This window comes from Parvimonas sp. oral taxon 393 str. F0440 (assembly GCA_000223315.2).
In the GTDB taxonomy this organism is placed as follows: Bacteria; Bacillota; Clostridia; order Tissierellales; family Peptoniphilaceae; genus Parvimonas.
In genome coordinates this window covers 519,043-576,713 of the sequence record AFUS01000004.1, presented here as the reverse complement: position 1 = coordinate 576,713, position 57,671 = coordinate 519,043, and the positions used below count along the sequence as shown (strand labels likewise).

The window sequence follows — 57,671 nt, the reverse complement described above, 5'->3', positions numbered from 1 at the left end:
CTAATTCATCAGAAGTAGTTTCAATAGTTTGCATAGGTGTAGTGATAGTTTCAACTTCTTCTTCTATAATTTCTGTAATAGCTTCTTCAATTTCTTTAGTTTTTTGTTCAGATAATTTTTCAGCTCTTTCAACAACTTTATCTATGTTTTCTGTAGTTTCTGCAACATTGATTTCGTTGATAAAACCTTGTTTTTCTTCATCAATGTTTTTTAACTCATTAATAACTTTGATTGCATTTTCTCTATAAGCTTTTAATTCTGCTAATTTCTTCTTTTCTTCTTCATCTATTACAGATGTATTTTCGTCAGATTCTTTAATAGCAGATGCTACAATTTCGTCTAATTCTTTTACAGAATTTGCATTATTAATTCTTTTGATATATTTTGCTTTATCAATATTATTTAATTTATTTACAGTTTCCGTAGCGATAATTTTAGCCTTTTTCAATTCTTCTGCCAACTTAGCTTTTTCTTCGGCTTTTTTCTTAGCTTCTTCTTCGGCTTTCTTTTTAGCTTCTTCTTCGGCTTTCTTTTTAGCTTCTTCTTCAGCTTTCTTTTTAGCTTCTTCAGCTTTTTTCTTAGCTTCTTCTTTAGCTTTCTTTTCTTCTTCAGCTTTCTTCTTAGCAGCCTCTGCCTTTTTCTTTTCTTCTTCTGCTTTCTTTCTAGCCTCTTCTGCTTTCTTTCTAGCCTCTTCTGCTTTCTTTCTAGCTTCTTCTGCTTTTCTTGCTTCTTCTCTAGCTAATTCTTCTTTTCTTTGTTTTTCAGCTAATAATTTTTTTCTTGCTTCTTCTTTTTCTCTTGCAACAAGTAAATCTCTTTGTCTTTTTAAAGCATCTTGATTAGATTTTTCATTAGACAATTTCTTAGTTCCAAGATTTCTATTTACAACTCTTTTAGCTACTTTAGGTTGATTAATTGTTTTTCCTGTTGATTCTTTATTTGTAACTTTTTCTTCTGTTTTCTTTTCAGAATCATTTGAACCTTTCCCTTTTTCTTCTTTTTTTCGTTTTGTTTTTGAGTATTTTTGTTATCTTCATTTTTTACATTATTTTTTGGCTGTTCTTGTTCTACCTTTGGTTTTCCACAAGCTGTCAAAATTGATAAACTTGCCAAAAATAATACAGATGACTTGATTAGTTTGTTCTTTTTGGTTCTTTTCTTATTACTTTTCATTTTCTTAAACTCCTTTGATTTCTTTGATATTTTTTAAGCAATTTTTTTATGCTTTTTTTCCAAGTGATATTGTAGCACAAAAAAAAAAAACAGTCATTTCATATATTTATTGCTTATATTTTTAAATCTACTGAAAAAATTTTTTAACAATATTTTTCTCAAAATATTTTTATAATATATATATATATATATAACCAATCCCTCTACAATGTTTCGAATCTAATGGATTCCTAGGAACTTTATTCTTTCACGATAAAAGGCGTTTTAGAAATTCTAAAACACCTTTTAATCTATTTTTTTATAATTTTAACAGCTGTACCTGAACAAGTAACCATCATCATACTATTTGATGCTCCAAGCATTTCGTAATCCATTTTAATTCCGACAACGGCATTTGCTCCAATTTCTGTTGCTCTTTCCACGATTTCATCTAAACTTTCTTCTCTTGCACCCGTTAATTCTTCTTCATAAGAATATGATCGCCCTCCGAAAATATCTCTTAATCCAGCTTTAAAATCCTTTACAAAGTTTACTCCTGTTATTACTTCACCGAAGACAACTCCTTTATATTCTACAATTTCATATCCGTCAATATTACTTGTAGTTGTAATTATCATAATTATAATCTCCTTTTTTAGATAATATTAACATATTTTTTAACCGTTATCAATATATTTTTGTTATCATAAAGTACAAGTCTATTTATTAAATTTACTTAGTTTTGATTTTTACTTTTTCCAATACAATATTACCTTTTTTCACATCCAAAAACAGTTTTTCATCACTAAGAATTTCATTCTTTAAAATCTCATCTGCAATTTTATTTTCAAGTTCAGATTTTATAATTCTTTCAAGAGGTCTTGCTCCATAAGCCTTATCATAGCCCATATCTGATAATTTTTTAATAATCTTATTGCTATATCCGATATTAAGTCCAATATTTTTAAGTCTTTTTTTCAATTTTTCAAGCAAAAGCTCTGTAATTTTTAATATATCTTTTTCATCAAGTCTTGAAAAGACAATTATATCATCTACTCTATTTAAAAATTCAGGCTTGAACATAATTTTAAGTTCAGAATTTACAATTTCTTTAATTCTGTCATATTCTTTTTCATTTTCATCTTTTTTTGAAGAAAAACCTAATGTATTTTTCTTTTCAATCGCAGATGCTCCTACATTTGAAGTCATAATTATTACTGTGTTTTTAAAGTTCACAGTTTTTCCTTGTGAATCTGTAAGTCGTCCATCATCAAGGATTTGAAGTAGCATATTAAACACATCTGGATGAGCTTTTTCAATCTCATCAAATAATACAACACTATATGGTTTTCTTCTAACCGCTTCTGTTAAATATCCACCTTCTCCATAGCCTACATATCCCGGAGGAGATCCTATAAGTTTAGAAACAGTATGTTTTTCCATATACTCACTCATATCTATCCTAATCATATTTTCTTCAGATTCAAATAAAAGATTTGCTAAAGATTTTGCAAGATAAGTTTTACCAACTCCTGTAGCTCCGACAAAAATAAAACTTCCTATTGGTTTACTTCCTAAAGAAACTCCTGCTCTGGATCTTTTGATGGCATTTGTAACTCTGTCAATTGCAGTTCCCTGACCGATAACTATATTTTTTAAATTATCAGAAAGAGATAAATATTTTTGACTTTCTTTAGCAGTCAATCTATTAACAGGAATTTTACTCCAATCTGAGACAACTTTTGCAATATCGTCATATTTTAATGTTAAATTTTCATTGTTTTTCTTATCTTTTTTATCTCTTTAAGTTTTCTTATCTCTTCTAAGTTTTCCTCATATTTATTTTTGCATTCTTGAGCTTTTAAAAATTCCTGATTTTTCACAAATTGTTTTATATCAGCTTTTAGGTTGGCGTTTTCATCTTTTAGGAAAATTATATCATTCGGATTTAGATATGATTTTATTCTTAACATAGAACCCGCTTCATCTATCAAATCAATAGCTTTATCAGGTAAAAATCTGTCTGTTAAATATCTATGTGATAATTCTGTTGCAGCTTTTATAGCTTCATCGGTTATTACTATCCCATGATGATTTTCATATTTTTCTTTAAGACCTAACAATATATTTATAGTCTGACTAACTGTAGGCTCTAAAACTTCTATAGGCTGTAATCTTCTTTCAAGAGCAGAATCTTTTTCAATATGTTTTCTGTATTCGTCAATGGTTGTAGCACCAATTAATTGAATTTCTCCTCTTGCTAAAAACGGTTTTAAAATATTTGCGGCATCAATAGAACCTTCACTACCTCCGGTTCCAACTATATTGTGAAATTCATCTATGAAGACAATAACATTTTTATTCTTCATAATTTCATTTAAAGTATCTTTTACTCTTTTTTCAAAATCTCCACGATATTTACTTCCTGCAAGCATTGCCGGTAAATCCAGACTATAAATAGTTTTATTTTCTAAAAATTCCGGAACCTTTCCCTCTACAATTCTAAGGGCAAGTCCTTCTACTATAGCAGTTTTTCCTACTCCTGCTTCTCCAATCAAGATAGGATTGTTTTTAGTTCTTCTAAGTAAAATTTGTAATATTCTATCTATTTCTTTTTCTCTACCAATTACTTGGTCAATTTTCCCTTTTTTTGCTCTTTCATTCAAATTTACAGTATATTTATCTAAAGTTTCTGTCGTTGCTTCTCCTGAAACCTCTGTATCATTTCCAAAATTTATCTTTTCTTTTATATCCGCTGAAATACTTTCAGGACTGATATTAGCTTCAACAAGCATTTTATAAGCAAGACTTGTTTTTAATTCCATTAATGAAATTAAGAGATGACAAGGTAATACTTGGACATTATCCGACTCCATTGCAATATTAACAGCATTATCTACAACTTTTTTTGCATTTTTGGATAATTTACTCGCAACATTTGAAAAGTTTCCAATTCCTTTCTTATCTATTAAATAACTTTTTAAAGAATTATAATTTGCACCTGCTGAAACAAGACTTTCAGTTTCTCTACTATTTATTTTTAAAAACGCAAGCAAGATATGCTCAGTTCCAATATAATCATCTTTTAAATAAAATGCTTCATTTACAGCATATCGGATAAATTCGTCAACACTTCTAATTACATTTTCATACATAGAATCACCCTCCTATATTAACTTTAAAATTACATTTAAAAGTTCTTCATTACTCTCTTCCTCAGTTAAAAAAGTTGAACTTCTAATAGCCATAAGGCATTCATATAACAACTTTATATCATAATCAACTATAAGCTCCAAACTTTGTAGTAATAAACAAAGTGAAATAAATTTACTAACTATATATGGTGTTATATTTTCTCTCTTTATCAATATTTTCTTATATCTTTCAAATTTTTCTCTATAATAGTCTGTTTTTGTCTCTAAAAGTTTTCTACGATTATCTATTTCTAAATTTACAATTTCCGTAATATATTTATCCATTTTTCTAATTGCGGAAAATTCTTCTGCATTTTGATTACAAAATTCCGCAATATAAAAATCCTCACAAAGTCCTATTTTAGATAGAGAATAAAAGTCTATTCCTAATTTTTTCATTTTCTTTTCTAAAAAATCGGTAGTATTATAATATCTCAATGAAGGAATATGTAAAACTCCTGTCATTTTTAAACCATTACCAACTAAATTTACATCTTCAAAAACATATCCGAAATTTGTATTAAACGAAAAATCTATTTTTTCATCCAAATCCGACTCAAGTCCATAGGCAAAATGTCCACAACGAAGAAAATTTACTCCGGGTAATTTACCGGTAAATCTAAGATGCTCTCTAATGTCTATATTCATAAAAACAAATTCATCATCTCTTGATGCTATATATGAATTTTCTCTGAAAATATCATTGGAATCTAAAAACAAACCCATATTATAATATTTTAAAATTTGTTTTTTGTATTTACCTTTTCAAATGTAAATCTATCACTATAATACAATTTATAGAAAGAAGAACAAATTTTATTATAAAGATTAATTTCATCTTCAAAGGTCAACATATAGTTAAATTTATAGCCTTTGACATTTCTATAAACATCAACCTGACTTGAAAGAGAAATGTACTTTTCAGAAATTTTCCCTAAAAAACTACTCATTTATTCTCCTCCTAAGTTTGAAATTTTTCTTTTTTAAATCTTCAATGGTATTTTTCAAAACTTCACATTTGAAATATTCTTCAGTTTCTATACAATGCTCTAACTCCCTTTCTAAATCAGCAATTTTTATTTTATTTTCAAAAAATTCTTTTGTATATTCCGGTGCTTTTCCTTTATATTTGTTAAAATCATTACATAATAATCTTTTTATAAAATTCGAATAGACAAGAGTCGGCTTTAATTTATTATTTTCTATCAATTTATAAATTGTTTCATAGCAACAAGGACAAACAGTTAAATTTGTATAAATAATATCCTTTACGGAAGTTTTACAATTTTTGCATTTGACATTTGAATTAGAAATTTGACCTTTAAAATTACAAAATATTTCATCTTTTTCATTAGGTTTTAATGTATTAAATAAATTGTCATATTCAAAATCCGTTATTTCTTTTTCATAACTTATTGTTGCAATTTTCTTACTCATTTCTCCTCCCGAAAGAATACAAAATATTAAGTAAAACATTAGCTCTTAAACTATCCTTAATTTTACTATCTATACAAAGAGAATTATCACTTATAGCATGTAAAATAATAAATCTTTCTCTTTTTGTAATATATCCCAATTCAAATATTCTATCTATAATTCGTCGCCCTTCATTAAAAGTTATTTCATTTTTATCTAAATACTCGATAATAGAATTTAAAAACACATCTTCATTTGAAAGTGTTGAAATCTTTATATAACCGCTTCCCCCACGGTGACTTTCAATATAGTATCCGTTTGTTGAGGAAAATCTTGTTGTCAAAACATAATTTATCTGAGAAGGAGCACATGAAAATTTATTTGCTAAATCATTTCTTCCTATCTCAATAATTCCATTTTCAGAATTTTCTAACATTTCTTTCAAAAATTTTTCGATAATATCACTAATACCTGCCAAAAGAACACCCCCTGACCTACTTTGACCTTTATTATATTATACCCAATGAATAATAATTTTTTACATTTAAATAAACTTTTTATAATTTAAAAATTATTACCATAAGCAAAAAAGTTGAGTAAAATAATTTAATATTTTTCCTCAACTTTAATTAATGAATTTATATATTTTAAAGTAAATAAAATTTTTTATCCAACAGCAGTCATAACTTTACCAATATAATATATTCCGTAAATTAATGCACCTATAAATAATAATCTGAACAGAGAAGACAAAGCAATAGAAAAATATTTCTTTTTATCTTTAGTATCTCTGGGAAAACTTAAAACGAGAGCTATAAACTTAAATACTACACTTATTATAAACAGACATATTCCATATCTAAAAACAATTCCAAGCATAAAAAATCCTATTATCGAACTTCCCACGCCAAGAGAAAAACCTACAACAAAGCACAATAGCAACAACATATCCAAAGCTATTGAACCCCATAGTAAAATTTTCATTAATTTTTCTCTATCATTAATATAATTTCCTAAAAATTATTATTTTATTTTCCATATAAATCTCCATTCAAATTTTAGAATTATTCTGATTATACCATATATATTTGCTATAATCAATTTTGAAAATTTTAATTTCCGAAGACATATACATTAAAAAATTTAACAATCAAAAAATCAACGAATGATAATATCCGTTGACTTTTTAATTCATATTTTAAACTCAATATTTAAAAACTTCTAAAAATATAATTAATAGAATTTTTTACATTTTCTACAAATTTTGAAAATCCTTTTGTTTTTTTAGTTGGAAATTCCTTTCCATACAAAATTTCATAAGCTTTTAATGCTTTATTTACTTTAGTGACATAATGTTTAGTTTCTGATGAAGGAATATTATATAGACTTACTCCATCACTTGAGTATTTGGAATCTTTTAACCAAGTATTTACATTACCAATTCCACCGTTATATGCTGCATAAACAGTATCCATATTACTAAAGTTTTTCATTAAATATTTTATATAATATGTTCCAATCTTAATATTAGTTTCCGCATCATTTAAGTCTATGGAATTCACATCAATATTTAATAACTTTGCGACATGTTTAGCGGTATCAGGTAAAACTTGCATTAAACCCTTAGCATTAACTTTACTTGTTGCATCACTATTGAAATTACTTTCAACCCTCATAATAGCTAAAACCACTCTAGGATCTACTCCATACTCGTTTGAATATTTTTGAATTTCTTCAATATAATTTACAGGGTAATTCTTTCCTCCATAATATATTGCTCCTAAAAATAGTGCTTTACATATAATTAATACGGTTATTATAGTTATTAGTATTTTTTTCCACAATTTCATCTTTTTCTTTTTTTGCCTTTATCTTTTTCTTCTTCTACAGTTTCTTCGCTGAAAAACTCTTCATTAGAATTATTAATATCTTTTTTTACAGAGTCATTAACAGCTAATTTTTCTTCGTGCAAAGAACTTAAATCTGTTAATTTAGTTTGTTCCATATTTAATGAATCTTGTTTTTCTAAAGTTTTTAAATCAACACTTTCTGTACTTTGCCCTTCTACAAATACTGATTGCATAAATTCATCCAAATGCTCATCATTATTGTTTAAATTTTCTTTTTCTGTAAAATCATCATTAGAAACTTTTTCAATCATTCCCATTGATTCCAATTCATCTTCAGTTACTTTTCTTACATCTTCGGCATCTTCAATTTTATCTTCAACAATTTCATCATTTTCTTCGGCTTCTTTTTTTTCTTTATTTTTCTTCAGCCTTCCAAAAAAACCTCTTTTCTTTTCTTCATTTATACAACTATTTTCAAAAATAAATCCAATTTATCTTTTAATTCTTCAAAATCACCATTATTTTCAACAGTTAAAATATCATAGTTTTCATTATCAAACTCTGACTGAATTTCCATAATTCTATGTGCAACTTCCTCTGTCATTCCCTTTCTTGACATAAGTCTTTTGAATCTAATATTATCACTTGCTGTTATATTCCAAACTTCATCAATTTCAATCAATTTTTCCAATCTATCTATTGATTCATTTAAAAGAGGAATTTGTAAAAAAACAACTTCTGCATCAGAATTTTTTGCGATTTCAGTAATATTTTTTAGAATGACAGGATGAGTTAGAGAATTAAGTTTTTCTCTATTTTCGTCATTAAAAAATACCGTTCTTCTTAACTTAGCTTTTGAAATATTACCCTTTTCATTTAAAATACTATCTCCAAATTCTTTTACTAAAACTTTGTAAAGCTCAGCACCCCTTTTATATAATTCTTTTATTTGATCATCAGCATCTAAAACTAAATAATTTTCATTTCTCTCTCTAATCAAATCCGCTAAGCTACTCTTACCACTACAAATTTGACCTGTAATAACAATATATTTTTATTTCGACTCATACCAATTCCTTCCTTCACATACATCTACCTTCAATGGTAAATCTAATTTATATACATTTTCCATAGAATCTTTTAAAATTTTCTTAACAATCTCTTTTTCGTTTTCTTCACATTCTATTATAAGCTCATCGTGAATTTGTAAAATTAATTTTGCATTAACTTTTTCAAGTTTTAATCTTTCGTAAACTTTAATCATCGCAAGTTTTATAATATCTGCTGCACTTCCCTGTATAGGAGTATTCAGGGCAATTCTCTCGCCAAAACTTCTAATATTGAAGTTTTTAGAATTAATTTCAGGAATATATCTCTTCCTATCCAAGATAGTAGTTACAAAACCGTCTTTTTTAGCTCTATCAACTATTTCTTCCATATAATTCTTTATTCTAGGATAAGTATTTAAATATCCTTCAATATACTCTCTTGCTTCATTTCTAGTAATATTCAAATCTTTTGAAAGACCGTAATCGCTTATTCCATAAACTATTCCAAAATTTACAGCCTTTGCACTTCTTCTTTGATTATCAGTAACTTCATCAATCGGAACACCAAAAACTTCACTTGCAGTCTTATAATGTATATCTAAATCATTTTTAAAAGATTCAATCATAACTGAATCCTTAGATAAATGCGCTAAAACTCTAAGCTCAATCTGTGAATAGTCAGCATCAATAAAAACTTTATTTTTATCCGCCACAAATACCTTTCTAATATTTTTTCCCTCTTCACTTCTTATAGGAATATTTTGCAAATTAGGGTCCACAGAGCTAAGTCTTCCTGTAGCAGTAATCATCTGTTTAAAAGAAGTTCTAACTCTACCGTCATCCATAATATACTCCAATATTCCATCTAAATAAGTTGAAATTAACTTGTTCAAAGATCTATATTTTAAAATATAATCTGCTATTTCATGCTTTTTAGATAATTTTTCTAAAACTTCAACATCTGTAGAATAACCTGTTTTTGTCTTTTTTACTACAGGTAATCCCATTTTTTCAAATAAAATGACTCCAAGCTGTTTTGGAGAATTCAAATTAAAAACTTCTCCTGCAAGTTCATAAACTTTTTGTTCATACAAATATGCAAGTTTTGAATATTCCTCATTTAACTCAATAATCTTATTTCTATCTACTAAAACTCCTGTTTTTTCCATATCTGCAAGAACTTTAACTAGCGGTTTTTCAACATTTTCATATAATGAAATCAGATTATTTTCTTTAGCTTTTTCTATAAAAATATCATATAAACCTGAAATGGCAAATACATTTTGAGAAATAAATTTAAAAATAATGCCCTCTTCCAATTCAAAAAAAGTTTTTTTGTTTTTACCTTTTCCAAACATTTCTTTTAAATCTAAAATTTCCAGATGCAAAATTTCATTGCTGACTTTTAGAATATCATAATTTCCTTTATTAGAGTCAATCAAATATTCTAAAATCATTACATCTTCATAATTTTTAAATTCTAAATTATTCTTTAATGCAAAAAATAACTCTTCCTTTATATCATAACCAATTATCTTTATATCTAAATTACAAAACTTTTCAAAATCTGATAGCTTAAATTCCTTACAAATATATGCCTTATTATTAAAGTTTGAATAAATTCCAATATAAAATTTTTTCCTATAAATATATCCTTCATCCGAGAAAAATTTAATTGATATAGACTCGTCATTTTTTATCTTTTCAAAAATTTCTGAAAAATCAATCACTTCAAAATCAATATTTTTATTTGATTTTACAGTATTATCCTTTTTTATATCTTTAAAATGCTTATTTATAATACTTTTAAATTCTAATTTTTCCAATTTTTCAATATATTCATCAGAATTTACATCTTTTATTTCAAAATCTTCAATATTTCTATCAATAGGTACATTCAAAAAAATCTCACCAAGATATCTACTTAAATAAGCCTTATCCTTTTCATTTTCAAGATTTTCCTTTAATTTCCCTTTAAGATTACCTAAATTTTCATATAAGTTTTCAAGACTTCCATACTCTTGAATTAATTTTAATGCAGTTTTTTCTCCAACGCCCTTAACTCCGGGTATATTATCTGAACTATCCCCCTGAAGAGCCTTAACATCAATCAATTGTTTAGGAGAAAGACCGAAATCTTCCAAAACTGATTCAGTATTCATAAGTTTAATCTCACTTATACCCTTTTTTGTCAAATATACAAAAATATTATCATCAATTAACTGTAAATAATCTCTGTCTCCCGTAAAAATATCTACTTCAAAGCCTTCTTTTTGAGCAAGTTTTGCGATTGTTCCTAAAATATCATCAGCTTCATATTCATCAAGCTCCAAATAATTTACATTCATAGAAGATAGTAAATCTTTTAAAATTCCAAACTGATAAGTTATTTCATTAGGAGCATTATCACGAGTTCCTTTATAATCTGCAAACTCATTATGTCTAAAAGTTTTTGAACCCTTATCAAAAGCTACAAAAACATGTGTAGGATTTATTAATTCCAATGCTTTATAGTACATATTTAAAAAACCATAAACTCCATTTACAAAAACTCCATCTTTAGTTGTTAAATTTCTTATCGCATAAAAAGCCCTAAAAATAAGACTTGAACCGTCGATTAAAAGTATTTTTTCATTTTATTCTCCAAAATTATCATATAATCTATTACCAAAATGTATTATAAAGTACATACACAGATATTATATCATATTTTTATATATAATGTCTAAATTAAAATAATGAAAATATCTCATTTTATGTTATATAAATTAATAATAAATGTTCTAATATAATAACTATTAATTTTTATTAAAAATTTGGCATATATACTATTTTTATGATATAATTACAGTAATTATATTATTTTGAATGGAGTTAATATGTTTAAGTTTGATTTTAATGATAAAAAATACAAAAATATACATTTCATCGGAATTGGTGGAATAAGCATGAGTGGAATAGCAAAGCTACTTTTGAAAAAAGGATATAATATTTCCGGAAGTGACAGAAATACTTCTAAAGAAATTCAAATATTAGAACAAAATGGAGCAAAAATTTTTATAGGTCAAAAAAGGAAAATATTGAAAATCCTGATTTGATTGTATATACAGATGCAATTTTACCGGATAATGAAGAATTAATTAAAGCAAAATCATTAGGGGTTCCTTGTGTAACAAGAGGACAATTTTTAGGAGCATTGATGAGAAATTACACTCATTCAATAGCAATTTCAGGATCTCACGGAAAGAGTTCAACTACTAGTATGATTTCAAAAATATTAATTAATTCCCCATTTGAACCTTCAATTTTAATTGGTGGAAATTTGGATGAAATTGACGGAAATGTCTTATGTGGTAATGAAGACTATTTAGTAACTGAAGCCTGTGAATTTAAAGCAAATATACTGCATTATTATCCAAGTATGGCTATTATTTTGAATATAGATGAAGACCATTTAGATTTCTATAAAAATTTGGATCATATTGTAGATACTTTTATAGGATATATGAAAAATTTAGATGAAAATTCAAAAGCTATTATTAATATTGATGATCCTAACTGTCTTCCACTATTAGAACATATCAAAGGAGAAACTATTACATTTGGTATTAATAATGAAAATGCTACTTATAAAATTACAAATATAAGTTTTGATAAAGTTGGTCATCCTTGTTTTGATATTGAAAATGAAAAGTTTGGTAAACATCATTTCTGCTTAAATATAATAGGCAGACATAATATTTATAATGCAGCAGCTGCAATTATAGCGACTTACGAAACAGGTATAGATGTAGAATATATCAGAGATGCTATTTCAAAATATAAAAATTTGCACAGAAGAATGGAAGTCTATGGAGTAATTGGTAATGATAAAAAGGCCACTATTTTAACTGATTATGGTCATCATCCAAAAGAAATAAAGAGTTGTTTAAGTTCTATCGCAGAACATAAAGAAGGCAGACTAGTATGTATTTTCCAACCTCATACTTATTCAAGAACAAAAACTTTGCTTAATGATTTTGCAAAATGTTTTGACGATTGTGATGAAGTTATTGTAACAGAAATTTATGCTGCAAGAGAAAAATTCGATCCTACAATTCATTCCATTGACTTAGTTGAAAAGCTAAATAAAAACGGAGTAAATGCAATTTATTTAAAAACTTTTGAAGAAGCAAGAGATTATATTTTTGAAACATTTAAAGATAAAGATACTATTATAACAACAGGATGTGGAAATCCACACGAACTTGCAAAAATGATCGTAGAAGATTATAAATAATTAAGAAACAAGACAGAAAATATAAAATTTTCTGTCTTGTTTTTTATCTTGGTAAAAATCCAACTTTCTTATAAACTTTTCTAAGGGTTTTATTTGCGAAGTAAGATGCTTTTTCTGCACCTTCTTTCATAACTTTTTCAAGATATGATTTGTCTGAAATAAACTCTTTATGTTTTTCTCTAATTGGTTTTAAACTATCTGCAATCAATTGTCCCAAATCCTCTTTAAAAACAGAATAATTTTCGTTTTTATATTTTGCGACAATTTCATCACTTGTTTTACCACTAAAAGCTATATAGATATTAATTAAATTTTTTAGTCCTTTTTGTTCATCATTATAATCAAAATTTCCAAGACTATCTGTTACAGATTTTCTAATTTTTCTCTTAATAGCATCTTCATCATCAAGAAGCAAGATAAATGAATTAACATCTTCATCAGACTTACTCATCTTCTTTTCAGGATTTTTAAGGCTCATAATTTTTCCTGTTTCTTTTCCAATTATTCCTTCAGGAACTACAAAAGTTTCAGAATATTTATTGTTAAATCTTTCAGCTAAGTCTCTTGCAAGTTCTAAATGTTGTTTCTGATCAACACCAACAGGAACTAAATCTGTTTGATATAGTAAAATATCTGCAGCCATTAATACGGGATAAGTAAACAAACCTGCATTTAGATTTTCTTCCGATTTTTGAGATTTTTCTTTAAACTGAGTCATTCTGCTAAGTTGTCCCATATAACTCATACAACTTAAAACCCAAGATAATTCTGCATGTTGTGGAACATGTGATTGAACAAAAAGAGTTGATTTATCAGGTTCTAATCCTGATGCTAAAAATATAGCCATTAAATCTAATGTTCTTTCTCTAAGCAATTTAGGCTCTTGTGGTACTGTTATAGAATGTAAATCAGCAACATTAAAAAAACAATCATATTGGTCTTGTAAACTTTTGAAGTTTTTTATTGAACCTAAATAATTTCCTATTGTAAGCTGACCTGAAGGCTGTAATGCACTGTAAACTATTTTTCCCATATTAAAATCCTCCTTTTATAAATATTAATAAAAAAGGTCAATTCTAAATTAATTAGAATATTGACCTGTTTTTGTTATTTATTTTTCTTCTTTTTCTTTTTTAGGCTTTTCAAGCAATGCCTTTCTTGACAATTTTATTTTACCTTGATTGTCAATTTCTATTACTTTAACTTCAACTACATCTCCAACTTTAAATAAGTTTTCTACCTTATCAAGTCTTTCATGAGTCATATTTGAAATATGAAGTAAACCTTCTTTTCCTTTGATTAATTCAACGAATGCTCCAAAACTCGTGATTGTCGTAATTACACCACTGTAAATTTCTCCAACCTCAATTTCTTTAACTATTTCGTTAATCATTTCTTTTGCTCTTTCGCCATTTTCTCTTGAATCAGCAGTAATTGCAATACGTCCGTCATCAAAAGTATCAATTTTAACACCGGTTTCATCAATAATCTTGTTAATAACTTTTCCGCCCGGTCCAATTACTTCTCTTATCTTTTCAGGTAAAATTTGCATAGTAAATATCTTTGGAGCATATTTTGACATTTCTTCACTTGGAGTTGCTATACATTCATTCATAATTGATAAAATGTGAAGTCTAGCTCTTTTTGCTTTTTCCAAAGCAGTTGCTAAAATTTCTCTACTAATACCATCAATTTTAATATCCATTTGTAAAGCTGTAATGCCATCTTTAGTACCTGCAACTTTAAAGTCCATATCTCCAAAATGGTCTTCTAAACCTTGAATATCTGTTAAAATAGCAATTTTATTAGTTTTTTCATCCTTTATAAGTCCCATTGCAATACCGGCAACTGAATCTTTAATAGGAACACCTGCATCTAATAATGAAAGTGTTGAACCACAAATACTTGCTTGTGAACTTGATCCGTTTGAAGATAAAACTTCTGAAACTAATCTCATTGTATATGGGAATTCATCTTCACTTGGTAAAACAGGAATTAAAGCTCTTTCAGCTAATGCCCCATGTCCAATTTCACGTCTTCCCGGACTTCTTAAAGGTCTAACATCTCCAACGCTAAATGGTGGGAAATTGTATTGATGCATATATCTCTTATCGTCTTCATCAATAACTCCATCTAAAACTTGAACTTCTCCGGGAGCTCCTAAAGTTGTTAAAGTTAAAACTTGAGTTTGTCCTCTTGTAAATAAACCTGATCCATGAGTTCTAGGTAAAAGTCCTCTTTCACAAGAAATCTTTCTAACTTCATCAAGTTCTCTGTCATCCGGTCTAATGCCGTCTTCTATTATTAATCTTCTAACTTCATCAACGATTACTGATTCTATAGCAGAATTAATTTCTCCCTTTTTATCTTCATAATCAGGTAAAAACTTTTCGAAAATTTCTTTTGTAATATTGTCTAAATTTTCTTCTCTTTCCATTTTATTTGGAGTTCTAAGAGCAGAAATAATTTGCTCTTTACCAAATTCAATAATTGCATTGAATAAATCTTCATCTCTTTGTTTTATAATAACTTCAGATTTTTCTTTACCTATTTCTTCTCTAATTGTTTCGATAAAATTACAAATTGATTTAATTTCTTCATGTGCAAAAAGAATTGCATTTAAAACTTCTTCTTCACTTAAAATATCAGCTCCGGCTTCAACCATCATAATAGCATCTTTTGTTCCTGATACTGTAATATTAAGTCTTGATTTTTCTCTTTGTGCAATTGTCGGGTTTATAATATATTCCCCATCAACATATCCAACATTAACAGAGCCTGTAGGTCCGTTAAAAGGAATATCTGAAATTGTAAGTGCAATAGAAGAACCTATCATTGCAAGTATATCAGGTTGATTATCTTGTTCAACTGATAATGCTGTTGCAATAACTTGAACATCATTTCTATATCCTTCCGGAAAAAGTGGACGTAACGGTCTGTCTATTAGTCTGGAAGTTAATATTGATTTTTCACTTGGACGTCCTTCTCTTTTAATAAATCCACCAGGAATTTTTCCTACTGAATAAAGTTTTTCTTCAAAATCACAGCTTAATGGAAAAAAGTCAACTCCTTCTCTAGGTTCTTTAGAAGCACAAGCATTTACTAATACAACAGTTTCTCCACATTGTACAAGACAAGATCCGTTTGCTTGTTCTGCAACCTTTCCTATTGTTACTTTAAGTTCTCTTCCACTTAAGTCATATATAAATTCTCTAACCATTTAATCCTCCTATGGTCTTCTAAAAATAAAGAGCGAATAAATCGCCCTTTAATAATTATCCTCTTATTTGTAATTTACTAGTTAATTCACGGTATCTTTCGATATCAACATTACTAAGATATTTTAAAAGACCTTTTCTTTGTCCGATTAATTTGAATAAACCTCTTCTTGTAGCATGGTCTTTTTTATGTTCTTTTAAGTGTTCAGTTAAATATTTAATTCTGAAACTTAATAATGCAATTTGAACTTCTGGAGAACCTGTATCTCCTTCACTTCTTTTAAATTCATCAATAATTCTTAATTTGTCTTCTTTAGTTATCATTGTAACTACCTCCTAAAATATAATTCACCGTAGCAATGTAAAGGTCGGAGTTTCCATAAACATAGCAACAGTACTTGAACATTATAACATAAAATGCAATAAAAGTAAACTCTTTTTATAAAGTTTTACTAAATATCATAAAATTTTACTAATATTCTATGAAAATATTACAATTTTTAATTCTCTATTTGTTTTCTCCACTCTTCTTTTAAAATTCCATATTTCATTGAATCATAAAATATATTATTATGGTATCTAACTTTTCTAATTTTTCCTTCGAGTGTCATCCCAATTTTCAAGCTACATTTCATCATTCCGATATTTCCGCTCCAAGTCGTCAAACCTATATGCTCTAAATTTTCTTCAGTATTAAAGATTTCATCTATCCATAATGAAAGTGCCTTTGAGCCAATACCTTTACTCCAAAAATTTTCATCAAAAATTACAATTCCTATTTCAAGCCATCTAGTTTTTTCGTTTTCCCAATATTTTGAAACTATTCCTACTAGAATATCGTTAAAATAAATTCCTTTTACTCTTTCTCCCAAAAAGAATTCTATTTCGCTTGATAGAATAAATTCATCATAAGTTTTAAATTCAAAATCATCAAAATATGGAGCATCATATTCTTTCCATTTAGGTGTTTTACTTGAATATTCTATATCATATAATCGTATTAAGTCATCTCTTTGAATTCTTTTTAGTTCAATCATAAATTTCTCCTAAATTTATTCATCAGATAATTTTTTTCTCATTATATCCCAAGGCTTTACTTCAAATGGTAAAGGCATTTTTATAATTTGTTTTGCTCTTGGAGCAACATCTATTTCTTCGCCTTTATCATCATACATTTTTTCTATTTTAAAAGTTTCAAAACCATCTCTAGGTCCGAAAATTTCAACTTCATCTCCAACAAAAATTCTATTTCTCTGCTCTATAGTTGCAATTTTTGTTTCCTTGTTGTAATCCAAGACAAGTCCAACAAAATCATAAGTTCTTATATATGAGCTTGAATTGTAAAGTTGGTCATTTTCATCCGGCTTTTTATAGTAGAACCCCTTTGTGAAATCTCTATGACTAGCTTTTTTAATCTCAAGAAGAAGTCTTTCTGCCATTTCTTTTGTATAAGTGCCATTTTTAATTGCATCAAGAGCTAATCTATAACTTCTTATAACTGTAGCAACATAATATTGAGTTTTTACTCTTCCCTCGATTTTCAAACTATGAACTCCCGCTTTAATTACATCTTCTAGCGAATCCAACATACATAAATCTTTACTATTATATATAAAAGTTCCTTGTTCTGTTTCTTCTATTGGATAATATTCTCCCGGCCTTCTCTCTTCAACCAAATTATATTTCCATCTACAAGCATGAGCACAATCTCCCTTATTTGCATCCCTACCACACATATAGTTGCTCAATAAGCATCTTCCTGAATATGAAATACACATAGCCCCATGAACAAATGCTTCAATGTCAACTTCAGGTACTTCTTTATGAATTAAATTTATTTCTTCTAAAGATAATTCTCTTGCCATTACAATTCTTTTTATTCCTAAATCATACCAGAATTTTACTGTTCTATAATTTGTAACACTCGCTTGTGTACTCATATGTACTTCAATATCCTTACTTACTGAACGAACAGCAGTATATATTCCTGCATCTGCAACGATTAAAGCATCAACACCTATATCCACTAGAACTTTTACATATTCTTCAAGTCCTATTAAATCATCATTATGAGGGATTATATTCATTGTAATATATATCTTTTTACCTCTTTCATGAACAAAATTCGTAGCTTCTTTTAACTGTTCAACTGTAAAATTTTTTGATGCTTTTCGTAATCCAAAAGATTCACCGGCTAGATAAACTGCATCAGCTCCATAGATGATTGCCATTTTTAATTTTTCTATATCCCCTGCGGGGGCTAATAATTCAACATCTTTCATATAAAATTTCTCCTTCAACTATTAAATAGGAATCCAAAAAAGCTGGATTCCCATTTATATTTAATCTATTTTTTATAACATATAGCCATACCGTCATCTATAGGTATAATGGTAGTTGAAAATTCATCACTATTTGTTATAATTTTTAAAAATTCTTTTAATCTTCTTACTATAGTATTTTTTCTTCTTATATTATTTTTCTCTTTTGCAACAAGACCTCTAAATAAAATATTATCAGAAACCAATATTCCACCATGATTTAATCTTTCTATAGACTTTTCAAAAAAACTCATATATTGTCCTTTTGCAGCATCCATAAAAATCATATCATATTTATCTGTAATAAAATCTAGAGCGTCATTTGCATCTGCATATATAAGATCAATATTTTTATCACAGCCAGCTTTTTTTATAAATTCTTTAGCTTTTAAAAAAATTTTTTCATCTATTTCAATAGTTGTAATAGTAGAATATGGATAAGCCCTATTCATAATTATAGATGAATAACCTATAGCTGTTCCAATTTCCAAAATTCTTTTTGGTTTCTTTAGCATTACCAAAAATTCTAAAAATCTTGCAACTTCTACCTCTATAATTGGAACTTTGTTTTCAAAAGCATACTCTTCCATTTCTATTAAAATAGGTTCTTTACTTTGTTCTAAACTTCTGATATATTCAGAAACATAATTTGCAACTATTTCCATTATTCTGCAAGTGTTTCTTCCAACATTTTTACAATATCATTCATTATAGTTGAAATTCTAACTTCAGCAGCCATAAATTCTGATATTTCAGAATTACTCATCAAAATTGCATTCAAATCATTAAGTTGTTTTTCTCTATCAGCAACATCTTCCCCGTTTTGTTTAGCAATTTGATAATCATATAACTTCTTATGAAAATCATCTATAATTTTCTTGTTTTCATCATTTTCATCTATTTTTTCTTTAAACGTTTAAATTCCTTAACTTCATCACAATTTTTAAAATCATTTGAAAAAGTTAAAATACTATTATAAATATTCATAGTTCCTCCTAAAGTTCAGTAATTATTGGAATAATCATTGGACCTCTTTTTATTTCATGGTAGATATAAGAATTCAAATCTTTTCTTATATTGTATCTCATAGTTCCTATATCTGTTATAGAATCTTCTTTGCAAATGTTTAAAGTATTTTCGACAACTCTTCTCATATCGGAAACAAGATTCCAATTTTCTCTTACATAGATAAATCCTCTTGAAACAATTTCAGGACCTGAAATAATTTCTTTACTGGATTTTTCAAGAACTACCATAACGATTATAATACCATCTTCTGATAGATGCTTTCTATCTCTAAGAACTTCACTTCCAACATCTCCAACTCCAAGACCGTCAACTAAGATATTTCCGGATTCAACAGTTCCGGATATAAATCCTTCCTGTTTATAGTTAAATTCAAAAACAGTCCCATTTCTTCCTATAAATATATTTTCTTTCGGCATTCCCATTTCAACTGCTAATTTCGCATGTCTTTTTAAATGTCTTGATTCTCCATGAACAGGAATAAAATATTTAGGTTTTGCTAAAGTGTGAATTAATTTTAATTCTTCCTGACAAGCATGTCCTGATACGTGAACCTCTGCAAGTGAAGAATGAATTACTTTAACCCCCATTTCAACAAGACGATTTACAAGTCCAAAAAAGATTTTTTCATTTCCCGGTATTGGTGATGCAGAAATAATTACAGTATCATTTTCAGTCAATACAAGTTTTTTGTGTTCTCCATAAGCCATTCTATTTAGTGCACTCATAGGTTCCCCTTGACTTCCTGTCATCAAAAGTACAATTTTAGATTCATCATATCTATTAATATTCTTTAAATCAATAAGAGTATCTTTTTCTATTTCCAACTTATTTAGTTCAGTAGCAACTTTAATAACATTAACCATAGAACGACCTGAAACCGCAACTTTTCGCTTAAATTTTTCCGCTGCTTTTATTATTTGTTGTACACGATGTAAATTAGAAGCAAATGTTGCAACAATAATCCTTCCTTGTGCTTTACTAAAAAGTTCAATAAAAGTATCTCCTACAGAACTTTCACTCATTGTATATCCCGGTCTTTCAACATTAGTACTATCTGCACATAAGAGCATAACTCCGTCCATTCCCCATTGAGCAATACGATGTAAATCCATTTTATCTCCATCAATAGGTGTGTAATCAATTTTGAAATCTCCAGTAAAAATTATATTTCCAACAGGAGTCTTTATTCCAAAACTTACACTGTCCGGTATGCTATGACATGCTCTTATAAACTCAACAGAAAAATGTTTAGTTTTTATAGTTTCACCTGCATTTACCAAATGTAAATTTTCTTTACCGATATTATGTTCCTGCAGTTTACTTTCAACAAGCCCTAAAGTCAATTTAGTTCCATAAACCGGTACATTTATTTTTTTAGTATATATGGGACGGCTCCGATGTGATCTTCGTGTCCATGCGTCAAAAAAAGAGCTTTTACCCTATCAATATTTTTCATCAAATAGGTAATATCAGGAATTACAATATCTATTCCGGGCATATCATCATCCGGAAAAGTCATTCCACAATCCAAAATGATAATTTCATCATCGTATTCCAAAATAGACATATTTTTACCTATTTCACCGACTCCTCCTAAGGGTATCATCTTTAAAGTTTTCTTTTTATTTTTTTGCACCACGATATCCTCTATTTCTTTTCAAGATTTAAACAATCTGAACACTTTCCATAGAATTTTAAATCGTGATTCATAATTTCAAATTTATATTTTTCTTCAATAATTTGTTCTAAAGTTTCCAAATAATCTTCTTCAACTTCAATTATTTTTCCACAATCTTTACAAATTAGGTGATGATGTTGATGTTTATCATCATCTCTTATAATTTCATATCTATATCTTTTATCATCAAAATCCAATTTATGAACTATATTCATCTTATCAAAAATAACAAGTGTACGATAAACAGTAGCAATTCCTAAATCTTTATCATATTTACTGGCTATTTCATGTAGTTCTTCTGGACTTAAATGATTACCTTTGTTTTCATTCAAAACATTAAACACGATTTCTCTTTGTTTAGTAATCTTATAGTTGTTTTCTACCAACAACTTTTTCATTTCTTTTACTTCCATAATGAATCTCCTTTTCTAATTTTCTTCTTTTTCTGACTTTAATTCTTCATAAACCTCAATCGCATCGGAAAGTTCTTCATCATCAATACCTTCCAGATTAATATTACCATCCTTATCATATACAATTTTTAAAATATATGTATTAAGGTCATCTTTAGAATTCAAAACTGCGTATTCACTATCATTCATACCAAAAGTTTCTACTAATTCAAAGATAACTTTCTTTCCATTTTCATCAAAAGCTTCAAAACGCTCCAAAATATCACTCCTATTTTCTATCCAAATACCCTTGTAAAATATATGTAGCAGCAACTTTATCTATTACTTTTTTTCTTTTCTTTCTGCTCATATTTCCCTCAATTAAAATTCTTTCGGCACTGACAGTTGTAAGTCTTTCATCTTGCATAACTATTTCTATATCAAAATTATTTTCCTTTAAAAAATTTTTCAATTCTTCAACAAAAGACAAAACTTTTTCACCTTGTGGACCAATAGTATTATTCATATTCTTTGGAAGCCCAACAACAATTTTAATTATATCTTCTTTAATAATTATATCTTTTAGAGAATCAAGGTCTTTTTCAAGACTTTCTCTAAAAATTGTACTATGCCCTTCTGCCATGATGAACAAAGGATCACTAATAGCAACTCCTATAGTTCTATCACCTACATCTAAAGCCATATATCTATTCATAAATACCCCTTTTATTGTGTTATGCAAAAGCCCCGGCAAAGAATTTTGCCGGGAAAAAATTAATCTTTTATATAATTTTCTAAAAATTCTTCAAGTATTTCATCTCTACTAACTTGTCTAATTAACCCTCTAGCATTATTATAGCTAGTGATGTAAGTAGGATCACCTGAAAGAATATATCCTATAATTTGATTTTTAGGATTATATCCCTTATTTTCAAGTGCTGAATACACAATTTTTATTATTTCTTTAACACTTTTCTTATCACTTGGTATTTCTATTCTCATAGTTTCATTAAATTCGTTTGACATATAACCCCTCCTATTTTTTAAAATTGAGCTTTTAAAATCTCTTCTGACTTTTCTAATGCAAAATCAACTTTACTTAAGTCCTTACCTCCGGCGGATGCAATGTCCGGTCTTCCACCACCATTACCGCCAACAAGTTTCGCAACCTCTTTAACAATATTTCCAGCATTAATTTTTCTTGCATTCAAATCTTTACTTACTCCTACAGTAAAAGTAAGTTTTTCTTGATAAACATTAGCAAACACTATTACACTTGTACCCAGTTTATCTCTTAATTTATCAATTAAATCTCTTAAATCATTTTGATTTTCAAATTCTACTTTTTTTGCTATAAAAGAAATACCCTCTATTTCTTTCTTTTCAGCTATAAATGAATCTAAACTGCTTAAAGCCATTTGTGATTTTATTTCTTTTAATTCTTTTTCCAATGACTTAATATCTTCAGTTAATGAGACTACTTTAGAAATCAATTCTGACTTTTTACATTTTAAGACATTTGAAACTTCTTCAATTTGATTTTCAGTTTTCTTTAAATATTCATAAACATTTCTACCTGTAATAGCCTCAATTCTTCTAACTCCTGCTGCAACACTTGATTCTGAGATTATTTTGAACATTTGAATTTCACTAACATTTTTTACATGAGTTCCACCACAAAGTTCTATTGACCAACCACCAAATGATACAACTCTTACAACATCTTTATATTTGTCTTCAAAAAGTCCAATGGCTCCCATTTTTGAGGATTCTTCTAAAGTCATTTCCTTTATAGTTGTATCAAGATTTAAAGCAATTTTATCATTAACTATTTGTTCAACTCTTTTTAAATCTTCTTGACTTACAGCCTCAAAATGTGTAATATCAAATCTTAATTTATTTGCATCTACTAATGAACCTGCTTGATTAATATGATTTCCTAATACTTCAATTAATGCTTGATGTAATAGATGTGTAGCAGAGTGATTTTTCATAATATCACGTCTATTATTAACATCAATTTTAAATGTTAATTCATCATTTAGCTTAACATTCCCACTAATTACTTCTACACTATGGAATATTCCATTGTTTTTATTTTTCTTAGTATCTAAAACCTTAATCTTACAGTTTTCGCCAACAATAATTCCGATATCTCCAACTTGTCCTCCACCTTCTCCATAGAAAACAGTTTTATCAGAAACTAAAAGAGCTTTATCTCCTTGACTTAAAGTTGAAACTTCTGCTTCATCTTTAAATAATTTTATTACTTTTCCTAGACATTCATTTTCAGTATAACCCAAAAATTCTGTTGTTTCTAATGCTTTTAAATAATCAGTATTTTTTTCACTCCACCCGGCTGATGAAACATTTCTTCCTTCTCTTGCTCTAATCTTTTGATCCTGCATATTTTTGTTAAAAGCTTCTTCATCAACTGTCATTTTTTCTTCTTCTAAAATTTCCTTTGTCAAATCCAACGGGAATCCATAAGTATCATACAACTTAAATGCCTTATCTCCCGGTAAAATTTTAGAATTTTTTGATTTTTCTTCTTCAATATATGAATTTAGTATACCTAGTCCTTGTTCAATAGTTTCTTGAAATTTAGACTCTTCTGCATTTAGAATTTTGAATATTCTTTCTCTATCCTCCAACAATTCTGGATATTCCATATTATAAGCTTCCATAACAACTTTTGAAACATCAACTAAAAAATTATCCTTAATCCCCAATAATTTACCATGTCTTGCAGCACGTCTTATAAGTCTTCTTAGAACATATCCTCTTTGTTCATTACTTGGAATTACACCATCATATATTAAAAACGTCATAGCTCTGGCATGATCTGCAATTACCCTAATAGAAATATCAGAAATTTCATTTGATTTATATTTAACCCTTGAAATTTCTTCAATTTTCTTTATTATAGTATCAACTAAGCCTATCTCAAATATATTGTCCTTTTCTTCTAAAACTAAAGTAAGTCTTTCGAGTCCCATTCCGGTATCAATATTTGGATGTTCCAATCTATGATAATTTCCATCTTTGTCCTTATTAAATTGAGTAAAAACCAAATTCCAAATTTCCATAAATCTATCATCAGGATTTGTATATTTTTCTCCTCTATCATACATGATTTCAGAACATGGACCACAAGGACCAACTTCTAATTCCCAGAAATTATCTTCTTTACCAAGTCTTTGAATTTTTTCTGCTGGTAGTCCAACTTCATTTCTCCAAATATCATAAGCTTCATCATCTTCTTCATAAACTGTAACGGATAATAAATTCTTATCCATTTCTAACTTTTCTGTCAAAAATTCCCAAGCCCAAGTTATAGCTTCTCTCTTAAAATAATCTCCAAAAGAGAAATTACCTAACATTTCAAAAAAAGTGCCATGTCTTTGAGTTTTTCCTACATTGTCAATATCAGCCGTTCTAATACATTTTTGACTAGAAGTTGCTCTATTTTTACTCATCTTTTTAACACCGGTAAAATAGTCTTTTAATGGAGCCATACCGGCATTTATAAGTAATAAACTTTTATCATTATTTGGAATTAAAGGATAACTCTTTAAACGCAAATGTCCCTTACTCTCAAAAAACTCTAAATATTCTTCTCTAATTTCATTTAAACCTAATCTTCTCATATATCCCTCTTAATTTTCCAATTTATCTTTAAATAAATATTTTTTTACATATGGTTTTGTATTTTTGTATATAATTTTAATCACAGCAGCGACAGGTACAGAGAAAATCATACCTAAAACCCCAAACATTCCTCCACCTAAAATCAATAGTATTAAAACTATAAGCGGATGCATTCCTGTACTGTCTCCAAGTATCTTTGGCCCTAAAATATTATTTTCAAGCCATTGAACAAAACAGAATAGAGCTGCAACCCATAAAGCAGTAAAAGGACCTTTAAATAAAGCTAATAAAACTGCAGGTACAAATCCTAAAAACGGGCCAATATAAGGAATAATATCTGCTACACATGTTATAACACCAATTACAAAAGAAAACTCTATTCCAAAAGCCATTAAATAAATCATAGTTGCAACTCCAACAAAAATTGCCATTATAATTCTTCCTCTTACAAACATAGATAAGGATTCATCAATTTCTCTCCAAGTTTTTACTAAAAAAGTTTCATATCTATCAGGAACACTTCTACTTATTACATCTAAAATTTTATCCTTTTCAAGTAACAAATAAAATGTTATAACCGGAATTAAAATCAATTGAATAACTATTCCTATAAAACTTGTAATCCCCGCAACCATTCCTGTTATCCATGTTCCTGAAGCAGATAAAATTGTATTCGCCATCTTTACAAGTTGTCCATTTATACTAGTAATCATTTGACTAACAAACGGAACATCAGTAAATAAATTTTTTCTAATACTATCACTATAATCTACAAAATTTCTAACCATATCCGGCAAATTAAATAATAAATTCTTAAATTGTTTAAATGTACTTGGAAATATTCCTATAGCTAAAATGAATATTGCTAATGCAATTGTAATATAAATAATAATTATAGCATATAATCTTTTTATATTTTTTCTCTCCAAAAACTTCATAAAAGGATTTAAAATATAAGCAATAATAACAGATGCTATAAATGTAAATAAAGTTATCCTTAAAATTGGATAATTCTTAAACAAATAGCTTATTCCTAATACTGATAAAATATAAATAATTATCCTTAAAATCTTTAGCTTATTTAATCTTATTTGTTCATTTTTTTCTAAATTTTTATTTGAAAATTGTATAAAAACATAAATTCCAACAATCAATAAAATTGCAACTAATATCTTTATACTAATATTTAAAATCAAATCAAAAACCGGCATAAAACCTCCATCTAATTAATTATTTCTTTTAAAGCTATAATAAATTCATCTATTTCTTTAAATGTATTATTTTCTCCAAAACTAATCCTAACCGCACTACTCTTTAATTCTTCATCAATCCCCATAGCAGTTAAAACATGTGAATTTTCAACAGCACCACTACTACAAGCAGAACCTCCTGAAATACATATCCCTTTAAAATCCATACTCATAATAAACATTTCCTTATCTACGCCTTTAAACGAAATATTTATATTTCCAGAATATCTATTTTCGAGTGCTCCATTTATATCAAAACTAATGGAATTTTCTTTAAGTTTTCTTAAAAAATATTCCCTTAATTCAAATCTTTTATAAACATTTTTCTCTCTTGACTCTTTCAAAATATCTATAGCTTTTGAAAAGGCAACAATCCCTGCAACATTCTCCGTTCCTGCTCGTCTTGAGCGTTCTTGACTACCACCAAATATAAAATTTTCTATTTCAGTTCCTGATTTTATATATAATGCACCTATACCTTTTGGTGCATGTACCTTATGTCCTGAAATAGAAAGCAAATCTATATTCAAATCTTTTACATCAATTACTATTTCAGAAAGTGCTTGAACTGCATCAGTATGAAATATTATATTAGGATTTTTTTCCTTAACAAGACAACAAATTTTCTTTATATCTTGAATAGTTCCTACTTCATTATTAACATACATAATAGAAACTAAAATTGTATCATCTCTTATTACATCTAGAACATCACTTGCATCAATAAAGCCATCTTTATTAGGAAATACAAAACTAACATCAAATCCTATTTTTTCTAAAAATTTTGCACTCTCAATAATAGCTGAATGTTCAAATGCAGTTAATATTATATGACCACTTTTTTTACCTTTAAACATTGTAGTACCAAAAATTGCCCAATTATCCGCTTCAGTTCCACCTGATGTAAAAATAATTCATTTTTTTCTGCATTTATGTAATTAGCAATATTTTCTCTTGACTTTTCAATAGCAACTCTAGATTTTTGTGCAAATTCATAAATTGATGAAGGATTAGAATAATTATAAACTAAAAACTCTTTCATTTCATTAAAAATTTCTTCATTTAAGCTTGTAGTTGCAAAATTATCAAAATAAATAATATTATTCATATACATAAAACTCCATTATTTAAAAAATATATCAACATAATTATACTCCAAAATCCTATAAATTACAAGAAAACATAATAAAAAGTCTTAAAATATTATGTTATTAAAAAATAAAATTTCTCTAATTTTTTTACAATCATTTATCAATTTCTAAATTTAATTAAATATAAAAAATAATTCATTTAATACTAAAAATCTATTTTACAAACTTTGAAAAGATTTTATTCTTAAGAAATTCTTATTTATACACAAAAAAGACACTGAAAAATCAGTGCCTTTTTTAATTTTATATTAAAATCTAATATTAGCTTTTAAGCAAATTATTTTACTAATTCTAAAATCGCCATTTCAGCTGCGTCCCCTTGTCTAGGTCCTAGCTTTAATATTCTTGTATATCCACCATTTCTTTCTTTATAAAGTGGAGCAATTTCTTCGAATAGCTTATGAACTGTTTCAGTCTTGTAAATATAAGCTAAAGCTTGTCTTCTTGCGTGAAGATCGCCTTTTTTACCAAGAGTTATCATTTTTTCAGCTACTCTTCTAGTTTCCTTCGCTCTTGTTAACGTAGTTTCAATCTTTCCGTTTTCAAAAAGAGATTGAACTTGATTTCTAAGCATCGCATCTCTGTGATCAGCTCTACGTCCAAGTTTTCTTAAATTAGCCAAAGTACTACCTCCTCTTTTTATTCTTCATCTAAAAATTTTAAACCTAATTCATGCATTTTATCTACTACTTCTTCTACAGATTTTTTACCAAAGTTTTTAATTTTCTTTAGTTGTTCTATATCTTGTGAAATAATATCTTTAACTGTATCAAGATTTGCTCTTTTCAAGCAGTTAAAACTTCTAAGGGATAAATCTAATTCTTCAACACTCTTTGATAAAACACTATTAGTGTCTAAATTTTTACCATCTTTTATACTTGAATTATCAAGATTAATGTCTGGTAGTGATCTAAATAGACTTAAGTAATCTATAAAAATTCCAGCACCTGTTGAAAGAGCTTCTTGTGGAGTAATAGTTCCATTTGTCCAAACTTCAATTTCAAGCTTGTCAAAATCTATACTTTGTCCAACTCTAGTATTTCCTACCATAAAGTTTACTTTCTTTACAGGAGAAAAAGAAGAATCCACTGCTATTGAATTAATATCGCAATATTCTTTATTCAAATCGCTAACTCTATAGCCTTTACCATTTAAGACTAATAAATCCATTCTGATTTCTCCCTCTTCATTAAGAGTTGTTATATAATGATCTTTATTAGCTATTTCAACATTTTGATTTTCAGAAATATCTCCAGCTGTTACAACTTTTGGACCTTTCACATTCAATTCTAATATTACAGGTTCATCATTAAATTTCTTTAATGCAATTCCTTTAATATTTATTAATATTTCAGGAACATCAGCAATCGAACCTTTAATAGTTGTAAACTCATGTCCAACACCATCAATCTTCACAGTTGCTATGGCAGATCCAGGAAGAGAACCCAAAAGCACTCTCCTCATGGAATTTCCTAGTGTAGTACCATATCCTCTATCAAGAGGCATTATAGCAAATTTACCATAGTTTTTCTCAAGATCTATATCTAAAACTTCAATATTTGTATTTAAATCTTCTGTCATAGACTTTATCCTCCTTAGTCTAATTCATATTGAAACTTTTAAATACCTTTAAAAGTTTACAATTACACTCTTCTTCTCTTTGGTGGTCTACAACCATTATGTGGAATTGGAGTAACATCCTTAATTAAACTAACTTCAAGTCCAGTAGCTTGTAATGATCTAATAGCAGCTTCTCTACCTGATCCAGGTCCTTTAACATAAACCTCTACAACTTTTAGTCCATGTTCCATAGCTTTTTTTGCAGCTTCTTCAGCAGCTTGTTGTGCAGCAAATGGAGTAGATTTTCTTGATCCTCTAAAGCCTAATTGTCCAGCACTAGCCCAAGAAATCACATTACCATTTAAGTCACTAAGAGTTACCATAGTGTTATTAAATGAAGAAACGATATGAGCTTGTCCTTTTTCAATATTTTTACGCTCTCTTCTTTTAACACGAGCTTTTTGTTTCTTAATTGCCAATTAAAATCCCTCCTTATTTACCTTTTTTTGTACCAGAAACTTTCTTTGGACCTTTTCTTGTTCTGGCATTATTTTTAGTATTTTGTCCTCTTACAGGTAAACCTCTTCTATGTCTGATTCCTCTGTAACAGTTAATTTCTCTTAATCTCTTAATATTCATAGCGATTTCTCTACGTAAATCACCTTCAACAAGATATTTATCTATTTCAGCTCTTATTAAAGCAACTTCAGCTTCAGTTAAATCTTTAACTCTTGTATCTGGGTTGATTCCAGCATTTCTAAGAATATCATTTGAAGTCTTTCTACCTATACCATAGATATAAGTCAAACCTATTTCTACCCTTTTTTCTCTTGGTAAGTCGACACCTACAATTCTTGCCACTGTTACCTACACCTCCATCTTCATTAACCTTGTTTTTGTTTGTGCTTTGGATTTTCACAAATCACCATTACTCTACCTTTTCTTCTGATGATTTTACACTTTTCGCACATTTTTTTCACTGATGGTCTTACTTTCATTTAAGTCCCTCCTATGCTACTTGTTTCGCCAAGTTATTCTCCCTTTTGTTAAATCATAAGGTGAAAGTTCAACCAATACCTTATCACCCGGAAGAATTCTTATATAATTCATTCTTAATTTTCCTGATATATGAGCTGTTATTTCATGACCATTTGCAAGTTTAACCTTAAATATAGTATTCGGCATAGCATCAATAACAGTTCCTTCAACTTCTATAACATCCTTTTTGGACATTTAAAGAACCTCCTATTTTTCTACATTATCCTGTATATATGATTTTAATAATTTTCTCAAATTAGAATCATTAAATGATAATGGATTCAAACTAAAATCTTTAAGCACGTCATTATAAATTTGCAAATGCTTTGACTTTTTAAGTTTAGGTTTAGAAAGAGGTCTGTTACTTCCATTAGCAACTTTTACTAATGATGAACTTACCACCTCAACTATGATCATTACTTCGCCCTTGTCCCGGCCCTTAAGTGATTTTACAACCTGACCTACTTTAAAATCAAAATTTAGATCCATAGTATACTCTCCAAAATGTTAGACATTTTTAGAAAGAGACTCCTTAATTTGTGAAAAGACATCCTCAATAGACAAAGTACCATCAACAGTTAGAACTAATCCTAAATTCTTGTAAAAATCAATTAGTGGAAAAGTCTGATTTTCATATACTTCTATACGATCTAATACAGTTTTTTCATTATCATCTGCTCTTTGAATAACTTCTCCGGAACATTTATCACAAACTCCTTCTTTTTCAGATGGTTTGTTATCTACATGATATGTTTCACCACAATTTTTACAAACTCTTCTTCCTGAAAGTCTTTTTACTAAAATATTCTTATCAACATCAATGTTTATAACTCTATCTAGCTTAAGACCTCTCTCTTCTAAGCCTTTTTGTAAAGCTTCCGCTTGATTAATAGTTCTTGGAAAACCATCTAGTAAAAAACCATTTTTACAGTCTTCTTTAGAAAGTCTATCCCAAACTAAATCAATAGTAAGTTCATCCGGCACTAATTGACCATTGTCTAAATAAGACTTTACTTTTTTTCCAAGTTCTGTTTCATTTTTAATATTATGTCTAAAAATATCTCCTGTTGAAATATGAGTTATTCCATATTCCGCAACGATACTTGACGCTTGAGTTCCCTTTCCTGCTCCCGGGGGTCCTAACAAAATTAGTCTCATATTTTATCTCCTATAAACTATTTATTCAAAAAACCTTTATAGTGTCTCATTAACATCATAGATTCTATTTGCTTCATTGTTTCTATTACTACACCAACTATAATTATAACTGATGTTCCACCAAAATTTATTTTCATTCCACTCAAACGTGAAATAACTATTGGTGCTGAAGCAATTAAAGCTAATATAATAGAACCTGAGAAAGTAATTCTATTTGATATTTTTTGTAAATATTCTCCGGTAGGTTTACCAGGTCTAATTCCTGGAATAAATCCACCATATTGTTGTAAATTTTTTGCGTATTCAACAGTATTAAATTGAATTGATGAATAAAAGAATCCAAACAATATAATCAACATAAAATTCAATATTGAATATACATACACACCAACTGAACCTTCAACTGTTAAGTATGAACTAATCCAATTTGGAGTTCCACCAGAAAATAATAATGAAAGAGTTTGTGGCATAGCTAATAAAGATGATGCAAAGATTACCGGCATTACACCACTCATATTAACTTTTACAGGAATGTGAGTAGCTTGTCCACCATACATCTTCCTTCCAACAACTTTCTTAGCATATTGAACTGTAATTTTTCTTTCACCTTCATTTATAAGTACAACAATTACAACTATTGCTATAGCCGCAAGTATAACACCTATTATTGTTAAAATTCCAACTGTTCCAGTCGCAATTCCATAAATAAATGTTCCAATTTGTGTTGGTAAGTTAGAAACAATACCAAGGAAGATAATAATTGAAATACCATTACCTATTCCTTTTTCAGTAATCATTTCACCTAACCAAACTAAGAACATAGAACCTGCTAATAAAGATGTAATAATCAATGCTGATTGAATATATCCTTTAGCAACTATTGCTTTTGCAAAAAGTCCATTTGCTATTGCCATAGCTTCAAATATTCCAAGTATTACTGCGCCTATTTTAGTATATTTTGCAACTTTTTTTCTACCCATTTCCCCATCTCTTGCAATTTCACCAAGTCTTGGGAATGCAATAGTAAGAAGTTGAACAACTATTGATGCTGTAATATATGGATAAATACTAAGAGCAAATACGCTCATTTGTTTTAAACTACCTCCGGCAAGTAAATCTAATAAATTTACTAAACCGCCTGCATTACTGCTCATAAGTTTATTAACAACTGTTTTGTCCATAAAAGGAATTGGAATAATATTACCAAGTCTATAAACAACAATCATCAATAGTGTAAAAATCATTTTACTTCTGATTTCTTTTATTCTCCACGCATTTGATAGAGTCTTGAACATATTAGATCACCTCTACCTTTCCTCCAGTGCTCTCAATTTTTTCGATAGCACTCTTTGTAAATTTACTGCAAGATACAGTCAATTTTTTAGTTAATTCTCCATTACCTAAAATCTTAACACCATCTTTTGCCTTAGCTTTTTTAGCTAAATTAACTTCAAATATTAATTCTTCAGTAACTTCTGTACCATCTTCAAAAATATTTAATTGTTCTACATTTACTTCTGCATATTCTTTAGCAAAAATATTTGTAAAACCTCTTTTTGGAAGTCTTCTAAATAGTGGCATTTGTCCACCTTCAAATCCAGGTCTTACTCCACCGCCTGATCTTGAATTTTGACCGTCACGTCCTTTACCGCCGTATTTACCAAGTCCAGAACCGTAACCTCTACCAAGTCTCTTTTTTGCTTTTGAGCCTCCACCTTCAGCAGGTCTTAAATCATGTAACTTCACGCTTTATACCTCCTTAAATTTCTTCAACTTCAAGCATAAAACTTATTTTATTGATCATACCTCTAATTGATGGAGTATCTTCCTTAACAACTGTTTGACCAACTTTTTTTAAACCTAAAGCTTCAACATTTTTAATATGTTTTTCTATTCTACCAATTTTACTCTTTTTAAGTGTTATTTTGAGCTTTGCCATTTTAAAAGCCCCCCTTAACCTAATATTTCTTCTACGGATTTTCCTCTTAATCTAGCTATATCTTCAGCTCTCTTAAGATTCTTTAACCCTTCCATAGTTGCATTAACTATATTTCTAGCATTAGTAGTTCCTAAAGACTTACTTCTTACATCTTTAATTCCTGCAAGTTCACAAACCGCACGAACAGGACCACCAGCGATAACTCCAGTACCGGCTCCAGCAGGTTTTAATAAAACTCTACCAGCTCCAAAAACTCCAACAATTTCATGAGGAATTGTAGTGTTTACAAGAGGTACTCTAATTACATGTTTCTTAGCATCTTGTACACCTTTTCTAATAGCTTCAGGAACTTCAAGTGCTTTACCAACACCAACACCAACATGTCCGTTTCCATCTCCTACTACTACAAGAGCACTAAATCTAAAGTTTCTACCACCTTTTACTACTTTAGTAACACGGTTGATGGCAACTACTCTTTCTTCTAATTCTAATCCTTCTACTTCTTTAATTAAAAGTTCCATTAATTACCCTCCTGATACTAAAATTTAAGTCCAGCTTCTCTGGCACCTTCAGCTAACTCTTTAACTTTTCCGTGATATAAATATCCACTTCTATCAAAAACTACTTCTGTAATGCCTTTTTCAACTGCTTTTTTGCCAATTGCAAGACCTACAGCCTTAGCAGCTTCTTTATTTGATTTTGATTCTAATGAAGCGAATTCTTTATCTAAAGTTGAAGCTGAAACTAAAGTTACACCTTTAGTATCGTCTATAATTTGAGCATATATATTAGTATTACTTCTATATAAATTTAATCTTGGTTTTTCAGGAGTTCCAGAAACTTTTTTTCTTACTCTAGCATGTCTTGCTTTTCTATTTTCATTTTTGTTAATTTGCTTTAACATTAAATTTCACTCCTTTCTATTTACCAGTCTTACCAACTTTACGTCTGATGTATTCTCCTTCATATCTTACACCTTTACCTTTGTATGGTTCAGGTCTTCTATGAGCACGAATATTAGCTGCAAAGTTTCCAAGTTTTTGTTTATCTATACCATTAATCACTATCTTAGTAGGTTCAGGAACTTCTACAGTAATTCCTTCTGGATCTAATATTTCAATTGGATGAGAATATCCTAAGTTTAAAGTTAATTTGTTTCCAGCCTTAGCTGCTCTATATCCAGTTCCTTCTATAATCAAAGTTTTAGTAAATCCCTTTGAAACACCTTCAATCATGTTAGCAAGAAGAGTTCTTGTTAAACCATGAAGTGATTTATGTCTTTTTATTTCAGAAGGACGTTCTATATTTATTGTATCTCCTTCTATCTTAATGTTCATTTCACTGCATAATTGTTGAGCTAATTTTCCTTTAGGTCCTTTTACTTCAACAAAGTTTTCTTCACCTAAGATTACCTCAACTCCAGCAGGAACAACAATTGGTTTTAATCCAATTCTTGACATTGGTTTACCTCCTTAGTTTTAATCCTTAAACATGTTACCAAACGTAACAAAGAACCTCTCCACCAATACCTTCTTTTCTAGCAACTTTATCAGTTACAACTCCCTTTGATGTTGAGATAATTGCAATTCCAAGTCCTCCTAAAACTTTAGGAATTTCATGGCTTCTAGCATAAACTCTTAAACCCGGTTTTGAAATTCTCTTAAGTCCTGAAATAACTTTTTCGTTGTTTTTTCCATATTTTAAGTCAACTGTGATGATTCCTTGTTTGTCATCTTCAATTACATTATATCCTTCAATAAAACCTTCATCTAATAAAATCTGTACAAGATTCTTTTTCATTTTTGATGCAGGTATTTCAACAGATGAATGTCTTGCATTATTACCATTTCTAATTCTTGTAAGCATATCTGCTATAGGATCAGTCATCATATAAGCTTCCTCCTTTATTTAATATTACCAACTAGCCTTTTTAACGCCAGGAATTTCTCCCTTGTAAGCTAATTCACGGAACACAATACGGCTGATTCCATATTTTCCAATGTATCCATGAGGACGTCCAGTTATTTTACAACGATTGTGTAAACGAGTTGGTGAAGCATTTCTTGGTAATTTGCTTAATCCAACATAGTCCCCTTTGGCTTTTAATTCTGCACGTTTTGCAGCATATTTTTCAACTAACTTTTGACGTTTTAATTCACGTTGTACCATTGATTTTTTAGCCATTAAATTTCTCCCCCTACTACTTTTTAAAAGGCATTCCTAATAGCTCTAAAAGTGCTTTAGACTCTTCATCAGTCTTAGCAGTAGTAACTATTATAATATCCATTCCTCTTATTTGATCAATCATATCATATACAATTTCTGGGAATATTAATTGTTCTTTTATACCTAATGCGTAATTTCCTCTTCCATCAAAGCTTGATGCGCTAACACCTCTAAAGTCTCTTACACGTGGAAGAGCAATATTAACCAATCTATCTAGAAAATCATACATTTTTTCTCCTCTAAGAGTTACTTTAGTACCAATTTTCATACCTTCTCTTAATTTGAAATTTGCAATTGATTTTTTAGCAGTAGTTATTACAGGCTTTTGACCTGAAATAATTTCCAAATCTCTTAAAGCGCTTTCTAAAACTTTTGGATTATCTTTAGCTGAACCTAAACCAATGTTGATAACTATCTTATTAAGTTTAGGAACCTCCATAATATTTTTATATTTAAAACGTTCCATTAAAGCAGAAACTATTTCTTCTTTATATTTAACTTGCATTCTGGAAGTCACTTAAGATTCCTCCTTTCAACTATTTATCTATTTTTGAACCACTTTTTTTACTGATTCTAACTTTTTTATCTCCTTCAAGAGAATAACCAATTCTAGAAGGTTTATTTACTTTAGTGTCAAAGTACATTACATTTGAAACATCAATACTTCCTTCAATTTTTAATAAGCCAGCTTCATCTTTAGGACTCTTAGCTTTCTTGTGTTTAGTTTGAATGTTTACTCCTTGAACTATTACTCTATTTTCTTTAACTAAAGTTTTAAGTACTTTTCCAGTTTTTCCTTTATCTTTTCCTGCAATTACAATAACAGTATCTCCAGATTTAATTTTCATTCTAACACCTCCTATTATAATACTTCAGGTGCAAGAGATATAATTTTCATAAAGTTACCAGCTCTAAGCTCTCTTGTAACTGAACCGAAAATTCTTGTACCAACTGGGTTCTTATCATCTTTTATAATTACCGCTGCATTATCATCAAATCTAATGTAGCTTCCATCATTTCTCTTTATACTATTTGTTGTTCTAACAATTACCGCTTTTACAACGTCACTTTTCTTAACAACTCCACCTGGTGTAGCACTTTTAACAGTACAAACTACTATATCGCCAACTTTTGCATATTTCTTATTAGTACCACCAAGTACTCTGATAACAAGAAGTTCTTTAGCGCCAGAGTTGTCAGCAACTTTTAAACGACTTTCTGTTTGAATCATACGATACTCCTTTCCAGATGAAAATTATTTTACTCTTTCAAGTATCTCAACAAGTCTCCATCTCTTTTCTCTTGAAAGAGGTCTTGTTTCCATAATTTTAACTCTATCACCAATTAAACATTCGTTATTTTCATCATGTGCTTTAAATTTTGTAGTCTTTTTCATTTGTTTTTTATAAAGTGGGTGAGATACAAAAGTTGCAACTTCTACAACAATAGTCTTATCCATTTTATTAGAAACTACATTTCCTATTATGACTTTTCTACTATTTCTTTCCATATAGTATTAAGCCTCCTTTCCAGCATTAAGCTCACGTTCTCTGATAATAGTCTTAACACGAGCTATATCTTTTCTAATGCCACCAATTCTCATAGGATTTTCTAATTGTCCAGTGGCTAATTGAAAACGTAAATTAAATAATTCTACTTTTAAATCTTTTAATTTTGCTTGTAAATCACTATCATTCATTTGGCGAATTTCTTTAATTTTCATTAGCTTCACCTTCCTTCATCTCACGAGTTATAAATTTAGTCTTTACAGGTAGTTTATGTGCAGCAAGTCTCATAGCTTCTCTAGCTACTTCAACTGGAACTCCACTCATTTCAAATAATACTCTACCTGGCTTAACAACTGCTACCCAGTATTCAGGAGCTCCTTTACCAGAACCCATTCTTACTTCAGCAGGCTTTTTAGTAACAGGCTTATCAGGGAATACTTTAATCCAGATCTTACCGCCTCTTTTTATATATCTTGTCATCGCACGTCTTGCAGATTCAATTTGGTTTGCAGTCATCCAGCAAGGTTCTAATGCTTGAATTGCAAATTCTCCATAAGAAATTGTATTTCCCCTTAGAGCTTTACCAGTCATTCTGCCTCTATGAACTCTACGATATTTTACTCTCTTAGGCATTAACATAGACTCTTTCCTCCTTCCGGCAACTAAGCTTCTTTCTTAGCACCAGTTTTATTAAATCTTTTCTTATTGTCTTTCTTGTTTCTTCTATCTTTTTTTGCAGGTTTTTCTTCAATAACTGCAGCTTTCATTCCAGGAAGAACTTCTCCTTTGTATAACCAAACTTTTACGCCTAATTTTCCATAAGTTGTATCAGCTTCAGCAAATCCATATTCAATGTCTGCTCTTAAAGTTTGTAGAGGAATTGTTCCTTCAGAATATCCTTCAGTTCTAGCCATATCAGCTCCACCAAGTCTTCCAGAAACAGCAGTTTTAATTCCTTTTGCTCCTGATTTTAATGATCTTTGCATAGCTTGTTTCATAGCACGTCTAAAAGATACACGTCTTTCTAATTGTCCAGCAATGTTTTCAGCAACTAATTGAGCGCTTAAATCAGGTCTCTTAACTTCTTCAACATTAACAATTACTTTTTTACCAGTTAATTTTTCAATCTTAACTCTTAATTCTTCAACACCAGCACCTGATTTTCCAATTACCATTCCAGGTTTAGCAGTAAAAACTGTTACCTTTACTCTATTTGCTGATCTTTCTATTTCAACTTTCGGTACTCCTGAAAGAGCTACCTCTTTTTTAACAAGTTTACGAATATTGTGGTCTTCTACTAATAAATTACCAAATTCTTTTTTATCGGCAAACCATCTTGAGTCCCAATCTTTTATTATTCCAACTCTTAACCCATGAGGATTAACTTTTTGACCCATTTTTTATCCTCCTTATACTATCTTTCTGCTACCGTTACACCAATATGACTTGATCTTTTCAAAATTGGGTAAGCTGAACCTTTAGCCTTTGGTCTCCATCTTTTCATAACTGGAGCATCATTTGCATAAGCTTCTAATACATAAAGGTCTTTTCTATCTAAATTATGATTATTTTCTGCATTAGCAACAGCTGATTTTAATACCTTTTCTAATAATCTAGCACCCGCTTTAGGAGTGAATCTTAGAATAGATAAAGCTTCATCTACATGCTTTCCTCTTATTTCTCTACAAATAAAGTTTACTTTAAGAGGTGAAATTCTTTGATATTTTGCAATTGCTTTAGCTTGCATGTTATCTCCTCCTTATCTATTATCTTACTTTACTATTTTTTCGTTTTTGCCAACATGACCCTTGTAAGTTCTAGTTAAAACGAACTCTCCAAGTTTATGTCCTACCATATCGTCAGTAATATATATTGGTAAGTGCTTTCTTCCGTCATGAACAGCTATAGTATGTCCAACAAATTGTGGAAAAATTGTACTTCTTCTTGACCAAGTTTTTACAACTTTTTTTTCATCTGCACTATTTAATGCATCTATTTTCTTTAAAAGATGATCATCACAAAATGGTCCTTTTTTAAGAGATCTACCCATTTGTTTTCCTCCTTAATTAGTTTTTAGTTCTTCTTCTTACTATGAACTTATTAGACTTTTTATTTTTCTTTCTAGTCTTAAGTCCTAAAGCTGGTTTACCCCAAGGAGTTGAAGGTGCTGGACGTCCAACAGGAGTTCTACCTTCCCCACCACCGTGAGGGTGATCTACTGGGTTCATTGCAGATCCTCTAACATGAGGTCTCTTACCCATATGTCTTGATCTTCCCGCTTTACCGATAGTTATAAGTTCATGACTTAAATTACCAACTTGTCCAACAGTAGCTCTACATTCTAAATGAACTAATCTAAATTCACCTGAAGGTAATCTTAATTGTGCAAATTTTCCTTCTTTACCCATTAATTGAGCTTCAGATCCAGCACTTCTTACAAGTTGTCCACCTTTTCCAGGTTTTAACTCAACATTATGAACATTTGTACCAACAGGAATGTCTTTTAATTTTAATGCATTACCGATTACGATATCTGCATTTTCTCCTGATTCAATTTTATCTCCAACTTTTAATCCTTCTGGAGCTAAGATATATCTCTTTTCTCCATCTAAATAGTGGATTAATGCTATATTAGCAGTTCTGTTTGGATCGTATTCGATAGAAGCAACTTTTCCAGGTACTCCATCTTTATTTCTTTTAAAATCTATTATTCTATATTTTCTTTTAGCACCGCCACCTCTATGTCTAACGGTAACTCTACCTAATGAATTTCTTCCGCCTGATTTTGATAAAGAAACTAATAATGACTTTTCAGGTTTAGTCTTAGTTATTTCATCAAAAGTTAAAACGCTCATTCCACGTACACCAGCAGAAGTTGGTTTATACTTTCTAATAGCCATTAATATTACCTCCTATATTAAATACTTTCAAAAAATTCAATTTCTTTTGAATCTTCTGTAAGAGTAACAATGGCTTTTTTCCAATCAGGTCTTTTGCCAACATTAGCTCCCATTCTTTTTTTCTTACCAGTAATATTCATTGTATTTACTTGTTTAACTTTTACACCAAAAATTGTTTCTACGGCTTTTTTATTTCTGATTTATTAGCCCTAGTATCAACTTTGAAAGTGTATCTTTTTGATTCCATATTTTCCATTGAACGTTCAGTTACAACTGGTTTAATAATAATATCATATGCTGTCATTATGCATACACCTCCTCAATTTTTGATAAGGCATCTTTTACAATTACAAGATTATCAAATCTCATTAAATCGTAAACATTCATATAATCTACAACAACAGTTTCAACTTTTGGAAGGTTTGCGAATGATTTAACAATCATGTCATTTCCTTCCGGTAAAACTATCATAGTTTTTGTTTCTAAACTTAAATTTTTCAAAATTTCTTTTGCTTTCTTAGTGCTAAATGCATCAACTGTTAAAGCATCTAAAATTCTTAATTCTCCTTCAAGAACTTTTGAAGTAAGAACTGATTTCATAGCAAGTCTTCTTACTTTCTTAGGAACTGAGTATCTGTAGCTTCTTGGTTTTGGTGCGAATACCACTCCGCCACCTTTCCATTGAGGAGCTCTTATACTACCTTGTCTAGCACGACCAGTACCTTTTTGTCTCCAAGGTTTTCTTCCGCCTCCACGTACTTCTGCACGAGTCTTAGCAGATTGAGTGCCTTGTCTTCTATTAGCTAAATGGTTCTTTACTACTTCATAAACAACATGTTCATTAACTTCAATACCAAAAATAGCTTCGTTTAATTCTATATCACCAACAACTTCTCCAAGTTGGTTATAAACATTAACCTTAGGCATTATTTATCCTCCTTAAACTATCTTTTAACCGCTTCTCTAACTGTTACTAAACCACCTTTAGGTCCTGGAATAGCACCTTTTACAAGAATTAGGTTCTTTTCAACGTCAACTTTTACAACAACAAGATTTTGAACAGTACTCTTTTCATTTCCTGTTTTTCCACTTGCTTTTCTACCTTTAAGTACTCTACCCGGATAAGTACCAGCACTTCTAGCCCCGGCTACTCTGTGAGATTTAGAACCATGTCCTTCAGGACCTCTTCCGTAATTCCATCTCTTAATAGCACCTTGAGTACCTTTACCTTTTGAAGTTCCGATAACATCAACTTTATCTCCCTCAGCAAATAAGTCAACTTTAATTTCTTGTCCAGTTTCAAAAGTTTCGCCTTCGTTTAATCTGAATTCTCTTACAAATCTCTTATATCCAACACTTACTTTATCGAAATGTCCTTTAAGAGGTTTTGTAACCTTCTTTTCTTTTTTGTCTACATATCCACATTGGATTGCATTATAGCCATCATTTTCAACAGTTTTAACTTGTGTAACGAACATAGGGCCCGCTTCAACAACTGTTACCGGAATAACTGAACCATCTTCAGCAAATATTTGAGTCATTCCAATTTTCTTACCTAAAATACTCTTCATTGAGTACACCTCCTATTACTTACAGCGGATTGATTTTACAATCATTCTAAGATTTATAACTTAATTTCGATATCTACACCACTTGGAAGATTTAATTTCTTTAAACTTTCCAAAGTTTTTTGGTTAGGATTTAGGATATCAATAAGTCTTTTATGTGTTCTTTGTTCGAATTGTTCTCTACTATCTTTGTATTTGTGAACAGCTCTTAAGATTGTAATGATTTCCTTTTCTGTTGGTAGTGGAATAGGTCCTGACACTTCTGCACCAGTTCTCTTTGCAGATTCCACTATTTGTTGTGCTGAGCTATCGATTAATTCATGATCATAAGCTCTTAATCTAATTCTGATTTTTTGTTTGTTTGCCAATTTTTTTACCTCCTTATTTCGCATGTTTTGGCATCATGCAACTAGGTCTTCCGTATCAACTCATCCGTGTGTTCCATTTTCACTTCTAAAAAATACGGCGACCTGTCGCCGAAATCTAGTTCGACATACTCAGAAATAATTACCTCAAAGGCTGGAAAATAGCCATTAATTTGAGCAACCTATTTCGTCAACGCCTGTTGTGTGCATATGAGCACCCATATATTATACTACATCATTTCTATTATTGCAATACTTTTTTATAATTTTTTTGAAATTTTTTTTACTTTTTTTCAGACTTATAAAAGCATTATAAAAATACAAAAAAATTGGTAGTATATCAATCTTTTTAGTCTTGATACACTACCTTTACATTTAAAATATTTGTAATATAGTAATTAACTATTTTATTAAATTCGTTAATCTTCTTTCTTCTTTTTTCTAATTGAAAAAGCTCCAAATGCACTTGCTAAAATTGAAATTCCGTAGGCAACAATTCCGTTTGAATAAGAAGTTTTCGGTAATTTGCTTTTAGATTTCTTTTGTGTATTAGAAACTTTTGAACCTTTTGATTTATTAGAATCATTAGTTCTATTTTGTTCTTTAGCTTTGTCCTTATCTTTAGTACTACCATTATCTTTAGCCTTATCTTTTGAATTGCCGTTATCTTTACTCTTATCTTTTATTTTGCCATTATCTTTATCCTTAGCCTTGTCTTTGTCTTTGTCTTTGCCTTTATCTTGCCCCATAGCTTTACCATCTAAAGATTTCTTTGCAATCTCAATGGATTTATTGGCATCTTCAACATCTTTTTTAGTTGCCATAGGTTCGTCAAGAATCTTTTGTCCTTCTTCTATCGCTTTAAGATAAGCATCCTGTTTTTCCTTATTTGCATTTTTAAAAGCATCCATTTTTATTGTTTCATCTTTATCTTCAACAGCTTTTTTAAGAAGTTTTTTGATTTTTGTTTCCGCCTTTATAAGTTCAATATTCTTAATGCCATCATTTTTTGCGTTTTCAACAGCTTTAGCTGTTGTTGCATTATCAATAGTCATTTTTGCTTTCATAACTCTAGCATTTAATTTGTTTATAGACTCATATTTTTCCTCTTTAGTTGAATCTTTTTCGGAATTTATTTTTTCAATTTGTTTTTGTATTGCTTTATCAATGGAGTTTTTAGCTACATCTTTAGCTTTGTTTTCAATTATACCGGCTTTATCAATATCTTCTTTTACTTTTCGTTTAACAGTATCAATAAAATTATCCTGTGCTATATTATCAATTTGATTCAATGCTTTTTTCAAAATATCTTCAACTTTTTCAACTGCAACTTTCTTTTCTTCATCTATAAGAGTTGAATCTGAATTAATTTTAGATTTGGATTTTTCAGCATAATCCGTTAATTCTTTTTTAGCATCTTCTTTTACTGATTTTTGGTTAATGTTTATATTTTTAATTTTTCGATAAATTTATTTTTTATATCTTCAACTTCTTTTTTGTTCTTGCATTTTCAATAGCAACTTTAGCCATTCTAACTTCTTCATCAACATTCCTTATGGCTTTTTGTCTTTCATCTTCCGTTGCGTTTGTGTCAGCAGTAAAATTTTCTATTTTTGACTTAGCAACAGCGTCAATAGCTTTTCTGGCATTTTCTTTTATTTTTGATTCAGGATTTGAATGATGAATTTCAGCAACTCCGTCATTCTTCGCCTTTTGAACTTCCGCATTTGTCTTAGCATTATCAATATTTATTTTAGCTTTTTCTGCTTCTTTTTTAGCTTTTTCAATCGCTATACCTTTTTCTTCATTTGTTGATTCATCAACTTCATTTATGATTTTGATTCGTTTTTTTAGCTCTTCATCAATAGTTTTTTTAGATTCATCTTTGATTTTGTTTTTAACAATTGAAGCCTCATCAATCTTTTGTTTCATCTCTCTTTTTATTAAATCAACATACTTATGAGTATGTAAGATATTAACTTGGTTTATAGCTCTTTCTAAGGCTTTTTTCAATTTGTCAACAGCTACTTTCTTTTCTTCTGTTGTAAGAGAACTGTCTGAATTAACTTTATCTATAATACTATTTGCATAAACAGTTAATTCTTTTTTTGCCTCTTCTTTTGCTTTTAAAGCTTTTTGATCATCGTTATCTGATGCCTTTGATACATTTGTAGTCCGAGAATCCGTCGGGACTGTTGATTTTTCTGCAGCAGTAGTTGAGTATACACTTGTTGTAGAAATCATAGTTGCTAAACATACTGCTGAAACAATTCTTTTTTTCTTCATTTTTTACCCCCAAAAAATATTTCATAATTTAAATTTATGAAAATATTTAAAAATTTTAGAGTTATTTAATCTAGATAAGTTTAATTAAAATATAAATCACTCTCTTCCAAATTAACAAACGAGTATTTATCGTATTAATTAAATTAAAAAAATTCATCTAGGAAAAGCTAACTCCATTATTTTCTACCCTCTAAAATTTTGTCTAAACAAAAAATATAACTTTTTTGAAATTTAAAATTATTTTCATAAAAAAACACAAAAAATGGCAGTATACAGAAAACTGATTGTCCTGACATACTCCCATTCTTAAAATTTATTCTGAAATTTTTAAAACTTCTCCTACATCTTCTTTTTCAAAGACCTCAACATTTTTTATATTATCAAATCGTCTTGTAATTTTTGTAGAAGTTGTAAAAATATCTTTTACATCTTTACTTACTTTGTTTATATCTTTTTCTAGAGTTTCCCATCTCTTAGCATATCTTTCAAACTCATCAGAAAGTGAGTTCAATTCTTTTTGAATTTCTAATGCATATTGAGATTGTTTTAAATTTTGAGATACTGCTTGTATTGTTGTAAGTATTGCCATCATCGTAGTTGGAGATGTAATCCAAACTCGCCTTGAATAGGCATACTCAATAATTTTAGGCATATAAGCATTAAGATATGCAAATATAGCTTCCGCGGGCAAAAACAAAATCGCTTGATCTGTTGTTTCATTTTTTATTATATATTTTGAAGAAATATCATCAATGTGCTTCTTTATATTTTGTTCAAAATTTTTTTCATTTTCTTGCTTATTATCAGATACATCTTCAAAAATTCTCCTATAATTTTCCAACGGAAATTTACTATCTATACAAATAGTTCCAACAGGCTCAGGTGCAAATAAAACTGCATCTACCATCATTCCGTTTGAAAGCTTATATTGCTTTTGGTAAATTTCATTATTATCTCCGAATGCCGAAGATAGAACTTGATACAATTGTACTTCTCCAAAAATTCCACGAGTTTTTTTATCAGTCAAAACATTATTTAAATTTTGAACATTATTCGATAAAAACTCCATCTTTTTTTGAGCTTCGTCAAGTCTTCCTAAACTTTGCATTACATTACTAAATGTCTTTTTAGTATCTTCAAAACTTTTTTCTAACTTAACTTCTACACTCTCATTTATTTTATCAAGTCTTCCTTCAACTACAACAGTAAGATTTAAGAAGTCATTTTTTAACTCTGATTTCAACTTATCATTGAAGTTAAAAATAGAATCAATATTTTCTTTCCCAGCTTTTATAATATTATCATTAGTGGAATTTTTAAATTCAAGCAGTTGATTAGAAATTTTTTCGTTATTTCCATTTAATTTTTCACTCAGTCTGTTAAATTCATCTGAAAAACTAAGTTTTAATTTTAAAATATCTTCATCTGTTATAATTTCATCATTTGATTTTTTTAAAAGTTTCAAAACCAAAACAATTACTATTACAACTAATATAATCAAAATTCCAATTAATAAATAATTCATAATTCACCTATTTTAAAATACCAAATTCATAACCATTAGATTTGAAATAATCAATTATGCTTGGTAAAGTTTCAACAGTTAAATTCTTTCCTTGAGAATCATGCATTAAAACAACTACTACATTTTGTTGTTTCCAATAACTTAAAGATGTCTTTACATATTTTAACATTTCTTCTTTATTTGTAGGTCTAACTTTTTGTGGTTCAGCATCTCCTGATAAACTATTCCAATCAATCCATTCAAGACCTAAACTTTTTAGAGTTTCATCTCCGTTTCCAGGACTATCAAGTCCTTTCCAAGACATATGTCCACCCGGATATCTCCAAACTCCAGTATTAAAATTTTCTCCTAAAAGTTCTTTTAATCTGGACATTGTCTTTTCAGCTTCTTCCTTAATAACAGCAGTGTTAGGAACTCTCTTTGGATACAATTTATTATAATCATGAGAAAAACTGTGAATAGCTATTCCATGTCCTTCTTTTAATTCTCTTTCCAAATATGGCTTTGCTTGATCATTTAAAGTTTTACCAACTATAAAGAAAGTTGCAGGAACTTGTTTTTCTTTAAGCACATCTAAAACTTTATCTGTAATACCCGGAGTAACTCCGTCATCAAAAGTTAAAAACACCATTTTTTTTCCTGAATATTCTTTTTTACTCATGATATAATCTCTAATTTCAGCAGTATCATAAGCATAGGAATCCGCAGATTTTATATGACTTCCGGATTCTGAAAAATCTATTCCGTTAGTGTTATTTTGTTCAGTCTCTTTTTCAGTTTCAGTTTGTTTTTCATTTGCATTATTTTCAGACGACTCATTTTGTTCAGTTTGATTTGTTTTGTTTTGTGTTTGATTTTTATTTTGGTAAAAAATATTTAAGGCATACTTACCACCTAAAAAGACAAAAAGTGCCAAGAAAACAGCAGTTATTATGATAAAATTTTCTTTTCTTCTTTTTCTTTTCTTTCTTTTCTTTTTCGCAATTTTTATTTTTCTTCATTATCTATCATTAAAATTACCTCCTAATTCAAAATTATTATTAATTTACAATTTTTTGATATATTAATAATTTGTATCCCCTATTAATTAATAGCATAAAGCTTCATTTATTATAACATATTTATAAATATATTGTAAACTCAAATATCGGTTATTTCAACTATTTTTTTATTAACTCTTAATATATCTAAAATAAATAAAATATATGATATAATTATCAAAAAAGAATATATTTTTTAATTTTATTTTTAATAATATAGTTATAAAAATAAAATTATGATATGATATAATATAGTTGTATATCTTTATCCATTATTTTTTAACTTATCTGTTAAAAATAATTTTGAATAAAATTGATTTACAATATTAAAAAATATTATTGAGGAGTTTTTTATGAAAGACATTTATTCAAATCCACTTACAAAGAGATATTCAAGTAAAGAAATGAGCTATATATTTTCTGACGATTTTAAATTTAAAACTTGGAGAAAACTATGGATAACTCTTGCAAAAGGAGAAAAAAATTTAGGTTTAAATATAACTGATGAGCAAATTAAAGAACTAGAAAACTTTAAGAATGATATTAACTTTGATGTTGCTTTAGAAAGAGAAAAAATTGTAAAACACGATGTAATGAGTCATGTTTATGCCTATGGAGTTCAGTGTCCTAATGCAAAAGGGATTATTCATTTGGGAGCTACAAGTTGCTATGTTGGTGATAATACTGAACTTATAGTTATGAAAGAAGCCCTTTTAATCATAAAGAAAAAAATTATAAATGTTTTGAATTTATTAAAGAAAAATGCTCTAAAATATAAAAATATTCCAACTTTGGCATATACGCATTTTCAAGCCGCTCAACCCACAACTGTTGGAAAAAGATTAACACTCTATATGCAAGATTTACTTATAGACCTTGAAGAATTAAATTTCATATTGGAAAACTTAAAACTTCGTGGAGCAAAAGGAACAACAGGAAGCCAAGCATCATTTATGGAGCTTTTTGATAATGATGAAGAAAAAGTAAAACAACTTGACGATTTCATAGCTAAAGAAATGAACTTCAAAGGAGTTTTTGCAGTCACTGGACAAACTTATACAAGAAAAATTGACAGTAAGGTTTTATTTTTACTATCAAATATAGCACAATCCGCTCATAAATTTTCAAACGATTTAAGGCTTTTACAACATCTTAAAGAAATTGAAGAGCCTTTCGGAAAAAGTCAAATAGGTTCCTCTGCCATGCCTTATAAGAGAAATCCTATGAAATCAGAAAGAATTGGAGCCTTATCAAATTTTGTTATTTCAAATGTGATAAATCCTTCAATAACTTTTGCAACACAATGGTTTGAAAGAACTTTAGATGACAGTGCGAATAAAAGACTTTCAATTTCCCAAGGATTTTTGGCAGTAGATGGTATATTAGAGCTTTATGCAAATGTAGTTGATGGTATGGTAGTTTATGAAAAAGTAATTGAAAAACATTTAATGGCTGAATTACCTTTTATGGCTAGTGAAAATATAATGATGAATCAAGTAAAAAAAGGTGGAGATAGACAGGAACTTCACGAAAGAATTAGGGAACTTTCACAAATTGCAGGAAAAAATGTAAAAGAAAAAGGTCTAGAAAATAATCTATTAGAATTGATTGAAAAAGATGATTTCTTTGATACGAGCAAAGATGAACTTAATGAAGTTCTTAATCCGATGAAATATATAGGAAGATGTCCTTCTCAAGTTGATGAATTTATAGAAAATGAAGTTAATCCTATTTTAGAAGAAAATAAAAATATGATTGAAAATATAAAAGAAGTAGAAGTTTAAAAAACGCTCCAGACGGAGCGTTTTTTAGTTAACATTTTACTTAAAATTTACTTGCGTCAACAGAATTTAAGTATTCTTCTATCGGTTCAACAGCTTTTTTAATAGTTCCATTTATAAATGGATTTTCTAATTTTGCTACTTCAAGAAGTTGTAAGAAAGGTTTTGTTCCCCCTGTTTTACATAATCTTAAATAATCTGCAAAAGCAGTTTTATGATCTTTTCTATCTTTATTCCAGAATTGGAAAGCACATACTTGAGCCAAAGTATAATCTATATAATAGAAAGGCATTTGATAAACATGTCTTTGTCTAAACCAGAATCCACCATCTTCAAGAACCTTTATTCCATCATAATCTCTATATGGCAAATATTTCTTTTCTAATTCTCTATATTTTTCACGTCTTTGTTTTGGAGTTAGTTCAGGATTTTCATATACAACATGTTGGAACTCATCAATTAATGCCCCATAAGGTAAAAATAACAAGGCGTGAGTTATATGTTTATATCTAAATTTATCAGCTTCTTCTTCAAAGAACAAATCCATCCAAGGCCAAGTGAAAAATTCCATACTCATTGAATGAATTTCTGCTGATTCCATTCCTGGCCAAGTATATTCAGGAATATAATCTCTTGATGAAAAAACTTGAAAAGCATGACCCGCTTCATGAGTTAAAACCTCAACGTCATGAGTTGTTCCATTAAAATTGGCAAATATAAAAGGACTTCTCCAATTTCTTAAATAAGTACAATATCCACCTGCTGCTTTTGTACTCTTAGCATCCAAGTCAAATAAATCTTTTGTTTTCATAAAGTTAAAAAATTCTTTTGTTTCAGGAGATAACTCACTATACATCTTTTCAGCTCTTTCAAGCATCCAGTCTTTTTCTCCATGTGGTGCAGGGTTCCCTGATTTAAAGAAAATAGGTTCATCATAGAAAGTAAGTTTATCTAAACCAATTCTCTTCCTTTGCTCTTCTCTTAACTTATTACAAATAGGAACAATAGTTTCTACAATTTGTTTTCTATAAGATTCAACATCTTTTGCATTGTAGTCAACTCTACCCATTTTTTTATAACCAAGCTCAATAAAGTTTTTATATCCTAACTTTTTAGCCATTCTATCTCTTATCTTAACAACCTTATCATAAATTTCATCTAATTTTTCAGTTTGTTCTTCATAAACTTCTGAAATAAGATTTGTAGCTTTTCTTCTGATATCTGCATCTGAATCTTGAGAGTATTTAGCAAGCTGAGTAAGATTTAATTGTTCCCCATTCCATTCTTTTGAACAAGAAGATAAAAGTTTTTGATATTCCATAACAACCTTTGCTTCTTCAACTAAATCATCCATAATTGAAGGATTAAAAGTCAATAAATAATTTTCATATTTTTGGAATAAATAAACTCCAAACTTTTCTTCAAGCTCTTTTCTAAATTTACTGTTTACAAATTCTCTAATATATTCAACTAAAACTTCTTCAATTTTCGGAGAATTTTCTTGAATAAATTGCATTTCTTTATCATAAAATTCATCTTTAGTATCTATTGAATTTTTTACATGAGCCAAAGCAACCATACTGTCAGCATTTGAATTTAATTCATCAAGTTCATTATACGTTTCAATAGCTTCTTCAACCGTTTTAGCATTTACAAGTCTTTGAGTCAAAGTTCTAATATCAGTTCTAAGTTTTTCAAAATCTGGACGAATATATTTATAGTCTCCAAACTTTAAATCTAAATTATCTTTAGTCATAAATACCTCCTATTTAATTAATATTTCAAAACTATTTTAACATAATTTGACAATAAAAAATAGTCTTATAAAGATTTAAAAATCCAAAAAAAGGAATTACCGTAGTAATTCCTTAAAAACTATCTTTTTAACATCATTGCATATGGTTCCCAAGGTTCAATCTTTATAGATTCTTCTTCTAAACCTTTTAACCATTTTTCATCAACGAATTTTTTATCTACTATTGCTGAAATGTTTTCATTTGTAAACCAAGAGTCGCTCATTGAGAATATTCCCTTTTCTCCAACTTCATCTCCCCAAGAGTTTTCAACTTGCCACTTAATTGGATTTCCATTTTCATCCAAATCAACTCCTACAAATGTCATAGCATGAGTTAAATCTGTATATCTATAGTCAATTCTGTCAGCTTTAGAAAATTCTCCAAGTTCTGTTAAAGTTTCATCATAATTAAATAAATCTTTATCCATTATACCTAATTTTCTATCACAGTTCTTCATAACATCACAAGCAAACCACACAGCTTCTCCAGCTTTTATAGATGCGATTATAGCTTTTTTAATGTCTTCTTGAGGAACATTTAAAGAAGCAACAGGATTTCCTTCTCTAACAGATTTAAAATATTTTAATTCTATTCTTTTACCAAATGGATACTTACCTCTTGGATCTTCAATTAAATCAACTTTATTTTCAAAGTAATTTCCAACATATTCTTCATAGAATTTTTTTGGAGTTAAATTTGTAATCTTTTGGAATTTATCGTCTTTATCTGTATATTCAAAATCAAAAGTTTCCGGTAATTTTCCTAAAACTTTTGTACAAATATTATAAACTTCATAAAGAGTTTCTTCTTTTAATTTCTTTAATTCTTGAACTGAAGCTCCATTTGAATGTGCTTTTCTCATATTCATTGCAGTTCTCTTCAATCTTACATTGATTTGTTCAACAAAAGCACCAGAATCAGATGAACTGAAAGTTTCCGGCATAACTGACTTAGGAACAATACCATGTTTTGAAATCAAATCATCAAAACATTCAAAAAAGTTTCCATCATCAGCGCCTAAATCTAATAAACTATCCATAAGTCTTGATCCTAATGGCTCATCTATATGTTCAATCATAAGTTCTAGGAAATTATTTGATTTTTCCATTTTATCCATAAAGAAAAGATAAACTTGTGAAAATTCAAAAGTTTTTAAATTAAGTCTTTCCATAACTTTTAATCTCAAAACATTAAGCCCTGAAAACATCCAACAACGTCCTGATTTCTTTTGATTTGTAATTTCAGCTTTCTTTACGCTGTCTGAAAACTTAAAATTATGAAATCTTAAAGCATCATTATTAATTGAACTATCTTGAATACCATTTTTTGCAATTGCATTTGAAATTACTTTGCTTGATAAATCGCTTTCAAAACGTTCTTTAAAATTTTTCATCATTTCATTTGTTACCATAATTTATTCCCTCCATTTTTTTATTTTCAACATACTCATAATAGCACAACAAAAAAATATTTCAATAGATTTTTAGATATAATTGATATTTTTTATCAATTTATTTTTTACAAAAATTTTATAATTAATTATTTTCAACTTCAGAAATTGTATATAACTTCTTAAAGTATGAATCAAAACTCATAAGTTCTTCAAAATTACCTTTTTCTTCTATTTTTCCATCTTTTAATACCAATATTTTGTCATATTGTTTCAAATTTTCCTTTATTAATCTATGTGTTACAGAAATCAATGTTATATTTTCAAGTTCAAGTAGTCCCTTTTCTATTGAAAATGCAATTTCATTATCCAAACTTGATAAAATTTCGTCAGCAAGTATTATCTTTGTATCCTTTATCAAAGATCTTGCAATTGAAATTCTCTGTTTTTCTCCTCCTGATAAGTTATTTGCGTTTTCAGAAATTAATTCCTTGTCATATAATCTATCCAAATATTTACCAAGTTCTGCTTTCAATATAACATCTTTTACCTTTTCTTCCGAATAATCTTTACTAAATAATGTTATATTATCATAAATACTTCCTTTGAATAGAAATACATTTTGATTAATTGTTGAAATTAAATTTATAATAGAATTTCTTGAAATTTCATCCAAATCAGTTCCATCTATACAAATTTTTCCCTCATTCGCTTTAATTCTTTTTGAAATTAGCTTCATCAAAGTTGATTTTCCACTTCCTGATAAGCCTACTAAAGCATATTTTTTGCCTTTTTCAAAATCAAAAGTTATATTTTCCAAAACTTTTTTATCATCATATTTAAAGCTAACATCCTCTAAAGAAATCTTATTATTAAAGTCTTTAATTTCTGTTGTTTCAACATTTTCTTCTGAAATTAAAGTATTTTCGATTTTATTTAATATTTTATCAACAGACTTAAATTTTCCATAAGATTCTATAGCAAACATCAAAGGATTTACAATATGATTTGTAAGTTGAACACAAACAATCATTTGTCCAAGTGTTATAAATCCTTTATACGCTAAATATCCCCCACAAACAAAACCACCTAAAAATGTAAAACCTCCAAAAAAGTATGAAATCATAGTTACTAAACTATATCTTTTTTGATATGCAAGCCCTTTATCATAAACATTTTTTGAGTTATTATAAAACACTTTTGAAATAAATTTTTCTAGTCCAAATACTTTGATTGTTTCATAACCATTAAAATATTCGCTTGTTCTTGCAGTATATTCACTTTGAGAATTTGAAAATTTCTCTTTAAAAGTTTTTAAATTTTTCATTGGAATATTTCCAAAAACAAATGAAATTATAGACAATATCATTAAAGCAATCGTCATTTGATAGGAAACATAGAAAATTGTCCCAAAGGCAAAAAGAAACAAAAATCCTGATTTAACTAAATTTAAAAATGTTCTAAAATACTCTGTTTCTATTGTATTAATATCATTAGTAAGAATTGAAATCTTATCTCCTACATCATTATTATAAAAACTTTCAATATCTTGTTTTATCAAATTATTAAATATGTAAATCTTTGTATCTAAAGACATTTTTGCTACAAATTTATAACTCATAACTTCATAAATCCATTTAAAAACGCTCTCTGTAATAAGTAAAGCAAAAGTATAAATCATAACCTTAGAAAATTGCATATTTATTGCTCCACTTGCTGAATCTATAACATAACCAAAAAACATTGCAACTCCTATTTCCAATGAAATATAAATAAACATAACTACAAAAAGCGGTAGCAAAATATTCAAATTATTTTTCCATATTTTTTTCATAATATCTCCTCCTCAACGGATAACCTTTTCAAAGAATATCATATTTATAGCACTATTTTAGAAGAAACAGGTTAAAAAGTCAATAGTATGGACTAGCTTTAATTCAATTATAAATCTTAAATTAATGCTATTAACAAGAAATATAGACTAAAAAAGCTGTGATTACTCACAGCTTAATATTTCTTCTATTTTGTTATGAACTGCCTCTAAATTCGCTTTTGAATCTGAACTAAATGGAATAACTAAATTCATATCCTTTATTCCTAAAGTTTCTCTAACAACTTTTAAATGTTTATTCCATTGTCCTTTAGAAATTTTATCAGCTTTAGTTGCTATAACATAACCACTAAATCCATATTCTAAAAGCCAGTTATACATCATAACATCTTCCTTACTAGGAGCATGTCTAATATCTACAATAAGAATAACTTCACACAAATTTTCTCTGTTTGAAAGGTAGGTTTCAATAATTACTCCCCATTTTTCCTTTTCACTTTTAGAAACTTGTGCATATCCATATCCCGGCAAATCCACTAATCTAAATGAATTATTTATTTTATAGAAATTTACAGTTCTTGTTTTCCCGGGTTTGGAACTGGTTCTAGCTAAATTTTTCCTGTTTATGAAAGCATTTATAAAACTTGATTTCCCAACATTACTCCTGCCGGCAAAGGCAACTTCTTTTAAATTAGAATCAGGATACTGTGAAATAATCGCAGCTATTTGTTCTAATTCACTTGAGATTATTTTCACATTACACCTCTTTTTCTAAAACTAAATCTAATACTTCACAAACATCGGAAACTGTATAAATTTTTAATGTTTCTCTAATTTCTTCAGGAATTTCATCAATATCAACTTCATTTTCTTTTGGAATGATTATATTTTTATTCCATATCTATTTGCTGCAAGGATTTTTTCTTTAAGTCCTCCTATCGCTAGAACTCTTCCTCTTAAAGTGACTTCTCCTGTCATTGCAAATTGTCTATTTACTTTTCTGTTTGTAAGTGCACTAACTATTGCTGTAGTCATAGTTATCCCAGCAGAAGGGCCATCTTTTGGTACTGCTCCTTCAGGAACGTGAATGTGTATATCTTTTTCCTTATAAAAATCTTCTTTGATATTAAATTTATCAGCTTTACTTCTAACAAATGAAATCGCAGTCATTGCAGATTCTTTCATAACTTCACCAAGTTGTCCTGTAAGTTGAATTTTTCCGGTTCCGTTTACAATATCGGTTTCTATTGTTAAAAGTTCTCCACCAACTTCTGTCCAAGCCAATCCGTTTACAAGTCCAACCTTATCTTCTTTTTCCAAAATATCATCGTGGAATTTTTTCTTTCCTAAGAAATCAGCAAGATTTTTTGAATTAACTGTAACTTTTTGACTTTCTTTTGAAACTAAAATTACAGCAGCTTTTCTAATTATTTTTTCAATCATTCTTTCCAAGTTTCTTACACCGGATTCTCTAGTATAATATCTAATGATATCCCTTACCGCATCAGCTTTTATGTCAAGCATTTTCTTAGTCATTGAAAAGTTTTTAAATGCCTTTGGAATCAAATGATTGATAGCAATTTTTCTTTTTCGTCATAAGTATAGCTAGAAACCGGAATAATTTCCATTCTATCAAGTAATGGAGATGGAATTGTAGAAGTTGTATTTGCAGTAGTTATAAACATAACTTTTGAAAGGTCAAAAGGAATATTTATATAATTATCTGTAAACTTATTGTTTTGTTCAGGATCTAAAACTTCAAGTAATGCACTTGAAGGATCTCCTCTAAAGTCATTTGAAACCTTATCTATCTCATCAAGTAACATAACTGGATTATTAACTTTACATTGTTCTAATAGAGTTAAAATTTTACCCGGCATTGCCCCTACATAAGTTCTTCTATGCCCTCTTATTTCACTTTCATCATGAAGCCCACCTAAACGCATGGAAACAAATTCTCTATTCAAAGATTTTGCGATAGATTTTGCAATAGAAGTTTTACCAACTCCCGGAGGTCCAACTAAGCAAATTATTGAGCCTTTTTGATTATTAGAAATTTTTCTTAAAGCAATAGATTCAATAATTCTATCTTTAACATCCTTAAGTCCGAAATGGTCTTTATCTAAAATCTTTCTTGTATAAGCTACATCCAATTTTTCTTTTTTAGATTTTTTCCAAGGCAATGCGACTATTTTATCGAGATAACTTCTAATTACATTTCCTTCCGGAGAACCTGAAGGTATTTCTGAAAGTTTTCTAATTTCCTTAAATAGCATTTCTTCAATATTTTCATCAAATCCAAAACTCATTATAGTATTGGCATACTCATCCAATTCGGAGCTTATATCTTCTCCTTCTCCAAGTTCTTCTTTTATTACATTCAGTTGTTCTCTTAGATAGTATTCTCTTTGATTTTTATTTAATCTTGATGAAACTTTTCTGGATAAACTTTCTTCCAAAAATGATAATTCTATGGAATTTTGTAAAATTTCATAAAGCTTTTCAAGTCTTTCTCTCATATCAAAAATTTTAAAGTTTTCATAATGTTCATCATCAGATAATCGCATTATATAACTTGCTACATTATTTGTAAATTTATCCATATTTGAAGAATTTTGAACACTTATTTCAGTATCAACATCTAAATGTCTTTTCTTTGCAGTATATTCTTCAAATGCAACTTCAACCATATTTCTTAAAGTTGCCAATTCAGAATCTACTTCTTCTCCGACCTCATCATAATAAAATTCTTCAACATCTGCCGTTAAAAATTTTCCATCATCATAAATCTTCTTTGCTCTACATCTACAAATCCCTTCAGCTAAAACTCTTGTAATTCCATTATTCATCTTTAAAATTTGTTTAACGATAACGACAGTACCCATTTCATACAAATCTTCAGATTTGGGATCTTCTGTCCTAATATCTTTTTGAGTAAAAGCAACTAAAATTGAATCCTTTTTTAATGCAGACTCTATTGCATCTATTGACTTTTTTCTTCCTGCATCAAAATGAACAACAGAATAAGGATAAATCCAAAGTCCTCTAAGTGCGATTACAGGTCTATTTAATTTTTCTTCAACATTAAAATTTGTTTTGCTCATAAATTTTTTCCTCTATTTTTTACTTTCTTTATAAGTTAAAACGGGATTTGCCTTTCCTAAAACAACATCTTTTGTAACAATACATTTTTCAACATTTTTTTCAGAAGGTAATGTAAACATAGTATCTAAAAGAGCGCTTTCTATAACAGCACGTAAACCTCTTGCTCCTGTTTTTCTTTCAAGAGCTATCTTTGCTATTTCTTTAATTGCATCTTTTTCAAACTCAAGTTCAATATTATCCATAGATAAAAGTTCTTTATATTGTTTAATTAAAGCATTTTTTGGTTCTTCTAAAATTCTAATTAAAGAATTTTCATTTAAACTTTCTAAAGTTACAATCATTGGAATTCTACCAACAAATTCAGGTATCAAACCATATTTTAGTAAATCTTCAGGTCTTAAATTCTTAATTATTTCAGAAAAATCATCAAGTTTATCCGTTTTAACATCTGCGCCAAATCCCATTGATTTTTTCTCAAGTCTGGCTTTTAAAATTGAATCAATACCTTGAAAAGCTCCTCCTACAATAAATAAAATATTTGTAGTATCAACTTGAATATATTGTTGATCAGGATGTTTTCTTCCTCCTTTAGGAGGAACATTTGCAACTGTTCCTTCTATAATTTTTAAAAGTGATTGTTGAACACCCTCTCCACTAACATCTCTGGTTATTGAAGGATTTTCACTTTTCCTAGTAATTTTATCAATTTCATCAATATATATTATTCCTTTTTCGGCTCTTTCTATATCATAATCTGCTGCCTGAACTAATTTCAAAATTATATTCTCAACATCTTCTCCTACATATCCAGCTTCTGTTAAAGTTGTCGCATCTGCAATTGCAAATGGAACATCTAAAACTTTTGCAAGAGTTTGAGCCAAAAGAGTCTTACCGCTTCCTGTAGGTCCAACAAGTAAGATATTGGACTTTTGAATTTCTACTTCACTCTCAACATCTCTATTAATTCTCTTATAGTGATTATATACAGCAACACTCAGTGCTTTTTTTGCATTGTCCTGTTGTAT

At 28.8% G+C, this 57,671-nt stretch carries 66 protein-coding genes and 5 pseudogenes (2 of these 71 only partly in view); 2 read left to right on the top strand and 69 right to left on the bottom strand.

Features of this window, described 5'->3' with window-relative positions; all coding sequences use genetic code 11:
• From HMPREF9127_RS07450 to polA, 14 genes are all read right to left on the bottom strand, one after another.
• Nucleotides 1-859, bottom strand: the beginning of a protein-coding gene (locus tag HMPREF9127_RS07450; protein ID WP_009448212.1) for a CAP domain-containing protein. 905 nt of this gene lie to the left of the window's left edge; 859 of the gene's 1,764 nt are visible here — the first part of the coding sequence; its start codon is at nt 857-859; its stop codon lies off the left edge, out of view.
• Nucleotides 860-897: 38 nt separating this feature from the next.
• Entirely contained in the window at nt 898-1,173 is a 276-nt protein-coding gene (locus tag HMPREF9127_RS03825; RefSeq protein ID WP_009448129.1) for a hypothetical protein, read from the bottom strand.
• Between the two features lie 290 nt (nt 1,174-1,463).
• Nucleotides 1,464-1,790 (bottom strand): heavy metal-binding domain-containing protein, encoded by a 327-nt coding sequence (locus tag HMPREF9127_RS03820; protein ID WP_009448382.1) that lies wholly within the window; start codon nt 1,788-1,790, stop codon nt 1,464-1,466.
• A 94-nt stretch (nt 1,791-1,884) separates the two neighbouring features.
• Nucleotides 1,885-2,856: an AAA family ATPase gene (locus HMPREF9127_RS09015; protein WP_009447887.1), complete on the bottom strand. Its 972-nt coding sequence runs from the start codon at nt 2,854-2,856 to the stop codon at nt 1,885-1,887.
• A gap of 62 nt (nt 2,857-2,918) precedes the next feature.
• Entirely contained in the window at nt 2,919-4,307 is a 1,389-nt protein-coding gene (locus HMPREF9127_RS09010; protein ID WP_009447818.1) for a Clp protease N-terminal domain-containing protein, read from the bottom strand.
• A 12-nt stretch (nt 4,308-4,319) separates the two neighbouring features.
• A complete protein-coding gene (locus HMPREF9127_RS03805; protein ID WP_009448098.1) occupies nt 4,320-5,072 on the bottom strand; it encodes an ATP--guanido phosphotransferase in 753 nt (250 codons plus the stop codon).
• 11 nt (nt 5,073-5,083) lie between these two features.
• The gene (locus HMPREF9127_RS09005) at nt 5,084-5,296 is read right to left on the bottom strand and encodes an ATP--guanido phosphotransferase (protein WP_009448065.1); all 213 of its coding nucleotides are present in this window, start codon (nt 5,294-5,296) and stop codon (nt 5,084-5,086) included.
• Nucleotides 5,289-5,783 (bottom strand): hypothetical protein, encoded by a 495-nt coding sequence (locus HMPREF9127_RS03800; protein ID WP_039849378.1) that lies wholly within the window; start codon nt 5,781-5,783, stop codon nt 5,289-5,291. Before HMPREF9127_RS03800 ends, HMPREF9127_RS09005 begins: the two co-directional genes overlap by 8 nt.
• A complete protein-coding gene (locus HMPREF9127_RS03795; RefSeq protein ID WP_009448342.1) occupies nt 5,776-6,240 on the bottom strand; it encodes a CtsR family transcriptional regulator in 465 nt (154 codons plus the stop codon). The genes HMPREF9127_RS03800 and HMPREF9127_RS03795 overlap by 8 nt, the downstream gene beginning before the upstream one ends.
• A 188-nt stretch (nt 6,241-6,428) precedes the next feature.
• Complete coding sequence (locus tag HMPREF9127_RS03790; protein ID WP_009448443.1) at nt 6,429-6,746, bottom strand: hypothetical protein; 318 nt, start codon at nt 6,744-6,746, stop codon at nt 6,429-6,431.
• A 227-nt stretch (nt 6,747-6,973) separates the two neighbouring features.
• Nucleotides 6,974-7,612: a lytic transglycosylase domain-containing protein gene (locus HMPREF9127_RS09000; protein WP_009448200.1), complete on the bottom strand. Its 639-nt coding sequence runs from the start codon at nt 7,610-7,612 to the stop codon at nt 6,974-6,976.
• Nucleotides 7,609-7,938, bottom strand: coding sequence for a hypothetical protein (locus HMPREF9127_RS08995; protein WP_009448247.1), 330 nt, complete (start codon nt 7,936-7,938; stop codon nt 7,609-7,611). The genes HMPREF9127_RS09000 and HMPREF9127_RS08995 overlap by 4 nt, the downstream gene beginning before the upstream one ends.
• 134 nt (nt 7,939-8,072) lie before the next feature.
• A complete protein-coding gene (coaE, locus tag HMPREF9127_RS08990) occupies nt 8,073-8,612 on the bottom strand; it encodes a dephospho-CoA kinase (RefSeq protein ID WP_009448036.1) in 540 nt (179 codons plus the stop codon).
• A 54-nt stretch (nt 8,613-8,666) separates the two neighbouring features.
• Nucleotides 8,667-11,240, bottom strand: coding sequence for a DNA polymerase I (polA, locus tag HMPREF9127_RS03770; protein ID WP_482198150.1), 2,574 nt, complete (start codon nt 11,238-11,240; stop codon nt 8,667-8,669).
• Nucleotides 11,241-11,540: 300 nt separating this feature from the next.
• On the opposite strand from polA, the pseudogene murC reads away from it, so the two are divergent.
• A pseudogene (gene murC / locus HMPREF9127_RS03765) lies at nt 11,541-12,940 on the top strand (UDP-N-acetylmuramate--L-alanine ligase).
• 43 nt (nt 12,941-12,983) lie between these two features.
• On the opposite strand, the gene trpS reads toward murC, so the two are convergent.
• From trpS to HMPREF9127_RS03525, 49 genes and pseudogenes are all read right to left on the bottom strand, one after another.
• A complete protein-coding gene (gene trpS, locus HMPREF9127_RS03760; RefSeq protein ID WP_009448475.1) occupies nt 12,984-13,973 on the bottom strand; it encodes a tryptophan--tRNA ligase in 990 nt (329 codons plus the stop codon).
• A gap of 78 nt (nt 13,974-14,051) precedes the next feature.
• A complete protein-coding gene (locus HMPREF9127_RS03755) occupies nt 14,052-16,160 on the bottom strand; it encodes a polyribonucleotide nucleotidyltransferase (RefSeq protein WP_009448150.1) in 2,109 nt (702 codons plus the stop codon).
• 55 nt (nt 16,161-16,215) lie between these two features.
• Nucleotides 16,216-16,482 carry a 30S ribosomal protein S15 gene (gene rpsO, locus HMPREF9127_RS03750; protein ID WP_004833566.1) on the bottom strand — a complete coding sequence of 89 codons (267 nt, stop codon included), beginning with the start codon at nt 16,480-16,482 and terminating at the stop codon, nt 16,216-16,218.
• A gap of 176 nt (nt 16,483-16,658) precedes the next feature.
• The gene (locus HMPREF9127_RS03745; RefSeq protein WP_009448208.1) at nt 16,659-17,195 is read right to left on the bottom strand and encodes a GNAT family N-acetyltransferase; all 537 of its coding nucleotides are present in this window, start codon (nt 17,193-17,195) and stop codon (nt 16,659-16,661) included.
• A gap of 15 nt (nt 17,196-17,210) precedes the next feature.
• Nucleotides 17,211-18,440, bottom strand: coding sequence for a peptidase U32 family protein (locus tag HMPREF9127_RS03740; RefSeq protein WP_009448459.1), 1,230 nt, complete (start codon nt 18,438-18,440; stop codon nt 17,211-17,213).
• 65 nt (nt 18,441-18,505) lie between these two features.
• Nucleotides 18,506-19,144 (bottom strand): O-methyltransferase, encoded by a 639-nt coding sequence (locus HMPREF9127_RS03735; RefSeq protein ID WP_009447763.1) that lies wholly within the window; start codon nt 19,142-19,144, stop codon nt 18,506-18,508.
• Entirely contained in the window at nt 19,144-19,350 is a 207-nt protein-coding gene (locus HMPREF9127_RS07735; protein WP_255261705.1) for a YlbF/YmcA family competence regulator, read from the bottom strand. The genes HMPREF9127_RS03735 and HMPREF9127_RS07735 overlap by 1 nt, the downstream gene beginning before the upstream one ends.
• Before the next feature lie 124 nt (nt 19,351-19,474).
• A pseudogene (locus tag HMPREF9127_RS03730) lies at nt 19,475-21,114 on the bottom strand (ribonuclease J).
• Between the two features lie 41 nt (nt 21,115-21,155).
• The gene (locus HMPREF9127_RS03725; RefSeq protein ID WP_009448195.1) at nt 21,156-21,599 is read right to left on the bottom strand and encodes a Fur family transcriptional regulator; all 444 of its coding nucleotides are present in this window, start codon (nt 21,597-21,599) and stop codon (nt 21,156-21,158) included.
• 15 nt (nt 21,600-21,614) lie between these two features.
• On the bottom strand, nt 21,615-21,857 hold the full coding sequence (locus HMPREF9127_RS03720; RefSeq protein ID WP_009448283.1) for a DUF1292 domain-containing protein: 243 nt from the start codon (nt 21,855-21,857) through the stop codon (nt 21,615-21,617).
• 10 nt (nt 21,858-21,867) lie between these two features.
• A complete protein-coding gene (gene ruvX / locus HMPREF9127_RS03715; protein WP_009448366.1) occupies nt 21,868-22,293 on the bottom strand; it encodes a Holliday junction resolvase RuvX in 426 nt (141 codons plus the stop codon).
• Between the two features lie 59 nt (nt 22,294-22,352).
• On the bottom strand, nt 22,353-22,604 hold the full coding sequence (locus HMPREF9127_RS03710; protein ID WP_009448249.1) for an IreB family regulatory phosphoprotein: 252 nt from the start codon (nt 22,602-22,604) through the stop codon (nt 22,353-22,355).
• Between the two features lie 17 nt (nt 22,605-22,621).
• Entirely contained in the window at nt 22,622-25,228 is a 2,607-nt protein-coding gene (gene alaS, locus HMPREF9127_RS03705) for an alanine--tRNA ligase (RefSeq protein ID WP_009448190.1), read from the bottom strand.
• Nucleotides 25,229-25,237: 9 nt separating this feature from the next.
• The gene (locus HMPREF9127_RS03700; RefSeq protein WP_009448463.1) at nt 25,238-26,440 is read right to left on the bottom strand and encodes an AI-2E family transporter; all 1,203 of its coding nucleotides are present in this window, start codon (nt 26,438-26,440) and stop codon (nt 25,238-25,240) included.
• Between the two features lie 11 nt (nt 26,441-26,451).
• Nucleotides 26,452-27,521 (bottom strand): annotated as a pseudogene (locus HMPREF9127_RS03695) (cysteine desulfurase family protein).
• Nucleotides 27,522-27,907: 386 nt separating this feature from the next.
• Nucleotides 27,908-28,252, bottom strand: coding sequence for a 50S ribosomal protein L17 (rplQ, locus tag HMPREF9127_RS03690; RefSeq protein WP_009448039.1), 345 nt, complete (start codon nt 28,250-28,252; stop codon nt 27,908-27,910).
• A gap of 17 nt (nt 28,253-28,269) precedes the next feature.
• Nucleotides 28,270-29,211 (bottom strand): DNA-directed RNA polymerase subunit alpha, encoded by a 942-nt coding sequence (locus HMPREF9127_RS03685; protein WP_009447911.1) that lies wholly within the window; start codon nt 29,209-29,211, stop codon nt 28,270-28,272.
• Between the two features lie 62 nt (nt 29,212-29,273).
• Nucleotides 29,274-29,669, bottom strand: coding sequence for a 30S ribosomal protein S11 (gene rpsK, locus HMPREF9127_RS03680; RefSeq protein WP_004833590.1), 396 nt, complete (start codon nt 29,667-29,669; stop codon nt 29,274-29,276).
• A gap of 13 nt (nt 29,670-29,682) precedes the next feature.
• Complete coding sequence (rpsM, locus tag HMPREF9127_RS03675) at nt 29,683-30,051, bottom strand: 30S ribosomal protein S13 (protein ID WP_004833591.1); 369 nt, start codon at nt 30,049-30,051, stop codon at nt 29,683-29,685.
• 23 nt (nt 30,052-30,074) lie between these two features.
• Nucleotides 30,075-30,188 carry a 50S ribosomal protein L36 gene (gene rpmJ, locus HMPREF9127_RS03670; RefSeq protein ID WP_004833592.1) on the bottom strand — a complete coding sequence of 38 codons (114 nt, stop codon included), beginning with the start codon at nt 30,186-30,188 and terminating at the stop codon, nt 30,075-30,077.
• A 16-nt stretch (nt 30,189-30,204) separates the two neighbouring features.
• Nucleotides 30,205-30,423, bottom strand: coding sequence for a translation initiation factor IF-1 (gene infA, locus HMPREF9127_RS03665; RefSeq protein WP_004833593.1), 219 nt, complete (start codon nt 30,421-30,423; stop codon nt 30,205-30,207).
• 12 nt (nt 30,424-30,435) lie between these two features.
• Nucleotides 30,436-30,717, bottom strand: a complete 282-nt coding sequence (locus HMPREF9127_RS03660; protein ID WP_004833595.1) for a KOW domain-containing RNA-binding protein — start codon at nt 30,715-30,717, stop codon at nt 30,436-30,438.
• 18 nt (nt 30,718-30,735) lie between these two features.
• Nucleotides 30,736-31,386: an adenylate kinase gene (locus HMPREF9127_RS03655; RefSeq protein WP_009448471.1), complete on the bottom strand. Its 651-nt coding sequence runs from the start codon at nt 31,384-31,386 to the stop codon at nt 30,736-30,738.
• Nucleotides 31,387-31,403: 17 nt separating this feature from the next.
• Nucleotides 31,404-32,681: a preprotein translocase subunit SecY gene (gene secY / locus HMPREF9127_RS03650; protein ID WP_009448189.1), complete on the bottom strand. Its 1,278-nt coding sequence runs from the start codon at nt 32,679-32,681 to the stop codon at nt 31,404-31,406.
• A gap of 1 nt (nt 32,682) precedes the next feature.
• On the bottom strand, nt 32,683-33,132 hold the full coding sequence (gene rplO / locus HMPREF9127_RS03645) for a 50S ribosomal protein L15 (protein ID WP_009447828.1): 450 nt from the start codon (nt 33,130-33,132) through the stop codon (nt 32,683-32,685).
• 13 nt (nt 33,133-33,145) lie between these two features.
• Nucleotides 33,146-33,325, bottom strand: a complete 180-nt coding sequence (gene rpmD / locus HMPREF9127_RS03640; protein WP_009448452.1) for a 50S ribosomal protein L30 — start codon at nt 33,323-33,325, stop codon at nt 33,146-33,148.
• Between the two features lie 14 nt (nt 33,326-33,339).
• Complete coding sequence (gene rpsE, locus HMPREF9127_RS03635; protein ID WP_009448001.1) at nt 33,340-33,846, bottom strand: 30S ribosomal protein S5; 507 nt, start codon at nt 33,844-33,846, stop codon at nt 33,340-33,342.
• 17 nt (nt 33,847-33,863) lie between these two features.
• Nucleotides 33,864-34,229 carry a 50S ribosomal protein L18 gene (gene rplR / locus HMPREF9127_RS03630; RefSeq protein WP_009447719.1) on the bottom strand — a complete coding sequence of 122 codons (366 nt, stop codon included), beginning with the start codon at nt 34,227-34,229 and terminating at the stop codon, nt 33,864-33,866.
• A gap of 16 nt (nt 34,230-34,245) precedes the next feature.
• Nucleotides 34,246-34,785 (bottom strand): 50S ribosomal protein L6, encoded by a 540-nt coding sequence (gene rplF, locus HMPREF9127_RS03625; RefSeq protein ID WP_009448074.1) that lies wholly within the window; start codon nt 34,783-34,785, stop codon nt 34,246-34,248.
• A 34-nt stretch (nt 34,786-34,819) separates the two neighbouring features.
• Complete coding sequence (rpsH, locus tag HMPREF9127_RS03620) at nt 34,820-35,215, bottom strand: 30S ribosomal protein S8 (protein WP_004833608.1); 396 nt, start codon at nt 35,213-35,215, stop codon at nt 34,820-34,822.
• A 24-nt stretch (nt 35,216-35,239) separates the two neighbouring features.
• Nucleotides 35,240-35,509 carry a 30S ribosomal protein S14 gene (rpsN, locus tag HMPREF9127_RS03615; protein WP_004833609.1) on the bottom strand — a complete coding sequence of 90 codons (270 nt, stop codon included), beginning with the start codon at nt 35,507-35,509 and terminating at the stop codon, nt 35,240-35,242.
• 16 nt (nt 35,510-35,525) lie between these two features.
• The gene (gene rplE / locus HMPREF9127_RS03610; RefSeq protein ID WP_009372736.1) at nt 35,526-36,068 is read right to left on the bottom strand and encodes a 50S ribosomal protein L5; all 543 of its coding nucleotides are present in this window, start codon (nt 36,066-36,068) and stop codon (nt 35,526-35,528) included.
• A gap of 19 nt (nt 36,069-36,087) precedes the next feature.
• On the bottom strand, nt 36,088-36,399 hold the full coding sequence (gene rplX / locus HMPREF9127_RS03605; RefSeq protein ID WP_009448209.1) for a 50S ribosomal protein L24: 312 nt from the start codon (nt 36,397-36,399) through the stop codon (nt 36,088-36,090).
• Between the two features lie 14 nt (nt 36,400-36,413).
• Nucleotides 36,414-36,782, bottom strand: a complete 369-nt coding sequence (rplN, locus tag HMPREF9127_RS03600) for a 50S ribosomal protein L14 (RefSeq protein WP_009372516.1) — start codon at nt 36,780-36,782, stop codon at nt 36,414-36,416.
• Between the two features lie 24 nt (nt 36,783-36,806).
• Nucleotides 36,807-37,061, bottom strand: coding sequence for a 30S ribosomal protein S17 (gene rpsQ, locus HMPREF9127_RS03595; protein WP_004833613.1), 255 nt, complete (start codon nt 37,059-37,061; stop codon nt 36,807-36,809).
• Nucleotides 37,062-37,067: 6 nt separating this feature from the next.
• Nucleotides 37,068-37,274 carry a 50S ribosomal protein L29 gene (gene rpmC / locus HMPREF9127_RS03590; protein ID WP_009448199.1) on the bottom strand — a complete coding sequence of 69 codons (207 nt, stop codon included), beginning with the start codon at nt 37,272-37,274 and terminating at the stop codon, nt 37,068-37,070.
• Nucleotides 37,264-37,698, bottom strand: a complete 435-nt coding sequence (gene rplP / locus HMPREF9127_RS03585) for a 50S ribosomal protein L16 (RefSeq protein ID WP_009447853.1) — start codon at nt 37,696-37,698, stop codon at nt 37,264-37,266. The genes rpmC and rplP overlap by 11 nt, the downstream gene beginning before the upstream one ends.
• A 23-nt stretch (nt 37,699-37,721) precedes the next feature.
• Nucleotides 37,722-38,456: a 30S ribosomal protein S3 gene (gene rpsC / locus HMPREF9127_RS03580; protein WP_009447956.1), complete on the bottom strand. Its 735-nt coding sequence runs from the start codon at nt 38,454-38,456 to the stop codon at nt 37,722-37,724.
• 17 nt (nt 38,457-38,473) lie between these two features.
• Nucleotides 38,474-38,806, bottom strand: coding sequence for a 50S ribosomal protein L22 (rplV, locus tag HMPREF9127_RS03575; RefSeq protein ID WP_004833617.1), 333 nt, complete (start codon nt 38,804-38,806; stop codon nt 38,474-38,476).
• Between the two features lie 24 nt (nt 38,807-38,830).
• On the bottom strand, nt 38,831-39,109 hold the full coding sequence (rpsS, locus tag HMPREF9127_RS03570) for a 30S ribosomal protein S19 (protein ID WP_009448472.1): 279 nt from the start codon (nt 39,107-39,109) through the stop codon (nt 38,831-38,833).
• Between the two features lie 16 nt (nt 39,110-39,125).
• A complete protein-coding gene (gene rplB, locus HMPREF9127_RS03565; RefSeq protein WP_009448235.1) occupies nt 39,126-39,959 on the bottom strand; it encodes a 50S ribosomal protein L2 in 834 nt (277 codons plus the stop codon).
• Between the two features lie 17 nt (nt 39,960-39,976).
• Nucleotides 39,977-40,266: pseudogene (gene rplW, locus HMPREF9127_RS03560) on the bottom strand (50S ribosomal protein L23).
• A complete protein-coding gene (gene rplD, locus HMPREF9127_RS03555) occupies nt 40,263-40,886 on the bottom strand; it encodes a 50S ribosomal protein L4 (RefSeq protein WP_009448361.1) in 624 nt (207 codons plus the stop codon). Before rplD ends, rplW begins: the two are co-directional and overlap by 4 nt.
• A gap of 17 nt (nt 40,887-40,903) precedes the next feature.
• Nucleotides 40,904-41,530, bottom strand: coding sequence for a 50S ribosomal protein L3 (rplC, locus tag HMPREF9127_RS03550; RefSeq protein ID WP_009448353.1), 627 nt, complete (start codon nt 41,528-41,530; stop codon nt 40,904-40,906).
• A 53-nt stretch (nt 41,531-41,583) separates the two neighbouring features.
• Nucleotides 41,584-41,895 carry a 30S ribosomal protein S10 gene (gene rpsJ, locus HMPREF9127_RS03545; protein ID WP_009354283.1) on the bottom strand — a complete coding sequence of 104 codons (312 nt, stop codon included), beginning with the start codon at nt 41,893-41,895 and terminating at the stop codon, nt 41,584-41,586.
• A 416-nt stretch (nt 41,896-42,311) separates the two neighbouring features.
• Nucleotides 42,312-43,334, bottom strand: coding sequence for a DUF1542 domain-containing protein (locus HMPREF9127_RS08350; protein ID WP_255261704.1), 1,023 nt, complete (start codon nt 43,332-43,334; stop codon nt 42,312-42,314).
• A gap of 34 nt (nt 43,335-43,368) precedes the next feature.
• A complete protein-coding gene (locus HMPREF9127_RS03535; protein WP_009447842.1) occupies nt 43,369-44,178 on the bottom strand; it encodes a DUF1542 domain-containing protein in 810 nt (269 codons plus the stop codon).
• A 313-nt stretch (nt 44,179-44,491) separates the two neighbouring features.
• On the bottom strand, nt 44,492-45,703 hold the full coding sequence (locus HMPREF9127_RS03530) for a DNA recombination protein RmuC (RefSeq protein ID WP_009447981.1): 1,212 nt from the start codon (nt 45,701-45,703) through the stop codon (nt 44,492-44,494).
• 7 nt (nt 45,704-45,710) lie between these two features.
• Nucleotides 45,711-46,619 (bottom strand): polysaccharide deacetylase family protein, encoded by a 909-nt coding sequence (locus tag HMPREF9127_RS03525; protein ID WP_009447983.1) that lies wholly within the window; start codon nt 46,617-46,619, stop codon nt 45,711-45,713.
• 477 nt (nt 46,620-47,096) lie between these two features.
• Between HMPREF9127_RS03525 and purB the strand changes: the two genes are divergently transcribed.
• Nucleotides 47,097-48,527, top strand: coding sequence for an adenylosuccinate lyase (gene purB / locus HMPREF9127_RS03520; protein WP_009448060.1), 1,431 nt, complete (start codon nt 47,097-47,099; stop codon nt 48,525-48,527).
• Between the two features lie 40 nt (nt 48,528-48,567).
• On the opposite strand, the gene HMPREF9127_RS03515 is transcribed toward purB, so the two are convergent.
• The 6 genes and pseudogenes from HMPREF9127_RS03515 to clpX all read right to left on the bottom strand — a co-directional run.
• On the bottom strand, nt 48,568-50,280 hold the full coding sequence (locus HMPREF9127_RS03515) for a M3 family oligoendopeptidase (protein WP_009448384.1): 1,713 nt from the start codon (nt 50,278-50,280) through the stop codon (nt 48,568-48,570).
• A gap of 119 nt (nt 50,281-50,399) precedes the next feature.
• Nucleotides 50,400-51,731, bottom strand: coding sequence for a C1 family peptidase (locus HMPREF9127_RS03510; protein WP_004833635.1), 1,332 nt, complete (start codon nt 51,729-51,731; stop codon nt 50,400-50,402).
• Between the two features lie 124 nt (nt 51,732-51,855).
• A complete protein-coding gene (locus HMPREF9127_RS03505) occupies nt 51,856-53,544 on the bottom strand; it encodes an ABC transporter ATP-binding protein (RefSeq protein WP_009448127.1) in 1,689 nt (562 codons plus the stop codon).
• 162 nt (nt 53,545-53,706) lie between these two features.
• Entirely contained in the window at nt 53,707-54,297 is a 591-nt protein-coding gene (gene yihA / locus HMPREF9127_RS03500) for a ribosome biogenesis GTP-binding protein YihA/YsxC (protein WP_009448310.1), read from the bottom strand.
• A 1-nt stretch (nt 54,298) separates the two neighbouring features.
• Nucleotides 54,299-56,645 (bottom strand): annotated as a pseudogene (lon, locus tag HMPREF9127_RS03495) (endopeptidase La).
• Nucleotides 56,646-56,657: 12 nt separating this feature from the next.
• A protein-coding gene (clpX, locus tag HMPREF9127_RS03490; RefSeq protein ID WP_009447711.1) for an ATP-dependent Clp protease ATP-binding subunit ClpX crosses the window boundary here: on the bottom strand, nt 56,658-57,671 show its 3' portion. The gene runs 210 nt beyond the window's last position; 1,014 of the gene's 1,224 nt are visible here — the last part of the coding sequence; the start codon falls outside the window, past its right edge — the gene reads right to left on this strand; its stop codon occupies nt 56,658-56,660.

Excerpts from the sequence above, each read along its gene's own strand:
- HMPREF9127_RS03825 (WP_009448129.1), bottom strand. The coding sequence starts at position 1,173 with ATGAAAAGTAATAAGAAAAGAACCAAAAAGAACAAACTAATCAAGTCA.
- HMPREF9127_RS03820 (WP_009448382.1), bottom strand. The coding sequence starts at position 1,790 with ATGATAATTACAACTACAAGTAATATTGACGGATATGAAATTGTAGAA.
- HMPREF9127_RS09010 (WP_009447818.1), bottom strand. The coding sequence starts at position 4,307 with ATGTATGAAAATGTAATTAGAAGTGTTGACGAATTTATCCGATATGCT.
- HMPREF9127_RS03805 (WP_009448098.1), bottom strand. The coding sequence starts at position 5,072 with ATGGGTTTGTTTTTAGATTCCAATGATATTTTCAGAGAAAATTCATAT.
- HMPREF9127_RS09005 (WP_009448065.1), bottom strand. The coding sequence starts at position 5,296 with ATGAGTAGTTTTTTAGGGAAAATTTCTGAAAAGTACATTTCTCTTTCA.
- HMPREF9127_RS03800 (WP_039849378.1), bottom strand. The coding sequence starts at position 5,783 with ATGAGTAAGAAAATTGCAACAATAAGTTATGAAAAAGAAATAACGGAT.
- HMPREF9127_RS03790 (WP_009448443.1), bottom strand. The coding sequence starts at position 6,746 with ATGAAAATTTTACTATGGGGTTCAATAGCTTTGGATATGTTGTTGCTA.
- HMPREF9127_RS09000 (WP_009448200.1), bottom strand. The coding sequence starts at position 7,612 with ATGAAATTGTGGAAAAAAATACTAATAACTATAATAACCGTATTAATT.
- trpS (WP_009448475.1), bottom strand. The coding sequence starts at position 13,973 with ATGGGAAAAATAGTTTACAGTGCATTACAGCCTTCAGGTCAGCTTACA.
- HMPREF9127_RS03755 (WP_009448150.1), bottom strand. The coding sequence starts at position 16,160 with ATGGTTAGAGAATTTATATATGACTTAAGTGGAAGAGAACTTAAAGTA.
- rpsO (WP_004833566.1), bottom strand. The coding sequence starts at position 16,482 with ATGATAACTAAAGAAGACAAATTAAGAATTATTGATGAATTTAAAAGA.
- HMPREF9127_RS03745 (WP_009448208.1), bottom strand. The coding sequence starts at position 17,195 with ATGATTGAACTAAAAAGAATTCAAAGAGATGACTTAATACGATTATAT.
- HMPREF9127_RS03740 (WP_009448459.1), bottom strand. The coding sequence starts at position 18,440 with ATGAAAGATGTTGAATTATTAGCCCCCGCAGGGGATATAGAAAAATTA.
- HMPREF9127_RS03735 (WP_009447763.1), bottom strand. The coding sequence starts at position 19,144 with ATGGAAATAGTTGCAAATTATGTTTCTGAATATATCAGAAGTTTAGAA.
- HMPREF9127_RS03725 (WP_009448195.1), bottom strand. The coding sequence starts at position 21,599 with ATGGAAGTAAAAGAAATGAAAAAGTTGTTGGTAGAAAACAACTATAAG.
- ruvX (WP_009448366.1), bottom strand. The coding sequence starts at position 22,293 with ATGAATAGATATATGGCTTTAGATGTAGGTGATAGAACTATAGGAGTT.
- HMPREF9127_RS03710 (WP_009448249.1), bottom strand. The coding sequence starts at position 22,604 with ATGTCAAACGAATTTAATGAAACTATGAGAATAGAAATACCAAGTGAT.
- alaS (WP_009448190.1), bottom strand. The coding sequence starts at position 25,228 with ATGAGAAGATTAGGTTTAAATGAAATTAGAGAAGAATATTTAGAGTTT.
- HMPREF9127_RS03700 (WP_009448463.1), bottom strand. The coding sequence starts at position 26,440 with ATGCCGGTTTTTGATTTGATTTTAAATATTAGTATAAAGATATTAGTT.
- HMPREF9127_RS03685 (WP_009447911.1), bottom strand. The coding sequence starts at position 29,211 with ATGACAGAAGATTTAAATACAAATATTGAAGTTTTAGATATAGATCTT.
- rpmJ (WP_004833592.1), bottom strand. The coding sequence starts at position 30,188 with ATGAAAGTAAGACCATCAGTGAAAAAAATGTGCGAAAAGTGTAAAATC.
- infA (WP_004833593.1), bottom strand. The coding sequence starts at position 30,423 with ATGTCCAAAAAGGATGTTATAGAAGTTGAAGGAACTGTTATTGATGCT.
- HMPREF9127_RS03660 (WP_004833595.1), bottom strand. The coding sequence starts at position 30,717 with ATGGATCTAAATTTTGATTTTAAAGTAGGTCAGGTTGTAAAATCACTT.
- HMPREF9127_RS03655 (WP_009448471.1), bottom strand. The coding sequence starts at position 31,386 with ATGAGACTAATTTTGTTAGGACCCCCGGGAGCAGGAAAGGGAACTCAA.
- secY (WP_009448189.1), bottom strand. The coding sequence starts at position 32,681 with ATGTTCAAGACTCTATCAAATGCGTGGAGAATAAAAGAAATCAGAAGT.
- rpmD (WP_009448452.1), bottom strand. The coding sequence starts at position 33,325 with ATGGCAAAGCTCAAAATAACACTTAAAAAGAGTAAAATTGGTAGAATA.
- rpsE (WP_009448001.1), bottom strand. The coding sequence starts at position 33,846 with ATGGAACTTTTAATTAAAGAAGTAGAAGGATTAGAATTAGAAGAAAGA.
- rplR (WP_009447719.1), bottom strand. The coding sequence starts at position 34,229 with ATGTTAAAGCAAATTAACAAAAATGAAAATAGAAAAGCAAGACATGCT.
- rplF (WP_009448074.1), bottom strand. The coding sequence starts at position 34,785 with ATGTCAAGAATTGGATTAAAACCAATTGTTGTTCCTGCTGGAGTTGAG.
- rpsH (WP_004833608.1), bottom strand. The coding sequence starts at position 35,215 with ATGATGACTGATCCTATAGCAGATATGCTTACAAGAATTAGAAATGGT.
- rpsN (WP_004833609.1), bottom strand. The coding sequence starts at position 35,509 with ATGGCTAAAAAATCAATGGTACAACGTGAATTAAAACGTCAAAAGTTA.
- rplX (WP_009448209.1), bottom strand. The coding sequence starts at position 36,399 with ATGAAAATTAAATCTGGAGATACTGTTATTGTAATTGCAGGAAAAGAT.
- rplN (WP_009372516.1), bottom strand. The coding sequence starts at position 36,782 with ATGATTCAAACAGAAAGTCGTTTAAAAGTTGCTGACAACTCTGGCGCT.
- rpsQ (WP_004833613.1), bottom strand. The coding sequence starts at position 37,061 with ATGGAAAGAAATAGTAGAAAAGTCATAATAGGAAATGTAGTTTCTAAT.
- rpmC (WP_009448199.1), bottom strand. The coding sequence starts at position 37,274 with ATGAAAATTAAAGAAATTCGCCAAATGAATGATAGTGATTTACAAGCA.
- rplP (WP_009447853.1), bottom strand. The coding sequence starts at position 37,698 with ATGTTAATGCCTAAGAGAGTAAAATATCGTAGAGTTCATAGAGGCAGA.
- rpsC (WP_009447956.1), bottom strand. The coding sequence starts at position 38,456 with ATGGGTCAAAAAGTTAATCCTCATGGGTTAAGAGTTGGAATAATAAAA.
- rplV (WP_004833617.1), bottom strand. The coding sequence starts at position 38,806 with ATGCAAGCTAAAGCAATTGCAAAATATCAAAGAATTTCACCTCTTAAA.
- rpsS (WP_009448472.1), bottom strand. The coding sequence starts at position 39,109 with ATGGGTAGATCTCTTAAAAAAGGACCATTTTGTGATGATCATCTTTTA.
- rplB (WP_009448235.1), bottom strand. The coding sequence starts at position 39,959 with ATGGCTATTAGAAAGTATAAACCAACTTCTGCTGGTGTACGTGGAATG.
- rplD (WP_009448361.1), bottom strand. The coding sequence starts at position 40,886 with ATGCCTAAGGTTAATGTTTATAACCAACTTGGAGAAGTTGTTGGTGAT.
- rplC (WP_009448353.1), bottom strand. The coding sequence starts at position 41,530 with ATGAAGAGTATTTTAGGTAAGAAAATTGGAATGACTCAAATATTTGCT.
- HMPREF9127_RS03535 (WP_009447842.1), bottom strand. The coding sequence starts at position 44,178 with ATGAAGAAAAAAAGAATTGTTTCAGCAGTATGTTTAGCAACTATGATT.
- HMPREF9127_RS03530 (WP_009447981.1), bottom strand. The coding sequence starts at position 45,703 with ATGAATTATTTATTAATTGGAATTTTGATTATATTAGTTGTAATAGTA.
- purB (WP_009448060.1), top strand. The coding sequence starts at position 47,097 with ATGAAAGACATTTATTCAAATCCACTTACAAAGAGATATTCAAGTAAA.
- HMPREF9127_RS03515 (WP_009448384.1), bottom strand. The coding sequence starts at position 50,280 with ATGACTAAAGATAATTTAGATTTAAAGTTTGGAGACTATAAATATATT.
- HMPREF9127_RS03510 (WP_004833635.1), bottom strand. The coding sequence starts at position 51,731 with ATGGTAACAAATGAAATGATGAAAAATTTTAAAGAACGTTTTGAAAGC.
- HMPREF9127_RS03505 (WP_009448127.1), bottom strand. The coding sequence starts at position 53,544 with ATGAAAAAAATATGGAAAAATAATTTGAATATTTTGCTACCGCTTTTT.